Raw genomic sequence first — 56211 nt, 5'->3', positions numbered from 1 at the left:
CCGCATCAGGAAAAACCAGAGCCCGAGGAACAGAATGAACGGCCCCCAAGTCACCAAGAAGGTAATGTACCAAGGACTCTCTTCCGGTGGCTTGACCTCGATCTGCACATCCTTCTCGCGCAAGACCTTCACCAGGTCCGGATAATCCGGCGAAAAAGTCCGGATCCGCGTCTTGTCTTTCAAGACCGAACTGATGTGATTCCCCTTGATGATGGCCTTTTCGACGTCGCCTTTTTCAATCTTCGCCATGAAGTCGCTAAAGATCACATCTTCTTCAGGCGCGTGAGTCGGCACGCTGAACAGGTTGAACAGCAAAATCATAAACAAGCCGACAACCACCCAAAAGAGCAGGTTCTTCACCCTGGAATTCATCCAGATCTCCTTCGTGGGAACGTTAAATCAGAGGAAGATACGTCACATGACACCACTGAATGTGGGTGATGTTAACACAGGGTCGACAAAAGTGACAACATCAAGTCCAAAGCTTACGCCTCTTCTTCCGCGAGATCCAAGACGGCCAGATACGGCAAATTTCGATATTGCTGCTGATAGTCCAGTCCATACCCGACCACATAATGATCGGGGATCTTGAAGCCCTCGTAATCGACCTGCACCGTGACTTGCCGCCGGTCCGGCTTGCTCAACAGCGTACAGACCTTCAGCGACTTCGGCTTCTTCTTCGCGAAGGTTTTCAGCAAGTACTGAACGGTCAACCCCGAATCAACGATGTCCTCGACCAACAGTACATCCTTGCCCTTAATCGGTTCCGTAAGGTCGGTGACGAGCTTCACCTTCCCCGACGTCTTGGTCTTGCCACCGTAACTGGATACTACGATAAAGTCGATGTGGATCGGAATCCGGATGGCGCGAGCCAGGTCCGCGTAAAAGGCATACGCTCCCTTGAGCACCCCCACGAGTACCAAATCTTTGCCTGCATAGTCGGCGCTAATCTGCTTGCCCAATTCCCGGATGCGGGTTCGCATCTGTTCCTGCGTCACAATCGGCCGGCCAAACACACGCTCCATGCTAATGCGCTCCCTTCGTGACTGACACCTTCTCAAGACTGATGGCCAGATATCGGCGCGTGTGGGCGCTCACTTGAAACCGCCCATCCGGCCGAAATCCCAACACACCTACAATTCCTTGAGGAGAATCCAAGATCGGAATTCGTCTCCGTTGCGCCGCAGGGACCTTGAGATCCACAAAGTAATCCTGCAACTTCTTGGATCGTCCCTTCATGCCCGCCGGGGCAAATCGATCCCCGGGTTTCCAGGATCGAATGTGCAGCGGATACGACAACAAATCCGCATCGACGATCATCACCCATCCCTGGGAAGCGGACAATTGATGGGCCGCTTCACGAGCCCCTTCTTGTACTCGAATTCGTTGTCCCGTACCAGTCCATTCGATGACGGAAGGGATCTGCACCGAGCGCCGTTCGAGTCCCGCCTTAGACTCCTGCGGGAGAGCAACCGCTTGAGCCGGCTGCATGAGCAGCGCGTTCTCAGTCACCCGAATGTGCACACCCCCGGTACAGTGCGTGGCCCCTCCTCGATGTGACGAGAGCAGCCGCCGCACGGCCTCAACCGTCGCGAGACTCGAGGCCCGCCGAATCGGATGCATCCGGCGAAACACCTCGCGCAAGACCCTCCGTTGCAGGGCCAGCGGTTGCGCCTGAAGACGAAGCCGGTCGATGGAATATCCCTCGGCACCATCCGGCTGAACCAGTGAGGCGCACACCATGATCGTCTGGTCCTCCAGATACCGATCGTCCTCTCGGCACAAATCACCCATCCGGCAAAGCGCATCGACGGCCCCAGGTACAATCTGATTGAGTACGGGAAGCAACTGATGACGAATACGGTTACGCGCGTAGATCGGCTTCGCATTACTGGAATCCTGTCGATACGCTTGCCCCATCGCGCCAAGAAATTCCAGCACCTCCCGGCGCCTGACCTCATACAGCGGGCGAATAATCATCCCGTCGCGTTGAACCGGCATACCCGCCAGACCCGTGATTCCGGCTCCACGCAACATCCAGAGCACAATCGTTTCCGCCTGATCATCCGCCGTATGGCCGACGACAATGCGATCCGCACCGACCTCTTCGGCCAGCTTGGCCATGGCACGGTAGCGTACGTCGCGCGCCTGGGCCTGAAGAGAAATTCGCTGCGGGCGAGTCCGAACGTCCAGCGGCACGCTGCGAAGCGGCACCTGAAGCGCCTCGCACAGCGACATCACAAACGCCTGATCCTCATCGGACTCGCGTCCACGAAGGTCGTAATTGAAATGGACCGCCGTCAGTCGCAATCGCCAACGGGGGACCAGACGATGGAGGAGCGTCAACAGCGCTACGGAGTCCGGGCCGCCAGACACGGCTACGAGCAGGTGGTGCCCCGGCTCAAACAACCCGCGCGCCCGCACCGTCTTGACGACCCGGTGCAGCAACGGAGGCCAGGCTCTCCGCGAGACGCGTTGTTCGACCATTGCCATACCCGCCATCATCCTGCCGACAGCGCACTGCGATGTTCTTGTAAAATCGCTTTGGCTCGCTCCACATCGATCGCGATTTGGCGGCTCAAATCGGCGCCGCTGGGGAACTTGGTGTCGCCGCGCAGCCGCTGAAGAAACCGCACCTCGATCGACTCTCCGTACAGATCCTGCCGCTCATTCAATAAATGGACTTCCATCAGCCGCTCGCCGGCATCAAACGTCGGCCGGGACCCGATATACGCAACGGAATCGAACCGCTGCTGATTCCAAATCGTCACCGTCGCATACACTCCGTTCGGCGGAATCACCCGCTCAACCGGCAATCGCAGATTGGCCGTCGGCCAGCCCAACTCCTGCCCCCGCTGGGCACCCGGCATGACGACTCCCTGCATCGCATACTGGCGTCCCAGCAACCGGGCCGCGAGATCGACCTGCCCCTCTTGCACTAATTTACGCACACGCGTGGAACTGACGATGCCGCCGTCGGCAATCACCGGCGAGACAGGATTCACGGAAAATCCGAATCGTTTCCCCATCACCGTCAACGAGGCGACATTGCCCGTACGCCCCTTGCCGAAGACAAAATGCTGCCCGACAAAAATCTGCCGCAGGTGCAACCCGCGATACAAAACCAGTTCCGTGAAGGTTTCCGGCGAGAGACTCGCGAACGCCGGATCGAACTCCAGGACAATGACTTCATCGATGCCCGCATCCTCGAAACGTTGCAACTTTTCTTCAGGGCTCGTGAGAAACTTCAAATCGACATGGGGAGCGAGAATCTTGACCGGATGGGGATCGAACGTCAGCACAAGCGCCGTGCCCTCCCTCCGACGCGCGGTCTCTACGACCGTCTGCAGCAGCGAGCGATGGCCGAGATGATGCCCGTCAAAATTGCCGACCGTGGCCACCGGGTAGGGCCGCCCTTCGCCGCCTGAGTATCCGCGCGTCACCTTCATGCGGGTATCAATGGAGCTGCCGGACGGCATCCTTCGCGAAGTAGGTCAAGATGAGATCGGCCCCGGCCCGCCGGATCGAAAGCAGCGATTCCATCATGGCGCGCGTTTCATCCAGCCAGCCGGCGCGCCCCGCGGCTTTGATCATGCTGTACTCACCGCTGACTTGGTACGCCGCGATGGGAAGCAAGGTCCGCGCGCGAGCCTGGGCGATAATATCCAGATAGGGCATGGCCGGTTTGACCATCACGATATCCGCCCCTTCCTCCACGTCCGAATCGATTTCGCGCAACGCTTCCCGTCCGTTGGCCGGATCCATCTGATACGACTGGCGATCGCCAAACTGCGGGCTCGAATACGCGGCATCCCGAAACGGGGCATAGAAACAAGATGAGAACTTTGCGGCATACGCCATGATCGGCAGTTCGGGGAAGCCCGCCTGATCGAGCTCCGCACGAATCGCAGCCACCCGTCCATCCATCATATCGGAAGGGGCCACCATATCGGCGCCGGCTTCAGCATGCGTGCGGGCCATCGTGCGCAAACACTCCAGCGTTTCGTCATTGAGAATTTTGCCGTTTTTCACAATACCGCAATGGCCATGATCGGTGTATTCATCGATACAGACATCCGTAATGACGGCCAGCCCCGGCACTTGATCCTTGACCGCCTTAATCGCCCGCTGCACGATCCCGTTCGGATCGTACCCTGATGTCCCCCGGTCATCTTTTTTCGCAGGAATGCCGAACAGGATAATCGCGGGAATGCCAAGAGACTTGACCGCCGCCGCCTCCTTCACCAGCAGATCGACCGACAGGCGGAACTGGCCGGGCATGGCCCCGATCTCCTCACGCCGGCCCTGCCCCTCGACGACGAACAAGGGGTAGATGAAATCCGCCGGAGACAGCACGGTTTCCCGCACCATCCGCCGAAACGAGTCCTGTTGCCGGAGCCGCCGTAACCGCTGGATCGGAAACGCCATACAATCCTACTTCCTTGGCAAATTCGTCAGAAAGACCACCAAATCACGAACAGAAATCACACCGACCAACTTCCCCTCGCGCGTCACGCCCAGGTGGCGCACATGCGCCTGAGCCATCAGGTCGTTGGCATCCAGCAGCGTCTTGCTCTCCTCGATCGTCATGATCGGAGCCGACATGATCTGCTCCACCGTCGCCTTCGTCGCATCCGACCCCGACGCCACCACCCGGCGCATCATGTCCGTGTCGGTCACGATACCGATAATCTCTTTGTCGTTGGTAATGAACAAGCTGCCGATCCCGCGATCACGCATAATCCGCGCCGCCGTCTGGGCGTCGGTATCACGGGCCACGGTGACAAATTTCTCTCGAGGAATCATGAACGATTTCACAGGAACCATTGGATACTCCTCCCTTTTGCTGTGTATCTGCCCGTCATCACACCGCTACGGCGCCGTTGCCGTAGCCACCGACACGCCTTTCCCAAAATATCCTGCCATCGCCTCGACCAACGCCGGAATCGTATTCTCGTTGGGCATGATCGCAACCGAAAATCCCGCCTCTCGTGCGGTCTGTGCCGTGATCGGTCCGATACAGGCCACCACGACCGATTGTACCAGGACCCGTGCCTGCGCTTCACCCCCGACCAACTCAATAAAGTTTCGGACCGTCGACGAACTGGTAAAGGTCACACACTCGATCTCCCGGTCCACCAACAACTGCTTCCAGCTCTCGACGGAGTCTCGTGGAACTTCTGTGCGATACACCGGAACGACGTCGACCACCGCCCCGCGAGACCGTAACTCCTCAGGCAGGAGCTCGCGCGCGACTTCAGCCCGCGGGATGAGCACGCGGGCCCGCGACAGATCCGACTCAGCCAGCGTCGCCAGCACCCCCTCGGCCTGATACTCAGCCGGAACCACATCCGCATTGAGGCCATACGTCGCCAACTCCTCGGCCGTGCGGGGCCCGATGCAGCAAATGCGTCGCCCTGCAAAGCTGCGCGCATCATGCCCGCATTTCTGCAGCCGCTTCATAAACTGCGCGACACCATTGACGCTGGTAAAAATCACCCAGTCATACTGGCCGAGCGCGTCAATCGCTCGATCGACCGGCGCCCAATCATTCGGCTCGACGATGCGAATCGTGGCCCCTTCGATCGGCTCCGCGCCGGCGGCTGCAAGTAAGCCGGCCAGCTCTCCCGCCTGCTCTTTCGCACGCGTCATCAACACACGCTTTCCGAACAGCGGCCGCCGCTCGAACCAGTTCAACTGCTCTCGAAGCGCGACCACCTCTCCTACGACCACGACCGTCGGTGGCTCCAGCTTCGCCTGCCGGGACTGCTCCACAATATCGGCCAGCGTCCCGACTACGGTGCGTTGCGCCGCTTTGGTTCCCCATCGAATCAAGGCGACCGGGGTCGTCGCCGGACGGCCTTCGGCGATAAGATTCGACACAATCGAAGGAAGGTTTTTCATCCCCATCAGGAACACCAGCGTGCCGTGACTACTGGCCAGCCGTGGCCACTCAAGCGCGGTGGTGGGCTTATCGGGATCTTCATGGCCCGTGACAAACGTCACGGTCGATGCCATCGTCCGATGGGTTACGGGAATTCCGGCATAGGCGGGAGCGGCTACAGCCGCCGTCACACCGGGCACCACTTCAAAATACACTCCCGCGGCGGCCAACGCTTCCGCTTCCTCTCCCCCGCGACCGAATACGAACGGATCGCCGCCCTTCAGGCGGACCACGACCTGTCCCTGCGTCGCCCGCTCAATGAGCATGCGGTTCGTAGTTTCTTGGGGTTGGTATTGTCCGCGCCCCCGCCGGCCCACGTAAATGCGCTCGGCCCGGAGCGGAGCATGAGACAACAACACGGGATTCGCGAGGTAATCGTAGAACACCACATCGGCCTGCTCAAGGCATTCCTTGCCCCGCAAGGTCAAGAGCTTCGGATCTCCCGGACCCGCTCCGACCAGATAGACTCTGCCACTGTGGGGCTTACCTGACATCACGCCCTTCCATAAATCTCACCCAGAATCTTGTCCGCACCCCGCGCGAGCAACCGTTCCGCCAGCCTGGTACCCAAGACCTGCGCCTCGGCCCTCGTTCCTTGCACGGCATCTCGAATGACGGTCTTGCCATCCACACTCGCCACCAGCCCCTCCAGATGCACCTGGTCATTCGTCAATGTCGCATAAGCCGCGATCGGCACCTGACAACCGCCTTCCAATCGATGCAACAACGCACGTTCGGCCGTCACCGCCACCTGCGTCGGCTGATGGGTCAGCCGGCTCAAAATGGAGCGCACGAACTGATCATTCGACCGCCCCTCAATGCCCAAAGCCCCTTGCCCGATCGCTGGAAGACAGAGTTGCGGATCGAGATATTCGGTGATTTCTTCCGTCCATCCCAAACGCCGTAGTCCGGCAGCGGCCAGGATAATCGCATCGAACTGCCCTTCTTTCAGTTTCTTCAACCGGGTATCGAGATTGCCCCGGAGCATCTCGATCCGGAGATCCGGTCGCGCGTGAAGAAACTGCGATTGCCGGCGCAGGCTGCTCGATCCCACACGGGCTCCGACGGGTAACTCCTGAAAGCGGCAACCCGTTCGGCTGATCAACGCATCCCGCGAATCCTCGCGCGGAGGCACACAGAGAATCTCCAGCCCGTCCGGCAACTGCGTCGGGACGTCTTTCATGCTATGCACCGCAAAATCAATTTCGCCGCTCAACAGGGCCTCTTCGATTTCCTTGACGAACAGGCCCTTTCCGCCGATCTTCGCGAGGGGCACATCGACGATCTTGTCGCCCGACGTTTGTATCCGGGTGAGCGTCACCGTGATATCAGGCGCAATCGCCTGTACCTGCGCCTGAAACCACTCGCTCTGCTGTAACGCCAGCTTACTCGCCCTGGTGCCCAGAACCAGTGTGGTTCGTGCGGCTGTTGGTGTCGACACAGGTCTCACTCCTACATCAGTTCTACGGTTGCTTCCGACCGGCCGTCCGAGAAGGAGCCTGCTCAATGAGAGGCTCACTCAAATCGTGGGCGAGACAGGATGATGGTTCGACCGCTGAGTCTCCACGCGGCTCAGGAGGCTGTGCCGCTTCAAGGCTGAAAAAGCGGCGCGCGGCTTCGACAAACGCCGCCCCGCTCGACGAATTCACCTCGGACTTCAACGTCACCATCGTCCCGTGAATCATCTTGTTCACAATCGACGACGCTAACCCCTCGACAAGCTCCCGATCCTGCGCCGGCAGGTGTGCGAGCCGCCCCAAGGTCTTGTCCAATTCGCTGCGCTTGATCTCATCCGCGCGCTGCTTCAACGCGACAATCGTCGGCGTCACTTCCAACGACTTCATCCACTCGCGCAATACCCCGACCTCTTCCACCACCATCTGCTCAGCCTTATCGGCTTCCTGCAAACGCTCGGCGCGATTTTTTTCCACCCGCTGCTTCAAATCGTCGATATCGAACAAAAACGCATTGTCGACATGCCGCACCCCCGGATCGATATTGCGCGGGACCGAGATATCGATCAAAAACATCGGCCGGTTCATCCGCGCAGTCACCGCCCGCTGCACATCGTCGGCGCTGATGAGATAGTGCGACGCGCCCGTCGAGACCAGAACGATATCGGCCGACGCCATATCGTCCTTGTATTGCTCGAATGGCACCGCCGTCCCGCCGAACTTCTCCGCCAAGTCGACGGCATGTTGCGGGGTCCTGGTGGTAATCCGCACCTGGCCGACCCCCTGCGCAATGAGGTGTTGGGCCGCCAACTTGGCCATTTCCCCCGCCCCGACCAGCAAGACGGTCCGATGCCCGAGGTCCGAAAAAATCTTCTTGGCGAGTTCGACCGCCGCATAGCTGACCGACACGGCCATCTCGGCAATCTTCGTTTCGGTCCGCACGCGCTTGGCGACGGAAATGGCTTTCTTGACGACCTTGTTCATGATCAGCCCGGTCGTCTTATGCGCAAGCGCCGATTCAAACGCCTCTTTCAACTGCCCGAGGATCTGAGATTCACCCACGATCATCGAGTCGAGACTGGCCGCCACACGAAACAGATGCGTGATGGCTCGGTCGCCGGCATGCCAATACAAATGCGGGGTCAGCTGTTCAGAGGAGAGGGATAGATGGGTATCGGCCAGGAATTCCTGGATCCGCCCATACCCCTGCTCGATATCGTCGACGACAGAATAGACTTCGACACGATTGCAGGTGGACAGAAGCAAGCCTTCTTTCACGCCGGAATAAGACGTCAGCCGGCTGAGCGCCTCGCCCATCCGGCTCTCCGGCACCGCCAGCTTCTCGCGAATTTCGACGGGCGCCGTCTTATGACTGAGCCCGACTACGATTACATGCATCTCACGACACCGTCCCGTAGCTCTTGAGGACCACGCCAATCAGCGTCAAAATGACGCCCGCGAACCCGATTACGGTTAAGTAGGCCGCCCGCTTCGCGCGCCACCCCACGGTCAGACGTCCAAGAAGCACGACAAAGTAGAATAACCAGGTCACCAGCGCCCAGGTTTGTTCGGGGTTCCAACTCACATAGGCCCCCTTGGCAAACTCCGCGGAAATCGCACCGGTAATGATCCCGAGCGTGAGGAGCGGAAACCCGAGAATGATTGATTGCTGGTTCAGATGGTCAAGAAAATCCAGAGCCGGCAGCTTGGCATACAACACGTTGAACCGTTTCGACTTGAGAAGGCGGTCTTGGATGAGATACATCACACCCGCAACGAACGCGACGGCAAAACCCACCGTCCCCAACATGCTCAAGGTGACGTGGAGCCAGAGCGTTCGGAACATCGGCTGCAGGGTCGGAGCCGTATCGGGCAAGGCCGCGGCTGAGATGAGAGACACCAGCGCAAGCGGAACAATGAAAGAACCTAATACGTGGATCCGGTGGCGGAACTCGACGGCGAGAAATACTAGAATGAGCATCCAGGAGAAGAACGAGAGCGCCTCATGGACACTCGGAGGCGCGGCAGCAGAACTCCCGACCATCCGCGCAACCAGTGCGAGGGTATGCATCACAAACCCTGCCGCGGTAATGGCCAGAGAGACTTTTGACAGGGCTTCAGAGCGCCGCAATAGATAGGCAAGAAATGAAATGGTCGCGACGAAGTACAATCCCATCGTCACCATGAAGCAGACTACGGCCATGCGGGCATTCCCTCTTTTGCGACGAACAACGAACCGTATCTTGCGGGATTAAAAGAGAATTATAGCGATGCGACGAGAACAGAGTCAACAAAGCCGACCGGGGGAATCCCCCAGCCGGCCGGCGAAGAAGCCTGTCGGTTCACTCTATCTGATTGGAGTCCCCATCGGGCATCCCGATGACATCACGATCCGTGCACTTAGGATTTTCAACCGGGTGGATGTGATCGCCACTGAGGATCCGATCGCCACGCAGGAACTCCTACGCCATCACAACCTGTGCGCCGTACTCACGAGCTATGGACCGACCAGGATCAAAGAAAAAGTTGCGGTCCTGATCGACCGACTGCAACAAGGCGCATCCGTTGCCTTGGTCTCAGATTGTGGTTCGCCTGTGATCTCGGACCCTGGGAGCCTCCTGGTTGCCGCAGCACACAAATACTCCCTTCCCGTCCATTCTATCCCCGGCCCTTCAGCCGTGACCGCTGCGATGGCTGCAGCAGGTTTTTCCGCCGAAGCATTCCACTTTTATGGAAACATGCCTGCACCGACCGGCTCGGGTACGCACCGGCTCGCAATGGCTCTGACGCATGCAGAGCCGACGATCCTCTTCTGTCAGACCACCTCATGCCTGGCGATTCTAGAGGCCATTGCCAAAACAGCACCGCGCCGCAAAATCGCACTCGCATGCGACCTCACCCAACAGCAAGAAACGCTTATGAGAGGAACCGCCCGTCTGATTCTAGAACAGCTGAAACGGATCCGACCGCCACGGGCAATTACCATGATCGTGGCAGGAACAAGCCGATAGGGAAAAAGGAAGGAACTCGATCAACGAACTAGTCGGTCTCCTCTCGCCTGATGCGCACCCGAAACGCGGCCCCGACCCGATCTTGCGCAAGTACCGTATGCCCCTCATTCTCCACGCTGCGCGGAACATTCTTAATGGGATCCCCATCATCCAACAACACGGCTAAGACCTGTCCCTGATCCATCGTCTCGAGCTTCAACTTGGTCTTCACAAAATTATACGGACAGATGACCCCGCGGAGATCCAACTCGATATCCGTCGAAATCCCCGGTTGCACATTTGCATTGTTATCCATCTTCACACCTCGCCAATCAATACCAGTCAAGCTTCCGCCTCGATAAGGAGTCTACGTTACCAGCAACAACCCACGACAACAAGGCAGCAGGACTCAGATTAAGGCAAAAAAAAGGGGCAGCCGAAGCTGCCCCTTTCCAAAAACAAGAAACCAGATCAGGTCTAGTTCAAGCCCTTCACGAGGTTCGGCTTGTTGTAATCAGCCGCTCCGTAGTCAGACTTGCTCTGGCCTGAAAATCCGATGCCGGGCTGCGGTTCGCAGTTCCAGCAAGGAGCCGCGCCGGTAAACTCGCTGATCGTGGTATCAACGGTCCCCGTCACTTTGCCTGGGAGCACTGACCCAGCCACGCCACCGGTGATTCCACCGCTGTTCGTAGAAATTGCCCGATCATTCGTGGGATCCGGACGCTGGCCGAGCCCACCAAATCCTTGACGAGTCGCCGTGACATTGGTCACATTTGCTTCGAGGACAATCTTTTTCCCGGTACCAAAAGGCTGATTCGCCGTCGTCTCTTCCGTAACCTGGATGGTCACATCATCTCCGACATTCAAAGCCCTAATTGCTTGCATGTTAGACCGATCCGTGAGGTACAAGGTCATCACAGTTCGCGCGCCGTACCCAGCTTTTCCTTCCTGTCCTTCATCCTGCACGCGGCCAGCCCCACCAGTTTCAATCATCAACCTGTTCTGGGCAACATCGAGCGCAAACACTCGTCCCATCACCGTCTCCGGCTGAGACAGGCGATCCAAAAACGCATTCCGATCGAACGCCTGAACGCGGTTGGCGCTTCCGGAAATGTCGCCAACTCCGGTCCCGACACCCATCGCAGATCCGCCAGACTGCTGCAACCGCTCTTGCGCGACCGCAACACCCACAGAGCCGACAAAAAGAATTGTGGCTCCCAGTGCCAACACCTTACGCATGTGCTGCCTCCTTGTGAGAAAGATAATGTGTGGAGATGATGATGAACAACAAGATTCCTTGAGTGATCACGTACATGAGTCCGTTCTAATGACCGCGGAACTATAGGCCAACAGGGAAAACCTGTCAAGAGGGTTTTCTACTATAAATTGGGTTGTGACCGGACCGATGACTACCATCGCATGTGTTATCCGTAAATGTGGTGCCCAGAGGGAGGGTCGAACTCCCACTCTCTTACGAGAACCGGATTTTGAGTCCGGCGCGTCTGCCAGTTCCGCCATCCGGGCACATCAAGAATACGCGCATGATGCAATGCGCCCCTCTTCTAACATGAAGCCTCGGAAGGGTCAATCGGCACCGCCTCTTTTCTTCAGAAGAATACGTCTGCTAGAATGCGGTCGCGAAATGGGAACCGTGGCATTTTGGTTTGTTCCCGCCGTCGAGCATCCGGACACATATTCGTATAAAGGAGCATGACAGATATGACAGAGGTAGCGTGCGTCACATGCGGACAAACCGGAGAAGCAATTACCGCTCCCCTCTTTCTCGGCAAGCTGGAACAGGACATCAAAGCAAAAGTCTGCACCGCCTGCTGGAAGAAGTGGGAGGGCATGCGGGTAATGGTGATCAATGAGTATCAGGTCAACCTCGGCGACGAAAGCGGACGAGAGCTGGTCCGCAAACAAATGAAGGCCTTCTTAAAGCTGGAAGGTCAAGCCGACACCTCGAAGATCGCCGAAAACTTCCGCCCCGAAGGCACCTAGCCCGTCGTCGCGCTCTCCACCCTGCATGTGGTGACGACACCGTTTCCCGGGCGCAAGCGAGCGCCCGGGGCCGCTTCACCAAATTCCCTGTCTTGTCGCCGACTTCGTTGACAGGCCCTTTTTGAAAATGCTACAGTCCTCCATTGTTCGCCTGCCTTCCATGATCATTTACTTGGATGTACGGTTGAATTTGTCATGATTACGCAAATGCAGGTCAAGGGGTTGATGTTCGACCCCTACAACAACGCCTATATCGTGGTGCTACGCGATGAGGACGAAGCCGAAATGTTACCGATTTGGGTCGGCAAGTCAGAAGCGAGCGCCATTAGCCTTGCCCTGGAGCACGTAGCGCCGCCACGCCCAATGACGCACGATTTCATGAAGGCCTTCCTGGACGCTTATAACGCCAAAGTGATTAGTGTGGTCATCACAGACTTGAATGAGCACACCTATTTTGCCAAGATCCATTTGATGTACGAGGATTCGGAATACGCCGTCGACTCACGCCCCAGCGACGCCATCGCACTGGCGATCCGGTCGGAGGCGCCCATTTTCGCGAACGAGTCGGTTATCCGAAAGCAAAGCTCGGAAGAACTCGAACAATGGTTAGAAAATCTGAAGCCGGAAGATTTCGGCAAGCTGGACTCCTGACGCGACATTGACCATGAACGACTCCGTACACCCACACCATCCCGATCTCATCCCGCTCTCGGTGAGCCGGGTCGTCGAAGACGCCAATACGGATACCAGGATTCTCGTCTTGACCAGGACCGACGATCAGGACACCTTTATGATCTGGGTCGGCGCCCCCGAAGGCGACTCGATTCGTCGCGCCCTGGATTCGGCCACACCGCCCCGACCGATGAGCCACGATTTGGTCAAGAGTTTCGGCGAGCACTTCGGCATCACGACCAAGCGAGTCGTCCTGACCGACGTGAAAAGCAGCACCTATTACGCCACCGTATTTTTGGAGAACAAAGGGGTGGAGCGGTCGATCGATGCCCGGCCAAGCGATGCCATCGCCCTGGCCCTTCGAACGCACGCACCGATCTATACCACCCAGGACGTCTGGAAACGGCGCAGCGGGCAACACCTAGATGCCTGGCTCGCGAAGCTCGATACGAAAGATATCGACACACAAGAAGTCTAGGATGTTTGGGTTGACTAATTGCGAGGAGTAGAAGATCACCATGACGACTTATCTCGAAAAACCGGCCAATGTAAAAGAACAGTGGCATCTTGTGAACGCCGAGGGAAAGACCCTGGGACGTCTGGCGGCGAAAGTCGCCGGCATTCTCCGCGGCAAGCATCGCCCCACCTTCACCCCGAACGTGGATATGGGCGATCATGTGGTGATCATTAATGCCGAGAAGATCCATTTGACCGGCAATAAGATGCAGGACAAGCTTTACATCCACCACTCGGGTTACCCAGGCGGACTCAAGACCACTGATGCGCAACATCTGTTCAAGAAGGATCCGACTGAATTGTTGGTACGCGCCATTGAGGGAATGCTCCCCAAGAACCCCCTCGGCAACGGAATGGCAAAGAAACTCCGCGTCTATGTCGGATCGAATCATCCGCACCAGGCTCAACACCCGGAACCTATTTCTCTCTAGCCTATTAGGACCAGAAGGAGACCAGTGATATGGCAGCCGTGACACAGTACGCAACAGGTCGCAGAAAATGTGCCGTAGCCAGAGCCTGGGTAACCGGGACGGCCAATGGTGAAATTACCGTGAATGACAAGCCATTGGAAAAGGCCTTTCCCCGCCTCACCCTCCGGCAAATCATCCAGCTTCCCCTGGAGATGGCCGGACTCACCGGCAAGTATTCGATTAACGCGACGGTCTACGGAGGCGGCCCGACCGGTCAGGCCGGTGCGCTCCGTCACGCCATTGCGCGTGCGCTCGTCGTCTTGAGCCCTACAGTACGGACCCCGCTCAAGAAGGAAGGCCTCCTCACCCGCGACTCTCGCGTGAAGGAACGAAAGAAATACGGACAGAAGGGTGCTCGTAAGCGCTTCCAGTACTCCAAGCGCTAAACAGCCGGAGCCAAAGAACGAGAAAGGGAAGGCTCCTTGCCTTCCCTTTTTTGTGCCTACAACCGGACACCCTCAGCACCAGCTGGACAGGATGACAGGTCATGCCTAAGAAATTTCGCATCGCGATCGCAGGAGCCAGCGGCTATGCCGGAGCAGAACTCGTCCGTCTGGCCGCCGCGCATCCCTACTTTGATATCACTGCGGTGACCTCTGAGAAATCAGCCGGGCAATCCGTAGCCTCCGTCTTCCCCAGCCTGACCGGCGTCGTGCGGCACACGTTCGAAGCGCTGGCACCAGAGGCTCTGGCCGAACGGGCCGATGCCCTGTTCCTCGCGCTTCCCCATACGAAATCGCAAGAGCCGGTTGCGCTCTGCCTGAAGGCCGGCAAACTGGTGGTAGATCTGAGTGCGGACTATCGGCTCAAAAACGTGGCGGCGTATGAAGAATGGTATCAGACCCCGCACGCCCACCCGGCGCTGCTTCAAGAAGCCGTCTATGGCCTGCCGGAACTCCATCGGAGCGCCATCGCAAAAGCGACGTTGGTCGCGTCACCGGGCTGCTACCCGACTGCGGCCATTTTGCAGATGGCGCCGCTCTTCGCCAAAGGACTCGTCCAACTCGATTCCATCGTCATCGATGCGAAATCCGGAGTCTCCGGAGCCGGACGAAGTCCGGGCCTGCCCTACCATTTTCCGGAAGCCCATGAATCGTTGGAGCCCTATAAGATCGGCAAGCACCGCCATATTCCGGAGATCGAACAGGAGCTCTCCGGTGTCATGGGAACGCCCGGCGCGGTCACGATCGCCTTTACCCCCCACCTCGTCCCAATGAATCGGGGTATTTTGAGTACGGCCTATTGCAAGCTGAAGACAGAGATTAAGCTGCCGGAATTGCGAGCCCTGTACCGGGAGTTCTATAAAGGCGAGCGGTTTATCCGTCTCTACGAAGATATCGTCCCGAACCCCCGCTACACCAAAGGGTCGAACTTTTGCGATATCGGGGTCTATGCAGACCAGCGAGCCGGATGGGTCGTTACCGTCGCGGCCGTGGATAACCTGGTCAAGGGCGCTGCCGGCCAAGCCATTCAAGCGATGAATTTAATGATGGGAATTCCGGAGGAAACGGGGCTCACCGCGCCGAGCAGTTACCCCTGACCTCGACGCAACAACGTCACAGCATTCTTGAGTAACCTTTCAGCGAGATGACAACTATGAACGCACAGGCATCAGGCGTGACCGCGCCACAAGGATTTGAAGCCGCCGGCATCCATTGCGGCATTAAGAAACCGGGCATCCTCGACCTGGCTCTCGTGGTATCGACCGTCGCAGGTCCCATCGCAGGAGTCTTCACCAAAAACCGTGTCGCAGCAGCACCGGTGACTCTGGATCGCCGTCATCTCCGGCAGCGTCGTGGCCGCGCCATTATCGTCAACAGCGGGAACGCCAATGCCTGTACCGGCGCCAAAGGGCTTCGGGCAGCTGTTGCCATGGCCGCGGCCATAGGCAAGAGCCTGGCGATTCCGGTGAATCAGGTCTTCGTCGGATCGACCGGCGTCATCGGACGGGTGCTCCCGATCGATCGCGTGCAGGCAGGCATCCCGACCTTGATCGAAACACTCAGCCGCACAGGCGGACGCCAGGCCGCTCAAGCCATCCTCACGACCGACTTACGTCCGAAAACCGTCGTCGTTCAAGCCAGGATCGGCGGCCGAGTCGTGACCATCGGAGGCATGGCCAAGGGTTCAGGCATGATCCATCCCAATATGGCCACCATGCTCGGATACTTGACCACCGATGCCGCCATTGCGCCGGCCGCGCTGCAGCGCGCGCTGAAATCAGCAGTCGATCAGTCCTTCAATTGTATTACGGTGGACGGCGATACCAGCACCAACGATACGGTCCTCTGCCTGGCCAACGGATTGGCGAAGAACGCGACCATCCAATCAGGCTCTAAGCACTATCGGCAGTTCGAACAACTGCTGACTGAGGCGTCGCAGGCGCTGGCCTTGGCCATCTGTCGTGACGGCGAAGGCGTTACGAAGGTCGTCAAAATCGCCGTCGGCGGAGCGAAGACCGTCGCAGCGGCCAAGCGAGTAGCCAGCACGATCGCCACCTCTAATTTAGTCAAGACGGCCTTGTTCGGTGAAGACGCCAACTGGGGACGTGTCATGGGCGCCCTCGGACGATCCGGCGTTCCCATCAATCCCGACATCGTGACGGTGCGCTTCGACAAGGTCGTGATGGTCAAACGAGGAATGGGAACAGGGCTGGCGGCGGAACGGAAAATCGCGCAGGTATTCAAGCAGAAGGAATTTACGATCTCGGTCGATCTCGGGCAAGGACAGGCAGCGGCCCACATGTGGACGACCGACTTGTCGTACGACTATGTTCGCATCAACGCAAGCTATCGATCCTGAGGATGAACCCCGCACCTAACCGCTTGAAAATCCACTGTAGCTATGATAGCGTGCCGAGGCTTTAGAGGTGCATCGGATAACTCTGCTCACACCATCGGCGTCAGCAGAAATAGTACTTAAATTTAACATCAGCGAAGAAAAGCGCTGCTTGGCTTGAGAATAAGGGGATTCGTTCCCCTCACCCGCACGGCGGGTGCTCGGCAAGCCTCGAAGGGAGGTGAAGGCATGGGAGTGGTCGCGATCAAGGAATTGCTGGAAGCAGGCGTGCACTTTGGACACCAGACGAACCGCTGGAATCCAAAGATGAAGAAGTATCTCTTCGGTGAACGCAACGGCATCTACATCATCGACTTGCAGCAGACGCTCACGCGGATGGAACAGGCCTATGCCTTCGTCCGGGACACCGTCGCCGCCGGTGAAACCGTCCTCTTCGTCGGCACCAAGCGGCAAGCCGCGGAAATTCTCCAAGAGGAATCGACCCGCGCCAATATGTTTTACGTGAACCAGCGCTGGCTCGGCGGCATGCTGACGAACTTCAAGACCATTCGTCTCAGCATCGACAAGATGAAAAAAATGGAAACGACGCTGCAAAACCCCACCGAGCATGGTCTGAAGAAAAAAGAAATCATGCTCATGCAGAAAGACATCGTCAAATTGCAGAAGTATCTCTCCGGCATCAAGACCATGCGCGGCCTTCCGGGCGCCATCTTCGTGCTGGATACCCGCATTGAAAAGATTGCCGTGCAGGAAGCGACCAGACTGGGGATCCCCGTCATCGCGATTCTGGACAGCAACTGCGACCCCGATAACATCACGTACCCGATCCCGGGGAACGACGACGCCATCCGCTCCATCAAGCTGATCACCTCGAAGATTGCGGACGCCTGCATCGAAGGCGCGCATATCAAGACGCAGCGCGATGAAGCCGACTTCCAGGCGGCTCCGGCCGCAGGCGGAAAGCCGGCCGCAGTGAGCGCGGCTCCCGTCGCATAACGCATTCGACAACCTAATATTCACGACGATCTCTCTCACCGCGTAAGGATAGAGGACCATGGCAGGATCAAGTCAGCTTGTGAAAGAACTTCGGGAAAAAACCGGCGCCGGTATCCTGGATTGCCAGAAGGCGTTGACGGAAAACGGCGACGATGTCGAGAAGGCCATCGACTACCTCCGGCAAAAAGGCCTGGCCGCGGCCGCCAAGAAAGCCGGACGTGAAACGAATCAGGGGTTGATCCATTCCTATATTCATATGGGTGGGAAGATCGGCGTCTTGATCGAAGTCAATTGCGAGACGGACTTTGTGGCGCGCAACGAAGAGTTTAAAGCCTTCGTGAACGACCTGGCGCTCCAGATCGCCGCAGCCAATCCATCATACGTCAAGCGCGAGGACATCCCCGCAGACCTGGTCGAACGAGAGAAAGCTATTTTCGAAGGGCAAGCGAAGGAACTGGGGAAGCCCGCGGCGGCCTTGCCGAAAATCGTGGAAGGCAAGCTGGAAAAGTTCTATCAGGAGAACTGCCTGCTGGAACAGTCCTTCATCAAGGACCCGAGCGTCACCGTCAAAGACCTGGTGGCGCAGAAGATTTCCAAGATCGGCGAGAACATGAACATCCGCCGGTTCACCCGCTTTCAGTTAGGCCAAGCATGAGTTCTGCGAAATACCGGCGCCTCCTCCTGAAAGTCAGCGGGGAGATGTTGGCCGGTGAGCAGGGCTACGGGATTCAGCCATCCGTCCTTGAGGGACTGGCGCAAGAAATCGCCTCTGTCGTTGCCCTGGACGTCCAAGTTGCCGTCGTCATCGGCGGCGGCAACATTTTCCGCGGGCTGGCGGCCAGCGCATCCGGGATGGAACGCGCCTCTGCCGACTACATGGGCATGCTCGCCACCGTCATGAATGCCCTCGCCCTCCAGAATGCTCTGGAACGGGTCGGCGTCATCACCCGCGTCCAATCCGCCATTGAAATGCGCCAACTAGCCGAAGGCTATATTCGGCGTCGAGCCATCCGCCATCTGGAAAAAAGCCGCGTCGTGATCTTCGCCGGCGGCACCGGCAATCCCTATTTCTCGACCGATACCGCTGCCGCGCTACGGGCCATGGAAATCGGCGCGCAGGTCATCCTCAAAGGAACCAAAGTGGACGGGATTTACGATGCCGATCCGGTGAAAAATCCCTCGGCGAAGAAGTACAGCGAGATCCCGTTTCTCTCGATCCTGAACCAAAACTTAAAAGTGATGGACTCGACGGCCATCAGCCTCTGCATGGACAACAACCTTCCCCTCATCGTGTTCAAGTTGACCGAGCAGGGGAACTTCAAGCGGGTCGCACTCGGCGAACCCATCGGCACGCTGGTTACGATCAGCCCGCGCTAGCTCATTACGGAGTACCGCCATGTCGAACGCAGCTGCAGTCAAGCAAACCCTGACGACCCACATGGACAATGCCGTGGAACACCTCAAGCGGGACCTTGCCGGTCTCCGCACAGGCCGGGCCTCGGTGGCGCTCCTGGATGGCATTCGGGTCGATTACTATGGCACCATGACACCGCTCAAACAGATCGCCAACATTTCGACCCCGGAAGCGCGGCTCATTACGATTCAGCCCTGGGAACCTCAATTGATTAAAGAGATTGAAAAATCCCTGGCGAATTCCGGACTGGGGGTGAACCCTTCAAACGACGGCAAAATGATTCGGGTTCCCCTTCCCCCGCTGACCGAAGAGCGCCGCAAGGAATTGACGAAGATCTGCAAGAAACACGGCGAAGACACCAAAGTGCAGATCCGCGGTTTCCGGCGCGATGCGAACGAAGAGTTGAAGAAGCTCCAAAAAGATGCGAAGTTGACCGAAGACGAACTGCGCAAGGGAGAGCAGGAAACCCAGAAGCTCACCGAGCAGTACGGGCAGAAAATCGACGACGTGATCAAGAAAAAGGAACAGGAGATCATGGAAGTCTGAGTCAGGCTTCCAGACCCATCCTCATCGCGTGCCGACCATTTCTACATCCTCTCCGACCTACGCCACCGTCGACCTCTCCGCCCTGATCCATAATCTGACACAGTTGCGCCGTCTCCTCTCGCCCGGATGCGAGATCATGGCGGTCGTCAAGGCCAATGCCTACGGCCACGGCGCCGTCGAGGTTGCGCGATCACTCGTCGCACAGGGAGTCACGCGTGTCGCCGTCGTCTCGCTCGACGAGGGCATCGCCCTCCGATCGGCCGGGATCACCGTTCCTATTGTGATGCTTGGGCCTCTGTTCGCAGAACAGCTCCACGACATCATCGCCCACCGGCTCACGCCCGTCCTGAGCGATCGTGCGTTGCTCCCGACTCTGGCGCAGGCCACGGCCTCGCTCGCGACCCCCTACCCGATTCACCTCAAAGTGGAAACAGGCATGGGCCGTCTCGGACTGGCTACGGACGAGCTGTTAAACCTCATCGACTCAGGCCCATTGCCGGCTTCGCTCAGGATCGAAGGACTGATGACTCACTTTGCCGATTCCGACGGACCCACGACCGGCCAAACTGAGCAACAACTCGCGCTCTTTCAGGACGTCGTGAATGGCATCACGGCCCGTGGCCTTTCTATCCCGCTGATTCATGCCGCGAATAGCGGTGCCGCCGTTCGCTATCCGCGCTCGCACTATTCGCTGATTCGACCAGGCATCATGCTCTACGGCTATCACACCTTGCCGAAATCGATCCCGGCACCCGACCTCAAACCGGTCTTGACCCTACGGACTTGCATCGCACAACTGCGCGCCATCCCAACCGGCGGCACCATCAGCTATAACGCGACCTTCGTGGCAAAACGGCCGACCCGTGTGGCCGTGCTCCCGATCGGCTATGCCGATGGATTCAACCGACGGCTGTCCAATCGAGGAGACGTCCTCGTGCACGGGCGGCGCGCCAAGGTCATCGGCTTGGTCTGCATGGATATGGTGATGATTGATGTGACGGAGATCCCGGACGCTGCCGTTGGGGACGAGGTCATCCTGATCGGCCGTCAGGGAACCGATCAGATTACGGCTGCAGATCTGGCCGAATGGACCGGCACGATCGCCTACGAAACGCTGTGCGCGATCGGCCCACGCATCCCACGCCGCTATCAGAATTCCTAGCCCTCTCGTAGTACGCGGCTAGAAATTCACGCGCAGTGAGATCCCGCCGGTATGGAAGGCCGTCCGATAAAGTCCATTGACCGCTGTCGCCAGGGCGCATCCGCAACTCACCGTCCGCTGTTCGTAGAAAGAGGCCTGATAGGACAGGTCGAATCCCACGGCCTTGGGCTTGATCGGGCCGAACCCGAAATCGCCGCAACGAATCCCCAACATCGTGCCCCCTTCCTTACACACCAGGCCGAATCCGACTGAAGGAATGTGGACATCCGCCGACGGCACCGCCGGATCGAAGGTCAAGTCAGGCACCTGCGTCGGCGAATTGGTATAGCCGGCGCGAACGGCCATTTCCCACTCCGGCAACGATTCCAACTTCAGCCAGCGATACTCGGTCCCGATCATCACGGTGTAGGTGCCGCGCCAGTTTTGCGGCTGAGGAATGACCGCCCCGTTGGCAAGATAAATATCCAAGCTCCTGACTGATTTCCACCCGACATAATCCACATCCAGTTCAAGCTTCCACTCGCGTTCGGCTGTTCTCGTCGGCCAGATCGCAATCGCACCGGAGATGACTTGCGGCAAGACAAACGTGGTCGAGGCATCCGACGTCTTCACGCCGTTGGCCAGAATCCCGCCGCGCAAGGGCAAGGGGACCTGATTCCGGTAGACCATACCGATATTGGCAACCGGCTTTCCGTCGGCGTTGCGCAACGCCGTATACAGGAGACTGGCATTGAAGCCAACAGCCGTTCCCTTCCCATAGAGCTCCGCTCTCGATCCGGCGGTACCAAACACGGCAGGCGACCCTGGCGGGGTGATGAATTGCTTCTCAAAATGCCCTTCGCCCAGCATGTCTGAAAATGTATAGATATCGGCGCCGAGCCCCAGCGACAAGTCCGGCGTGACTTGATAGGCAATCGTGGGCTTGATATCGAGCAGCGGCATCGCAGAGAAGACGGCTTTAAACCGTTGTGGGCCGTTGTCCGGATACCGGCTGACTGAGCCGAGTGGCGACGTCACGCCGATCCCGACGGTCAATCCACTCAAAATCGTCGCTCCAAGGTCGCCCAGATTCGCCGTAATGAACAGGTGCCCCGGAGCCGGCCATGCCAGGCTCCCGTCGCGAGTACCGGTGGCATTGGCACCGGAGGCGCCGGTGAAACTGGTGGTCCCCCCGGTCAGCAATCCTCCGGCCATGATCTGCACGCCGCGCAGCTGTGTCATGCCCGCGGGGTTGTAGTGCAACGCCGACGGATCGTCCGCCTGAGCCGCGAACGCGTTTCCTTGTCCGGACGCGGACGTCCCCTGCCCCTGGATCCTCGGCACCTGAGCCGACGCTGGAGGGGAGAACCAGATCGATAGAAGGACACCCCCCACGACCATACCGGCCAGCAACGATCGTCCGCATCTCCGTCCCGCTGTGATCAAGATACCCTCCGAAATGTGGTGGCCATCGAGTCATTCCGACCCCACCTTCTCAAGATTATTGAAACCACCGCTCCATGACCGCGTGCAACTCACCGGCCTCAAACGGCTTGAGCAAATACGCCTGCGCACCCATCCCGATCGCCTGGACCGCCAGTTCCTGGGAGCCCGACGCCGTCATGATGAGGATCGGGATTTCGGGATTCTGCAATCGAATCTCTTTCAGGACGGCCAATCCATCAATCCGTCCCAAACCGATATCGAGAAGGACACCGGCATAGCCGATCGACTGGACCGCAACAAGCACGTCCTCCCCGTCCGTCGCGGCCTCCGGGTGATATCCGCTGGCCTTCAACCGGTCGAACAGCCACTGCCGAATGTCCGGATCGTCGTCGGCGACCAGCACGCGCCGCTCTGCAGCCGGCAGGCTGGGCGAAGACGATGGGATCGTCGATCGGAGAGGCAACGTAAACGAGACTTCGGCTCCCCCTGCCGGCCAGTTTTTGGCCGAGACGCTTCCCCCTTGCAGCTCGACCAGCGTTTTGACGATGGAGAGCCCCAACCCGAGCCCCTTCGGGCCGCTCCGCTGCCCCTGCTGCACACGAAAAAACGGATCGAAGATTTTATCGAGATCCTCTGTCGGAATCCCCGGCCCCGTGTCCCTGACCAGAATGCGGACGAACCGCGGGCTGGATGATTCGATCGCCACCGTGATCTCACCGTCCTCCGGCGTATACTTGACGGCATTCTGGATCAGATTCACCGCCACCTGAATCAATCGATCGCGGTCGGCCCACACCTCGATGCGGGTATCGCGCGCACTGAGGCCCAGCCGCTGCCGCTTGGCGGAGGCCAGCGGGCGCAGTTGCTCAATCGCGTCCGTCAAACAGGATTCCAGATCCACATCGACAGGATGAACTTCCAACCGGCCGGCCTCGATCCGGGTCCGATCCAAAAGATCTTCAATCATCCGGATCAGCCGGTCGGAATTATCCAGCATGCGGAACAGATACCGCCGTTGCTTCTCGTTCAGCGGACCGGTGAGTCCATCCAAGAGATTTTGCACAAACCCCTTGATGGAGGTCAGCGGGGTGCGCAGCTCGTGCGAGACATGCGAGAGAAACTGCGACCGCAGCCGGTCGGCCTGCTCCAGCGCCTCGGTCCGCTCCCGAATCTTCAACTCCAATCCGACGTTCCATTCCTCGATCTGCTGATAGGCCGCCGCATTATCGAGCGCGATGGCCACCTGATTCGCCAGCGTGGTCATCAGCTCAAGGTCGTCCTTCGTCAAACTCGGCTCATGCGTCCTATCGACCGTCAGGATCCCCAGAATGTGGTCTTTGGCTTTCAGCGGGACGATGATCAGGGACTTCGTCCGGCTCAGTTCCGCGAGCCGTCGATTTATCGGATGGAGCTCCTGCCAGACCGTTTGGATATCCGCAATCAACAGCGGAAGACCTTGCAGGACCGCCATCCCCTCAGGGCTGTTCCGGTCCGTCACCGGCACCTCACAATCATGCGAGTAGGCCAAGACTTCATCGGACGCTCCGATCACGCGCACATGCCGAATCACACTGCGCAAGGGATCGAACATCGAGACCATGGCACGGTCGTAATGCAAGTCGTGCGTGAGTGTTTCCAGGACACGCTCAAGCAGCGTATCGCGATCCAACGTCGCGCTGAACAGGAGTCCGGCTTGATGCAGGGCCGTCAGTTGCGTCACCTTCCGTCGCAACTCGACCCGCGTCTGCTCCTGCCCTAAATAGGCCTCGCGCAATTCCTCATGCCGCGATTCGACGAAGGCGATCTGTTCCCGAATAAGCGATTCCCGCTGTCGGCTTTCCTTCCGCAGACGGCGCTGCATCAGCCATCCGGCCGCGATGACCGGACTCAATCCGGCAAGCGCCATCTCAGCCGGCCCCATGGCGGGGAGCAGAAGGCGCAGTCCTCCCGCAAGGCACACCCCGATCAACCCGCTCCACAGAATCCAGTGCGACTCGCGCCGGGAGCCTGAGTTGCCCCAGCCATCCCACGCCGGTTCGCGCTGCAAGAGACCCAGCCTGGACTCATCCGCAACGGCCTCACGCGGAGCCGCCCCGGACGGCACCGGCAATGCCGCCAGCGTCTGAGACGCCCGTCCCCATCGCGCCGGCCCGTCGCTCTGCCATCGAATCAGCCATCGGCACCAGTCATCGTCGTTGGAGACGCACGACAGATTCGTCAACGTCGCCGGAGGCAGTCCATGCACGCGCGCCGGAACCGCCGCGAAAATGCCCTGGGCGGACTGACAGACCAGATAGGTGCACCGCCGCCTGAATGGCCCGAACTGGCGAAGCGTCCGGTCGGAAAAGCGCATGGCGAGCGTGGCGGAACCCGGCGTCACGTCGACCACCCGGCATTCGACCGAACCTGAGGCAAACTTGTTGCCGAAATAGGGAAACATGCCGTAGATCTGTTCGAGCGAGAAGGGTCGCGCCAACACCTGAATGATCGGCGACATTTTTTCCATCCCGCCCGCGAAGATGAAGTTCGGGTCGCCGGTCAATAATTCGCAGAACTCGTAGAGGTAGGCGGCAAATTCGTAGGAGTAGCTATTCCAGGGGTTCTTCAGAAACTCCGGCGTGACATGGTAGACGGAATCTTTGATGCGCTGATTCAACAGCACGCACAATTCGTCGACGGCCTCCGGGCCTGCGCCGTCCCCCCGTTCACGAGTCAGCGTCTTCTCCAGATCGAGAATGACCGCCCGAATGCTCATGCCGCTCAAATCCCTGATCGTCTGGCCTTGCTCGTCCAACCCGAACGGGCGAAATTCCATGAACGGCCGGTCAAGGATTCTGCGTTCCTTTGGCAATAACTCGATCGACGGCAGCACTGCCGGTTCGATACCGTCCAATGACTGAATAGGCATAGCACCCTCCCCTCTGGGAACACGCCGCACGCGACGGAGGGCCTTCGTTAGGCCGCATCCCGCGCCGGATATCCGGATTCCGGCGAGGCTAGTATAGGAAGGGAGGCTAGGGACTTCAAGAGAGAAGATCGTACGGCGGAAGGGATGGATCACGCGGAAAGACCGATCAACAGAGCCGATCCGGCAGGCGCTGTTGACCGGTCCGGCAGGAGAGCGGAGCGGCTTACTGCTTCACCCGGCGCTTGAGTTGCTTCTCGATGCTGGCCACCTTGCTGGAGAGCCGGCCTTTTGCCGCCTTGCGATAGTCGACCTTGATCGTGCAGGAAATGCGTCCACAATCCTTGCGCATCCGTTCGTAACACTTCTTCACGACCCCGAAGACTTCGTCCCATTCCCCTTCCAGCACGGTGCCCATCGGATTGAGCCGATAGTCCACACCGCTCTTGTCGATAATGTCGAGCGACCGGGCAACATACTTCCCGACACTCTCCCCTTTGCCCAACGGGGACATGCTGAATTCAAGTAAGACCATGGTCGCCGACTCCTTTATGTGGTTTTGGCAGCCGGTGCCGCCGCCCCCGCGGCCGTCTGACGGGCGCGCTCTTCCTGCCAGACTTTCGGATATTGCACTTTGCCCAAGAGACGAAATCCGTCCAGCGCTTCGCGCAGTAACGCGCGCCGCTTGTCCGCATCGGGCTCGTTCGCCTTCGCCTGCTCGCGGAGATGACCGAGCCAATCGACAAAGGCCGAAAACTCGCTATCGAGAATACGCTCCAGGTCTTCCTTCATGAATCCCGACAACGCCGGGGCCACCCCGCTGCTGCTGATCGCGACCCGGGCATGCCCGACCGCCACCACCGCCGGCATCGTGACACTAGACAGCTCCGGCATGTCCACCGACCACAGGAGAAATCCCTTTTCCCGAGCCTTCGCCAGCAACATTCGGGCAAAATCCCGATCTCCACGGATCGTATTCAGCACCAGTATCGTATGCTCCAGATCGGTCTCGCGGAAATGCCGGCCGCGATGAATGACCTTCGCGGACGCGGCCAACAGTTTCAACGTTTCATGCAGTGTCGGACTGATCACCGTCACCCGGGCGCCGGACTCAAGCAACCGCTGCGACTTGTCCGCCGCTTCTTCGTCGCCGCCGATCACCAGGACGGAAAAGCCCTTCACATCAAGCACCAAGGGAAAACCAGGATTGGGAGCCATAACGTGTTCCTCCATACGGCACAGGTGTAACTGGCAGCCATCATACAATAGCGTCTTCCTGGCCGTAAACCGTACCCTCCCCTTTTCCCCGCGACCTGTCTATAATGCGACGCTCATTGAGACTCTGGAGGATGCATGGCCGGCATATCAGGACAAGCGATCGGAATGGCAGGCAGTATCATTGGTCTGGCGGCCCTCGCCGCCTGGCTCGGACTCGCCCATAGCTGCGATCCGGCCACCGGAGAACCGGTCGTCGCAGGACGGGTCACCATCGCCCCGAATCTGGCCGATCAGGTCAAACCCACCGACGTGCTCTTCGTGATCGTGAAGCGTCCACAGGGTCCGCCCCGTCCCATTGCCGCCAAACGCATCGACCACCCGACATTTCCGGCCTCCTTTGAAATCACCAACGCCGATGTCATGGTCGAGGGATCGGAACTGCGCGGGATGGTCGACATCGTGGCCCGACTCGACCGCGACGGCCAGGCGGGACCGGCGCAGCCTGGCGACATCGAAGGACGCTACGCCAAGAATCCCACCCTCCCGGGCGGCCGAGACTTCGAAATTGTCTTGGATTCAGTCAAATAGCTGGACGGGGAAAAGTCTTGCAGGCTGTTCAAACACGTTTTGAGCAAGGCCGCAGGCGAGTCAAAACCGGAGGCGTCATATTCTTCACCCACCCGCCCCAAGCTGCCAGAGCAGCTTCTTCCCGAAGGGGTACGTTGAGGATGTTTTCGAGGCGAGAACGAAGCCTTCGGGCAGCACGCGTCTCGGCGCGTGCGGGGTTGGGCGGGTGAGAATGTCTGTTTCAACAGCCTGACTACGTCTCAGCAGGGTCGGCGTCCAACTCCATATTCCAGTAAAGATAGTCCCGCCAGCTCTCCGGCGTGTTGCGGATCCCGATCGTAATCGTAATCACCGGGCTCCAGCGCGGCTTCACCGGTTTCTTCTTCAACTTCATCCCGGCTTCGTCCGGCGTCCGCCCGCTCTTGCGATTGTTACAGCGCCAGCAGGCCGTGGTGATGTTCTCCCACGTCTTCTTCCCGCCCTTGGCAATAGGAACCACGTGGTCGAAGGTCAACTCTTCCGTTCGAAATTTCCGGTTGCAATATTGGCAGGTGTAGCCATCGCGCGTAAAAATATTGATGCGGGAAAACTTCACCGCCCGGTGGCTGTCTTTCAGGCGCACCAGTTTGAGCAGCCGCATCACTGCGGGCAGTTTGATCGAGAGGGAGATGCCGTGGATTTCGCGGTCGTAGACTTCGAGGACTTCGACTTTGCCTTGCCACAGAAGGGCAATGGCTTTTTGCCAGTGAACCACCCGCAGCGGTTCGTACGTCGAGTTGAGCAGGAGAGTCATTTCCATGCAGCAACCTCATTCCCTACCTGGCTCCTCTCTGAGAGGCCATCCAGTTTATCAAGAGCGTATATGCTGTTTTTATGCCATAGGCCCCTGGCGAAATCAAGCAACCCCGCATCTATCGCCCTCTAGACGCCGCTATCCGTTTTTTGGGACACTGCCCCTCATGAATGAATTCGTTACCGTGGCCGCGCTCACCGACGTGCCTCCGGGATCAACAAAGACGGTGGACGTCAGCGGCATCTGGATCGCGCTCTGCAATGTCGACGGGACGCTCTATGCGGTCGACAACACCTGCCCGCATGCAGGCGGGCCGCTTGGAGACGGGAAACTGAAGGAGGGCATCATCGAATGCCCCTGGCATGAATGGAAATTCGACCTGCGAACCGGCCAGCGTGTGAACAATCCGAACTTCACGGTGGCCTGCTGCGACGTGCGTGTCGTCGACGGCCAGATTCAGATCAGACTCCCGGAGGACCTGACATAGGCGGCATGGGAGGGGCGCCAGGCAGCGGCGGCGCAGGCGTCTGCGGCCGATCGGAATCCGGCGCCATCGGCGTCACGCCGTCGGCAGGCACCGAGGCGGCGTTGACCTTCTTTTTCCCCAAGTGTGCGTGCCAGATAAATTCTCGCTCAAACCATTGGCCGCTTACACTTTGATCGCGCAACTGCAGCCGAATCTCGTAGATGTCCCCTTCTACCTGCTTAACGCGCCACTCGCCGAGCCGCACCCCCTGCCCGCGGTCCTTCATCGAACGGACATGTTCGTTCATCGCTTGAAGAATCGTCGGAAACCCGATCGCCTGATGCGTCTGCACCATGGCCAGCGCCTCGGCCGCTTGCTTGTCCGCCATCGGATTGAGAGACGGCGGCTTCGTGACAAAGTAGTAGAGCCCGCCGAACACGAGCACGGCCACCACCGCATAGTGGAGCGTTCTCACCAAGAACGAGGATTCCGACGGTGCAGTCGAGAGAGACGGATCGGTACTCATAGTTCAGATACTCAATTCCATAGGAGAGGACGATGGGCTGACGGGCGAACACGCACCGCAGGCATCTTAGGAAGCGCTTGGATGGTTGTCAATGGACGATCCCCCGCGCGAAGCCGGCCGCTTGTCTGAAGAAAAGCCGGTGTGCTACAAGTAACGCGGCACCATCGTCACTCGAATCACCAAGAGCGCCTCGCATGAAATTCTTTCTGTACGGAGACAACCTCAATCTGACCCAACTCAAGCGCCGGGCTCCGGAACATCAGTTCCTCTATCTGGCCACGCTGGGCGATCACACCATCAAGTTCTGCCGATGGTCGGCACAGTGGCGTTGCGGACTCTCCAGCATCGCTCCCTCCCCCGGAGAAAAGGTCTGGGGCGCGGTCTTTGAACTGACCGACGAGGACTTGAAGATTATGGATGAGTTTGAGCAGGACGTCCCGCCGGGCGCCTACCGGCACCTGCAGGTGACGGTCTTGACCGAAGCCGGCGAGAAAGAACTCGTGACGACCTACGCCGCCAATCCCATCGGAAAGTTCAAACCCAAAGACCACTACCTCGACTGGGTCATCAAAGGACTCAAACAGTGGAAAATGCCGGAGGAAGCCGTCGAACAGTGGCAAGCCTACCGGCCTTCGTAGGCAGCGCGACGCACGCGCTGTGTTCACACATCACCCACTCTAACTGAGGGAACTATGCCAAAGCCAAAGCATCATATTCTCGTCTGCACCAACTCCCGTCCTCCGGGACACCCCAAGCCCTCCTGCGGCAGCGCCGGAGCCGCGCAGCTGCTCATGGCCTTCAACATGGGGCTCATGCAACGCGGCGTGCAACCGGGGCAGGTCCTCGTGAGCGGCACCGGATGCCTGGGCCCCTGCGAACAGGGCCCGACCGTGGTTGTGTACCCCGACAACACCTGGTACTCGAAGGTGACGGAAGCCGATGTCGCCACCATCCTCGATGAACACATCATCAAGGGAACGCCGGCCGCGAAACTGAATCCGGACGCGGCCTGGAAATAATTTCCAACGAGCGAAGTATGGCCAGCGCGACCCATCATGAACACAAACACCATGCACCCAGAAGTATCGGGTGCATGGTCATCACCTGCAGCGACACCCGCACGCCTGAAACGGACACGAGCGGCCAGCTCATCCAAAAGCTGCTGAAGGAACAGGGACACAATATCGCCGCCTACCATCTGGTGAAAGACGAGCCGGCCCAGATCACCGCGCGGATCACCGAAGGCATCGCCAACGAAGCCGTCCAGGCCATCATCGTCAACGGCGGGACCGGGATCTCTCGGCGGGATTCGACCTTTGAAGCGGTCGATGCGATGCTGGAAAAACGGTTGGATGGATTCGGCGAAGTCTTTCGCTATCTGACCTATCAAGAAATCGGTTCACCGGCCATCATGAGCCGGGCCACCGCCGGCATCATCAAAGGCCGCGTCCTCTTCTCCACCCCAGGCTCAGAAAACGCCGTCCGCCTGGCGATGGAAAAGCTGATCCTTCCAGAACTCGGGCATCTCGTCAAAGAACTCACGAAATAGAACAGGCCATCAGCCGTCAGCCTTCAATACACCCAAAAAACTCACCCAGCCCTCTGATTCGGTTGAAAGCTGAACGCTGACAGCTGATGGCTTTTTTCAGTCCTGCCCGATCTTCGGTTCCGAATAACGGATTTCCGTCGAGATGTTCGACTGCGCATACTTCCGGTACGACAACATCACATCCCGCACCGAGACCACGCCGACAATCTCCCCGCCCTTGGTCACGGCCAGGTGGCGCACACCCAGGTCGCCCATCATTTCCTGAGCATCGTCTATCGACTCACTCCCCTCGATCGTGCACAGGGGCGCTGTCATAATCTTCTCGACTGTCAGCTTCCCGAGCGGCTTACTCGTGGCCACTGCCCGGCGGACAATATCCGTATCCGTCACAATGCCCACCAACTGCTTGCCCTTCTTCACCAGCAACGACCCGACTCGGGCCGTCCGCATTTTCTTGGCCGCACTTACGATCGACACCGCCGGCCCGACGGTTTTGGGATGTTTGCTCATGATCTTGGATACGGTAGACATGATTTCCCTCCCTCTCGTTGATGGTATCGAGTGGAAAGAACGCCGGCGCTCGTTCTCCCAGTATGATGGCTAACCTATTATACTCGCATACGTGGGAAGGATGACTGCAAAAGAGCGCCTGGGTCAGGCCGAAGAGAAGGGTACTACTGAGGATGAGCTCCACGTCTAAGATTCAGAAGCAACGTCTGTTCAAAATGCCCTTCCAGCAAGGCCGCAGCCGAGTCAAAACCGGAGGCGTAGCCTCTGGGCTACGTTGAGGATTGTTTACGAGAGAAGTGTGAGACTGGAATGTATTTTCAATAGAGCAAACACGAAGGATGCTCAAAACGGTCAGCCAACGAGGCCGCAGGGAGCATGGCGACTGAGGCGTACCCACAGGGGTACGTCGCAGGGAGACATGCGACTGAGAACGAAGTTGGGGGCCGTTTTCAGCATCCTTACACCAACAGGACGATTTTGCCGAAGAACTTGCGGCTAAGCATCTGCTCTTGCGCCGCGCGAGCCTCTTGAAGCGGATACGTGCGGTCGATGACAGAAATCAGCCGCTTCTGGCCCATCAACTCTGCCACCTTCACCAGTTCTGCCCGCGTGCCCATGTAGGAGCCCTTGATCGTGTACTGGCGGGAATAGACATACCGGAGATCCACCTTCACCTCAGCACCGGTCGTCGCGCCACAAGTAATCAAGCGCCCGCCTTTCGCCAGCGACGCCAGACAGCTCTCCCACACCTCCGGCCCGATATGCTCGATCACCACATCCACGCCATGGCCTTCGGTCAGGAGCTTCACGCGATCTGCCACTTTCTCCTTCGTATGGTTGATGACCGCATCGGCGCCGAGCACCACCGCCTTGGGGATCTTGTCATCCGATCCGACCGTTGTGATCACACGTGCGCCGGCGAGCTTGGCCATTTGAATCGCCATGGTCCCTACGCCGCTCCCGCCGCCCATGATCAACACCGTCTCGCCATGTTGGAGACCGGCCTGGGCAAACAACATATGCGACGCGGTCACCGAGACGAGCGGGAACGCCGCCGCCTGTTCGAACGAGAGGTTCTCGGGAATCGGCATCACATTGCGGAACGGCACCTTCACATACTCGGCATAACCGCCGTGCATCATCGCCCCCAGCAAGCTGTAGGAGCGGCAGAAGTTGTCCCGTCCTGCCAGGCACTGTTCGCACTTCCAACAGCTGATCCCGGGCGAGATGAACACGCGCTGCCCGACCGTCACGTGATCGGCCTGTGCGCCGACTTGCTCCACGACGCCCGCCACGTCCGATCCTGACACATGCGGCATCGGCATGGGATAAGCCGGATTCCCCTGCCTGATCCAGATATCCAAATGGTTCAGCGCGCAGGCTTTGACCTTGACCAACACCTCATCAGGCCCGATCGTCGGCGTCGGCATATCTTCATAGCTCAACTTATCCGGTCCACCATGCGCGCGAAATAAGACAGCTTTCATATTCAGCTCCTTGCTAGACCACACCCTACCCTATAGAACTAGATCGGAAGCAATTAGGAGAAGCTTGAGAGAAATACTGATCGTAAAAATCACGTCCCGGCAGGTTGCGCAAAAAGGTCGTCAGCAAGGCCGCAGACGACGAAAGCACCGGAGGCGTACCCTCAGGGGTACGTTGAGGATGCTTTCGAGGCGAGAACGAAGCTGGCGGCCTTTTTCAGCAACCTGTTAGAACTTCAGCTCGCCCTCCACCACCATCACACACTCCCCCCCGACCTTGACTGCCTGAATGACTCCGTCGGTCGAATCGACCTGGATGAGAATGCGCGAGGGCCGCTCGATCTCGTAGCCCTGCTCCGAGACGATCTCGGTCGTCGGCTTCACGTCAATAATACGGTGATGCACCAGATAGGCCCCCAAGGCGCCGCTCGCGCTGCCGGTGGCGGGATCTTCCAGAATGCCGATGGCCGGCGCAAACATGCGGGTATGGACCGTCGAGTCCGGCTCAACCGTGACCGTCGTGAAGACCATGATGCCGTTGGCGCCGAAGCGACCGCAGAGATCGGTAATGGCAGAGGGATCGGGCCGGATCGACCGGATCGCCGTCAGCGTCCGGATCGGCAGGATGAGGACCGGCAACCCCGTCGACACTACCTCGATCGGCGACTTGGCCTCGGCCACCGCATACTTCGGGAGCCCGAGCGATATGGCCAGCTTGTAGAAGTCTTCCTCATCGTCCACCGCGTCGAGAAACTCCGGCTTCGGCTGCGACATGACCACATGCTCAATCTGCTTCCCCACCCCGCGCAACTCCACCGGAAACAAGCCGATGTTGCACTCGTAGAGCAGGCGGGTCACCGCGCCGGTGAGCGGCACAAGTCCGAGCTGCGCCAGGAGATAAAACGTGCCGATCACCGGATGGCCGGCAAAAGGCAGTTCCTGCGTCGGCGTAAAAATCCGCAACCGGACCACCGCCGCCTGATCGGTCGGAGGGAACACAAAAACCGTCTCGGAGAGGTTCATTTCCCGGGCGATCTGCTGGAGTTGATCATCGGAGAGCCCGTCGGCCTCGGGAAACACGGCAACGGGATTGCCCCCGAACGGCTCTGAGGTAAACACATCGGCTTGGTAGAACTTCAGCGAGCGGCGATCAGGCATTTGTAGCTACTCCTATAAATCCTGACGATAACCTCCCCGGCATGTTCAAAAAGGTCTTGTGGCAAGGCCGCAGGGAGACGTACGACCGAGAACGCCGCCAGAAGCCTTTTTCAACATGCTGCTATGCAGGGCGTGGAAATGCTTCATACGACTGCACCATCGGATTGCGCACATAATTCTCGACATAATTCTGCAACGACCCGTTGCGATAGAGCTGCTCGTTGGCAAACCGCGTATCGACCTTGTGCAGCACTTTGACCTTCACGCCGGTCTTTTCCGTAAACTGTTCCAGCGTCACGCCGGTGATGTCCGTGTAGGGACCGCGGCCCGATTGCATGATGCACTTGGGCACGTGGATCGTCTTCTCGGTAGTCAACCGCCGCGCGATGTCGTCGAACGTCAGCAACACCGTGCAATCCGAATCCCCGCTCAGCATCGCATTCGGCACGTAAAGCACCCGCGCCTTGTTCTTCCGGTACATCGAGAGAATCTTCGACACGCTCCAGCCCGTGACCAGCGTATCCTTCTTCTCCAATTCCAGCGAATCGAAGAGACTGATGATCCGTTTCCTGCTCAGAAAGGCCGTGATATAGGCCTCCGTGTGGATCGTCTGGAGATTCGGCAAGGCCGCATCGTAGATCCGCAGCGCTTCCTCCGCCAGATGCTTCCGGCCCTGCCGCATGAGGCCGGCCGTCTCCTCCTTGAGGCCGCGCACCGGCGTGAGCGTGCCCATCCAGAGCACGCACTTCTGATTGATCTTGGAAATCTCCACCGCATCTTTCGACATCGTATTCGCATCGAAGGTATAGAAATTGGCCGACGACACCGCCGGACCGTCGAGGACCTTCATGAGGTGCTTCACCGAGGGCGCGTGCGGCATGAGCCGCTGGCGATACTCGCTGAGGGTGATGACCGAAAGTTCGAAGTTGATCCGTCCAGGATATCGCGCGACCAGCTGATGAATCTTCGGGACATGCACGAAGCCGACAGTGAAGAACTGGATGCTCTTGTCCGTGTACTTCAGAAAGTCCTCGACCCACTCCATCGCCTTGGGATGGAGGAAGAGATCGGTCCATTCCATGAACTCGTTCCCGCCCAGGCACCAGAACTGCTTCGGGTCGGTCGGCTTCTTGCTGATGTAATCGAGAATGTATTTCCAGTCCTCGTCGGAGGTCTTGGGCGGATCGAGCGTTTCGCGGTAGGAGTGATCCAGCTCGTAGCAGAACTCGCACTTCACCGGGCAATCGCGCCCGAGGCTCAGCGGGATCTTCCCCGCGTCCATCTCACGGCGCAGCACATCGCGATAATCCTTCTTCGTGAAGATCGGAGCGGCCTGAAGCATCGGGAGGGGCATTGGCATTGATTGACGACCTTGCTCCAGCTAAAGTAACGGTATGACTGACGAGACCATCCCCAAAGAAATCGCCCAGGCACTGAAGATTCTGGATCTCACGCTCCCCGTCACCACCGAAGACCTGGAACGGGCCAAGCGCGTGCAGCTCTATACCTGGAATCCCGCCCGCTACTCGAATCTGACCAACAACCCCAAGAAGTACATGGAAGCCTACAAGAAGGCCGAAGAAATGACCAAGCTGGTCGAAGCCTCGTATGCTCTCCTCACCGCCGTCCTCGTGCCGGATGATGAAAACGCCACCTAACGGCGTTCTCAGTCGTACGTCTCCCTGCGACCTAGCCCCGAGGCTAGGCCTCAGTCACCGTGCTCCCTGCGGCCTTGTTAGATGACGTTTTGATCATCCTGTTAACCCGCGTCGTGGCTCGTAACCCGCGCCATCCCTTCGTTCCCCTCGGACTGCGCCACCGGCCAGGTGACGAGGCCTGACACACCTTCCGCCGCGCCCACCGCGACCTGCTGCTTCGCATAAATCTGCGGCAGCTTGTTCGTACCGAACTTGGAGATGTAGAGGAACACGTGCTCGCGGGAATTCACCCGCACGGCCCAGGGCTGGAAATCGTTCTTGTAGAACTCTTCGCACATCTGCATCGCATCGAGGCACGACAGGGTGCTCGGCTCGTTCAGCGTGTAGTAGTAGTCCAGCGGCAGGTCGTACTCCTCCTGCTTGTGGATCGTGATGCCGAACTTCTCCGGATTGCGCACCATCGGCGTGTGCCGGTAGGCCACGAAGTAGAAGAGTTCCACGGAGTGAATGACCGGCTGATTGTCGATAACGAACTGCCGCGTTTCCAGCGCCTCGTCTTTCGTTTCGCCGGGGAAGCCGTAGAAAGCCATCACGTGGTTCCAGATCCCCGCCTTCGAGGCCTGGTGGAGATTGTTCTGAATCACGCTCTTCTTCGCATGCTTATCCATGAGGTTCAAGACACGCTCGTTCGCCGACTCCATGCCGTAATAGAGGGTGCAGCAGCCGGCCTTCGCAGCCAGATCCCAGATCGCCTGGTCCTGTAAGGTTTCTTCAAAACGGATGAGCGTCGTCCACTTGATCCCGACGTTCTGCTCCACCAGTAGCTGCGAGACTTTCTTGAAGAGCGCCGGCGGATAGGATTCGTCGGAGAAGAGGAAATGTTTGCACTGGTACTTGTCGCGCAGTGCCGTCACCTGCTCGATCACATGCTGCGCCGTCATCCCGCGATATTGATCGAAGTAGCCCTGCCCGTGGTCGCAGAACGTGCAGCGGCCCCAGTAGCAGCCGCGCGTCGCGAGATAGGGAATGATCCGCTCCGGGACAAAGTAATGATCCAGCGGCAGGCCGTCAAAATCCGGCAGCGGCAGCGCCGCCGTCTTCTCCGTATAGACTTCCTTGCTCTGCTTCACCCCGTCGGCATGGCGATACATGAGATTCGGCACCGACTCCAGCGCCCGCTGCCCGTTCAGCGCCTCGATATACCAGAGCAGCGCATGTTCGCCTTCGTAGAGGATCGCCGCGTCGAACACCTCGGTGAAGAACCGCTCGTGATGCGGCAGTTCTTCCTGCAACCGTGTGATGACGTTCCCCCCGACCACGACCTTGATGTGCGGGAACGTCTCCTTGATCATCTTGCAGAAGGTCAGGCCCGCCAGCAGCTGCATCTGCGTGCCGATGGAGATACCGACCACATCCGGCTTCTCTTTGCTCACGGAGGGCAGCACCAGCTGATTGCAGATATCGCGGTAGACGTTCACCTGTTCGTCGTCGAGACAGGCGAAGACTTCCTTCGACACTCCCGGACGATAACCCAGGTTGCTTTCCATCGGATAGAAGACGAGCGAGGCCGGATAGTAGGCGGCGGAGATGTACTGCATCGCCTCACGGAAGGTATTGAGCGCCAGCTCCAGTTTTTCGGCTTCGTAGAACCGTTCGCCGCGGACAACCAGCTTGGCATCTTCCGCCCGCTCGGCCAGATCGAACACATCCACCGCATAGGCCTGCTCGACCACGGCTTTCTGATCCGCTTCGCGATCCGTAAGCGTCCCGGCCTTTTCCTTGTCCTGCAGCGGCTTGAGCTGCATGCCCAATCGAGCCTTCACCCAGATCAGGAACTCCATGGTGAAGAAGTGGTCGTACATCTCGATGTTGATGTCGCGCTGTACAACCGTGTGCCCGGCCTCCCGCAGCACCGCCGTCAGCGACGGCAACGCCAGATAGGGCGCCGTCGGCACCCACTCGGGCGGAAACAGCAGCATCACCTTCGAGGTCTTCCGATCCTCTTTCTTGATCGGCGACAAACCGTCTATCTGTACGAGGCCGGAGCTACTCATATATTCTTTCTATTTCCCTGCTCATCACGCGTCACTGGTATTCTTTCCCCTCCTTTGTAAGAAGGGGAAGGGGAGGTAGAGACCGGGCTTCTACCCCTCCTAGCCCCCCCTTACAAAGGGGAGGGATTTTGGGACCAGCTCAACTGCCTCGTCCCTTGTCCGACCTCGTCATGCGTCAAGTGTCTGTTCAGATCATTCAGCACTCAGCACCCAGGACTCAGCACTATTCAAATCACATCTTTCCAGCCAGCGTCGGCGTCACCCCCGCCGTTTTCATTGACTGATATTGCAGATCCCGCAACTTCTCCAGCCCGAACTTCGCAATATAGAGAAAAATGTATTCCCTGATGTAGAGCCGCAGGTCCCAGCCCGCGTAATGATTCTGTTCGAATTGCTGAAACACCCGCTCGGCTTCTTCGATGCTCATCCCGTTCTTCACCGTGTAGTAGTAGTCGAGCGCCAGATCCCATTCGGGATTCTTGTAGGCGGTCACGCCCCACTTCTCCGGATGCTTCGCCACGGGATTATGCCGGCCCAGGTCGAACGTGCCGAACCCCAGCGAATGCACATAGTCTTTGTTCTGCTCCAGAAACTCCACCGACGACCAGGCCTCTTCCTTCGTCTCGCCGGGAAAGCCGAAGAAGCCCATGCAGTGGTTCCAGATGCCGGCCTCCGCCGTGCGCTTGAGATGCTCGGTCATGATGGCGGTCGTCGTCGCCTTGTCCATCAGCTTCAGCACCCGCTCGTTCCCCGACTCATAGCCGAAGTGGAGATACTTGCAGCCCGACTCCTTCGCATCCTGCCAGACCTGATCTTCCAGCAGGCTCTTCTCGAACCGCATGTGCGTCGTCCAGACGATGTCCATTTTCGTATCGATCAAGCCGCGCGCCAGCTTGCGGAACAAAGCCGGCGGGTATGACTCGTCGGTGAAGTGGAAATGCTTCGCCCCGTATTTGTCGCGCAGATGCTGGATCTCCCCGAGAATGTCCTGAATCTTCTTGCTCCGGTATCCGGCGGTATAGCCCTCACCATGGTCGCAGAACTCGCAGCGGCCCCAGTAGCAGCCGCGCGTCGCCAGATAGGGCAGAATCTTCGTTGGGACGAAGTACTTCTCCAGCGGCAGCCCGTCGAAATCCGGCGGCGGCAGCGCATGCATATCTTCCGCAAAGCTCGTCTCCGAGGTATGGACGCCGGTCTCGTCCTTGTAGATCGTATTCGGCACGTCGGCCAGGCTCCGCTTCGCCCCCACAGCCGACACCAGTTGCACGAAAGCCGTCTCCCCTTCATAGACTACGGCACTGTCGAAGTATTGGAACAGCGGCGACTCCGGCAGCACATCGCGCAGGCGCGTGACCGTATTGCCGCCGATCGTGATGTGGATGTTGGGGAAGTGCTGTTTGATCAGGGCGCAGAAGGTCATGGTGGAGAACATCTGCTGCTGCAGGACGATCGAGATCCCGATCACATCCGGCTGCTCCGCCTCGATCGCCGGCTTCACCAAATGGTCGAACACATCCCGGTAGATGTTCACCTGGGTATCGTTCACTGCGTCGATGACTTCGGAAGAGACGAAGACCTTATAGGACAGATCCGTCTCCATCGGCGGCATGCAGATCCGCGCCGGGGCATAGACCATCGAAATGACCGACGTCACCTCGCGGAATACTTGAATGGCCCACTCTAACTGATCGATTTCGTAGAAGACTTCCCCGCGAATGATCGCCTTCGCCTTCTCCGCTTTCTTGATCAATTCGTCGATCCGCTGCCTGGTCACGTCGCAGAGCGCGAGCTGCAAATCCATCTCGTTGGCGTCCAGATCCCGCTTCTTGGAGAGCTTCCGGAGCCGGTCGAGCTGTTGCGGCACCCGGCGCAGGACTTTCTTTAAAAAGTCCTCGCTGAAGTACCAGTCCCACATTTCGAGGTTGATGTCTTTTTGGATGACGGTATGACCGGCCTGACGGAGGACGGCGGTAAGGGAGGGAAGACTGAGATAGGGTTCGGAAGGAAACCAGTCCGGCGGGAAGATCAGCATGACCTTCATCTTCCGGCCGCTGGAAGCTTCGAAACTCTGACGATTCAGGAGAATCAGTTCTTTGGAGGCGCGTTCACCCTTCGAGTACTCAATGCGCATGAAGGAGGCTCCTCGTCTATCGCACCGGCATTCCGGAGCCCGCCGAAGCTTCAGCAAAGGCGGGTGAAACACCCCAGAATGCCAAGGGGTTAGCTATAGGAGGACACATTGTAAGGGGGCCAAAGATTGATATGCAAGAGCGGGGAGCGGAGCGGCCAGATAGTCCTTTGTGCTCGCTGAGGCCCCACGGAGAAACAGTGGTCCCTCAATGCGCGCAATGAAGGACTACCTGACCACTCCTTTGATAGGGAAAAGAAGAGAGGCGTGATGAATCAAAGCGGTTTCGACTGGCCCGAGGTATGAGCGCGAAGAGCTTTTTCAGCAAAGGCATCGATTGTACCAGCCTTCACATCAGCCTCGAACTAACGATCCCATGTCTCCGCGTCAAATGCCGCATACCACCGACGAAACGCGGCAAGCTCCTCGGGAGACAGCTTCTCAATCTGTTCTTCGATCGCTTCGATGCTGCCCATACACCACCTTTACTACTGCACACCTGAGAGAACCTCGCCCTTCGTCAGGTCCCGATAAAGATCGCGAAGATGGGATTGCAGGTCTTCGAAGGACTCCCCTTGTGTCCAGTAATCCGGATTGTCCTGGAGGTAGCCGAGCCACTGCCCTTGATCCTGCCAATAAATATACTTGATCAATTCCATGGTCAGTATTTTAGCCGGACTAAAAATGTCTGGGAAGTGGAGCGCGGAAACGGACAGCTCAAAACCGGCGGATCCGTGTTAGAAGAATAATCGACGAACCCCCAGGATGCTCAAAACGGCATCCCGCTAGGCCGCAGGCAAGTCAAAACCGGAGGCGTACCCTTGGGGTACGTTGAGGATTTTGGCGAGCCGAGAACGACGCGAGAGGTCGTTTTCAGCTTCCTGGTTGGAAGCCCGCTCGCCCTTCGACGACTCAATGCGCATGAAGGAGGCTCCTCGTCTATCGCACCGGCATTCAGAAACCGAAAGAATGCCAAGGGGTTAGCTATAGGAGGACACATTGTAAGGGGGCGGGGGAATCAGTTCGAGAGCCAAACGCCCTCTTTGGCCTTTTACAATTGACACTTGTTAGCGTCCCGTCTTACCTTCCCTAAATCTTTTGGGTGGGCTGCTGCCGGTTTCAAAGACACCGAGTTAGGTGTATGAATGAAACCGGAGGTAGGTCATGGAGCGACGGAAGTTTACGCGCGAGTTCAAAATTGAGGCGGTGAAGTTAATCCAGGAGCGCGGGGTGACGGTGGCGCAAGCCGCGCGGGATTTGGGCGTGCATGGGACGGTGTTGCGCCGATGGGTGCAGGAGTCTGCCGCCGACGCGGCACAGGCCTTTCCGGGCCAGGGGCAGATGAAGCCTGAGCAGGCGGAACTCGCTCGGCTTCGCCGTGAAGTCATCAAGCTAAAGGCGGAGCGCGATATCTTAAAAAAAGCCGCGGCCTACTTCGCGAAAGAGGCGCTGTGAAGTTCGCCTTTATCGCGACACCCCGAGGGATCTGGCCGGCGGGATGGTTGTGCGAGGCGCTCGGGGTCTCGCGGGCAGGCTTCTATGCCTGGCGAACCCGATCGCCGAGTGCCCGGGCGAGGGCCAACGATCAGCTGCTGACGAGGGTGCAAGCCAGCTTTCTCGCCAGTGACCGAACCTATGGAGCCCGGCGTGTCTGGCACGATCTGCTAGCAGAGGGAGTCTCCTGCGGCCGACATCGGATCGAACGGCTCATGCGACACGCGGCGTTGCGCGCCCGCCCCAGGCGCCGGAAGATGCCGTTGGATACTGGCGTGCGGTCGACAAACGCCGTCGCGCCGAATGTGCTCGACCGGACGTTCACGGCCGCGTCGGCCAATCGAAAATGGGTCGCCGACTTCACCTATCTCTGGACCGCCGAAGGCTGGCTCTACGTGGCCGCGGTCGTGGACCTGTTCTCACGCCGGGTCATCGGCTGGTCCATGCAGGCGACGATGACCACGCAACTCGTCACCGATGCCCTCGTGATGGCGATCTGGCGGCGCGGCAAGCCAGAGGCGGTCCTGCATCATTCGGATCGGGGCAGCCAGTACACCAGTGAGCCGTTCCAGCGGCTGCTGGTTGACCATGGCGTGACCTGTAGCATGAGCCGAGCCGGTAACTGCTGGGACAATGCCGCGATGGAGAGCTTCTTCTCCTCGTTGAAAACTGAACGCACGGCGAACAAAACGTACCGCACGCGAGACCAAGCCAAAGCGGACGTGTTCGATTACATCGAGTGCTTCTACAATCCCACGCGCGAGCCAAGAAAAGGGGACAACCAAGAAAAGGGGACAGGCTACTTTTCTAGTGGCTTCCTCGGCCGCCCCCGCTTCCGCATCGTTGATTCCAACCCCAACGTCTCCGCTATCTTTGCTTGCCAGCCTTCCCTTCCGAAGGGCTGCTGCCGATTCACGCAGGTCCGCAACGTGACCAGTTCATGATCAAAGAGCGGCTGATCGATCCATTGCAACCACTCGTTCGGCATCTCGGCAGGCAACGAGTCACTCACCCGTGGGAAGCGCAGACTGGACCAGGGCCAGTCCATCGCATGCTCGACTAAACCCGCACGAACTGGATTGCGGAGCACATACCGAAGGGCCGTGAGGAGATGACTGTCTTGCTGAATCGGAAAACTTTTGAACCGACCCTGCCACACATGTCCATGACTCCGGTAATGCTGGTGATACCGCCGGACATGGCTCGTCATCCACCACTGCATGAATGGACTCAGCGTTGCCTCAGTGGCGGGCTGCACGACAAGATGGAAATGATTCGGCATCAGGCAGACGCCGAACACTTTGACGGGGAATTTTGATTTCGCGGCAGTAAGCAAGTCGAGGAAGGCCGTGTAGTCGCCATCTTTATGGAAGACGATCGCCCCACCGTTCCCCCGATTCAAAACATGGTAGGCGTGTCCGGCCACTTGTCCGCGTGGAATCCGAGGCATGGGTCAGTACGGTATCCGAATCAGTAGCTATATCGCAAGAAAAAGTAGCCTGTCCCCTTTTTTATTCTACCCCACACTCATCTCTCCTTCCGTCACACACACAGCACGTTAACCTAAACCCAGTCTAATCCCCCTACCCTAGAATCTATTTGCTCTTGCGAAACTCATAAGCGCTTCGACCATCATCTTCTTGCGATACACCCGCTGCAGGCTGAATGCCTTTCAGCCGTTCAAATCGAACTGGATACCCTTGTCCCCCAGGCTGAACTACTGTTTCAGTTTCAACAATCTCAAGAACATTTCCAGCAGCATCCTTCTTTACAGCAATGGACTTTGAATACGTGGTGGGGACCGTACAGCCTGGCAATGCGATTGCAAAAGCTAGCACGGCAATACTCAATACATGCCTCATTGTTATCTCCTTTTATATAAAGACCTCGTTGACACCAATCCACCGCAATCTACGTGGGGTAAAGAGCATAAAATCGGTCTATATTATCTAAGGGCAGTGAAGAAAATATACGGGGACATTCTAAATTTCTTCTGAGTTGCGGAACGGTGTTTGGTTACGTTCCCCCGTACGCAGCGCGTATTTCTCGCGCCTCACCGTAAGACATTTCACGCTACATCATTCCACTCCAGCCTCACGGCTTGGAGGATTGCCGAGACTGATTCAGGTGGATCTACACTCACGTCGCGGCGCTTCGGCAAGCGAGAATCCGGACGCCTAGATAAGTACACGCACCCCTCGCCCACCGCTGCTAAGAGAATCAGACTCCCGGATAAGCAGCAAGAGGAATGTCCCTTATAGTGGGGGCCGTCGAGCAGTAAACCGAGTGCTGTCACGCGCGCACACACAGGAGGACCGATATGAGGACCACCGTACTATCATCCGAACTGGACACCTCAACGAGTCGAATCGGCTTCATGCGGTCAGTCTTTGAACTGCTCGGAATCGTTCTGATTCGGTTCCGGCCCGTTCAGAGAATGTGGGGTGCGTGGCTCGTCGCCGTGAACGCGGCGGGTCTGTTATTCATCATGCACATTGAGGCTCAAGTCGCACTAGGAGCAGTAGGCATGGCGCTGCTCGCCCAAGCGCTGATCTATCAGCGCAAGCGCTTCATTCGGCTGCTCGGAGTGACACATATGATCTGGGTGCCCATGCTGGCGTGGATGGCCCTGCGCTTTGCCACGATCCCGGAAGGGGAAGTCGCGTTCCATGCTTGGCTCGTCACGCTCATCGCCACCAATGCCATCTCTTTGGCGATCGATGCCTGGGATGCAGCGCGTTTCGTCCTTGGCGAACGTCAGCCCCATTACGTATGGTGATCATGAGGGATGGAGGAAAAGAATGGGGACATTCTGAATCTCCCGCCGCGTGGCGATCCGACGCCTTTACCTTTCCCCTTCACAACACAAGGCCGATGGACCAGGCGGTCGTGAAAGAGTAGAGTGACCCACGGCTTTCTGCTCGGCATCGAGGCGCAGGAGCAAAGATGACAAAACAAGACGATGGTTCTTCTGCCCGTTCTACGTTTGTTCCGCTCATCCCGGTACTCTTTCTGCTCGGTTCGTTCTTGCTCCCTTCCTTCGATCTGAGTTCAAGCCAAGCCCACGCCGCAGGCGGAGGTCAGACGAAGTTCCAGCGCATATCGACACAGTTCATCGCGGCGTTGGGCGATCCAGGTGCGACCTCCGGGAGCGGCGCGCAATCGTGGGGTCTGTGGCCTCTGGACCCGGGTCCTCGGGGCGTTGAGCTGACCAACTATAAACGGTTGAAGGATGCAGGTGGCGTCGCCCCAGCGCGCTGGAAATTCGACGACAGGGACTGGTGGCTGGAGGAGCATGGCTTGATCATGGAGCAGCCGACCTTTCCGCTCCCTCCCGGCAAATACCTGGTCACGGGCGCCCGCAAGGTGACGGCTGTGCTGACCATTCATCCCGCCGACAGGAATGGCGACAGGCGCTGGGAGCTCGATAAGGGCGCGACGCTCTACGATGTGACGCACCTGGCCTGCCGCTCCGCGCGCTATACACCGGCAGCGGTTGGTGGTTCGTGCTCGCCGGCACACGTGCAGAAGACTGCGTTTCCAGTAGCGCCAGGGGGAACGATGCCTCCGGTCGAGGGCTGCACGAAGCAGGACTATGCGGTTCTCATCGTGATCGGCGTGGGCGTGGAAGACTGAACGCCGGTGACGACGGACTAGACAAAGAAACAGGTGTCAGGAACCACTTTCCGACGCGTGGCGTCCGGTGCCTTCCTCGTCTCCCCCACTTCTCCCCTTCTTCTCATCTCATCCCTCGGCAGACTTGCATTTTCAGGCATCCGGGCATAGCCTTACCTGCAAGAACGGCTAAGGAGAACACCCATGGCAAAGGCAAAAGCTGAAGCGCTGGAACTGATCAAGAAGCTGCCTGACGATGTGACCACGAGTGGGATTATGGAGGAGCTGTTCTTCAAGCAGCAGGTGGAAAAGGGCCTTCAGGACGTAGCTGAGGGACGCATCCTCACCCAGGCAGAGCTGAAGGAGAGAATGGCCCGATGGCGCAAGTCCGCTGGTCGCTGACTGCCGGGAACGATCTTCAGGACATCGAAGACTTCATCGCCCGTGATTCCGTACTCCATGCGATCACGTTCGTCGACCGCATGGTTGAATCCACAGAGACACTCCTCACGAACTCCCACATCGGACGCGTTGTTCCCGAGTTCAATCGCTCGGATCTTCGAGAAGTGATTTTCGGAACTTATCGAATCGTCTATCTCGTGAAAGACGACACCGTCTTCATTCTTCGAGTCGTCCACGGTGCTCGAGATTTACAGGCACTTGTTCGCCGAGAACCTTGGGACATTGGCATCTGAGACGTTGGGAAGAAAAAGAGGGAGATTCTGAGCCGCCCCCGATTTCATTGACACCGCGTAGGGCACATATGCGGCCTCCTCGGCCTCACCAACTGCCGCATCGTCGATTCCAAGCCCATCGTCGCCTCAATCTTCGCTCGCCAGTTTTCCCTCCCCAATGGCTGCTGCCGATTCATGCAGATCCGCAATGTGACCAGTTCATGATCAAAGATGAACTGATCGATCTGGTCCCCTTTCTCTTTGCCACAAGGCTTGCTGCCCTGGGGCAAGAAACCTGTATAGTACGCCGTTCACCAAAATCACATCGTCGGAGGCTTCATGGATTGGACGTCACTTACTACTACCCTCGAGTTTCTGGTGTTTGGACTTGTCGTGGGCGTTATCGCCAAGGTGCTGATGCCCGGAAAGGATCCGGGTCAGTTGATCGGGACGACGGTGATCGGGATCGGAGGCGGCCTGATCGGCGGCTGTCTTGGGGGCCAAGTAGGTCTCAGCGGGGATTCCGATATCATCGCGTTTGTCTTCGCAATCATCGGGGCGCTTATCATACTGATGCTCTATCACTGGCTCGCAGCCTAACAAATTACGGAACAAGGACAGTGGGCAGACAAACTGAGCAATTGTGAGCAGCCACTCAAGAAGCGATCGAGTACCATTGAATCATGCTCCACGAATTTTTGACTTCGAACCGTACAGAGTTGATCACGCGTTGCAGGAACAATGCAGTGCAAAGATTCTCGCCCTCCGAGAGTCCCATCGCACTCGATCACGGTGTCCCGCTCTTCCTGCAGCAGCTCGTCGAGACCCTTCGCCTCGAACAAACCACCCCTCATGTCGATACCGTCGAGACAACGCCGACGCCGGCTCATACGGAGATCGGTCGCGCCGCTGCCGTGCACGGCGGTGACTTACTCCGACTCGGATATACCATCGACCAGGTCGTGCACGATTATGGCGATGTGTGCCAATCCGTCACCCAGTTAGCCGGCGAACAGGACATGGAAATCTCTACAACTGAATTTCGCACGCTCAACCGTTGCCTCGACAATGCGATTGCCGACGCCGTCACGGCATTTGGATCTGCTCACCAGGTCTTAATCGATGACCAGGCGGAAACTTTGCAGCAACGCCTGCATTATTATTCGGTCGATCATCAACGTCTAGTCGATATCGCCCTCAAATCATTTTCCGCAATAAGGACAGGTCATGTAGGAGCGACTGGAGCGACCGGCACATTGCTGTTGCAGACCCTAGAGGAACTGCGCTCCCTCGCTGAGCGGACGTTGCCTGAGATCCGTCTGGCCTACCTCAGCAGTTCAGCTGCGCCCTCCTAACCGCGCATGCTTCATTCGACGCTTCATTCCTGCACGACAAGCAGCCGTCACGCCCTGCATCTCCTGCCTCACCTACTTCCGCGATAGACCAAACCGACAGGCCACGTTACAATGGCCGCGCTTTCTGCTCGCTTCGCAATAGATTTTGCGAATACATCCCACGGCAATCACCACGACCTATATCGTCACCGTTCTGTTGGACGTCAACGAGATGCAGGACGCGGACGACCGGGCGGAAAGCCGCAGCTACATCGTGAGTGATCGCGAGTCCAGGCAGGCCGTGATCATCGATGCCGTGATCGAGAACGTCGAGCGCGACGTTCGACTTATCCACGAGCTTGGGCTGACCCTCCGCTTTGCCGTCGAAACGCACATCCATGCCGATCACATCACCGGCGCTTCGGCCATCAAAGATCGAACCGGCGCGCAGATCGTGTACGGCGGCGGCGCCAAGAGCGAGGTCACCGGCGCGGATCTGTTCCTGTTCGAGGGCGAGGCGCTGCGGATCGGCCAGACGTCACTGACGGCGCTTGCAACCCCCGGTCATACGAACGGTTGCACGAGCTACGTGCTTCCCGGCGTCGTCTTCACGGGCGATGCGTTGTTCATCCGCGGCAACGGCCGGACCGATTTCCAGGGCGGCTCGCCGGAGAAACTGTTCGACTCCGTCCGGAAGAAACTGTTCGCGCTGCTGGACGACACGATCGTCTACCCCGGGCATGATTATCAGGGCCGGATCTCCTCCACGATCGGCGAGGAACAGCGATTCAACGAACGCCTCAACCTCTCGATCGACCAGGCGGCGTTCGTCGACATGATGAATCGAAGACACGTGCCGCGTCCCGCCAAAATGGATATCGCCATCCCCGCCAACATGAGAGCCGGCCGGACCACCTGATCACTCCTGCCCCCTTTCTTTCAGGCCGTCTCCACCATAAACCAATCTCTCATACTGAGCTGCATTGATCAGAGTAAGCATCGCTCATGCGCGTAGGATCGAATACCACGCGTGATCCGGTCACCACCGACGGATCGTGCCAAGTGAGATTACGTAGTGACCGTCATAAAAGAACCGAGGGACATTCGGTTGATAGATTTCCAATTACAACAGGGGGATGCCATGAACCAAATTCGCTATCTGGGGTTCGCGTTAGTGTTTGTCATGGGGTGCCAGGGGACGCCAACCGTGACGAGGACTGGGGATGTCAAAGACATCATCATTGGGGACACCCTCACATCCGGTGCAATTGCGGTCAATCCAGGCGATGAAATACGGTGGATCAACAAGAGGACCGCACCTGTGCGAGTCGTCTTTATCGACTCGGTGTCGGATAAGCAGTTGTCATGCAACAATAATTTCGGCGGGTGGATGACACCCAGCGGCACAGCCCAACTCACCACGAATCAATCTGCCAGCGTTTGTTTCCGGGATGCCGGCACGTTCCGGTATACCGTCAGGATGGAATCGGCTATGACGACCGGTGAGCTCAACGTTCCGGGAGTCATCACGGTTGGCGGACAGGGCGGCCAGGCCATGGGTCAAACCAGTGAGCAAAACCGTGGCCGAAGCAGTGGGCAGACCGGGGAGCAACCCAATGATCGAACCAGTGGGCAGGCCAGCGATCGCATCAGTGATCAAAAGCCAGGCCGCCCGAGCGATCAATCCAGCGACAAACCGACTAGCCCGACAAGCTCCACGTCGACCACGACCACCACGACGACAACAATGCCCCCTCAGTAAGTCCACCCGCCATCAAGACTTATTGAGGTATGCATCGAAAGAAACTGGATAAGCAGGGGGAGGACGAGAAAGAGGACGGGCTGGTTTCTCGCGGCTTCCTCGGCCTCCCCCCTCCGCATTGTCGATTCCAATCCCGGCGTCGCCGAAATCTTCGCTTGGGGTTGGAAACCCGTAATCTTCTGAATTCCCCGGCGCGTGGCCGTCCGGCGCCTTCCTCGCCATGCCCTCTCGCATCTTGACTCCCTCCCCTTGACAAACAATCGCACCAAACGTACGCTTTGTACGATTCGTACACTTCCAATGAGGTGATTCATGGCGCATCTTCCATCCAGTAAAGCACGCGAAGGGTTTGCAGACACCATCAACCGCGTCGCATTCGGCAAAGAGCGGGTGGTCTTGCGACGGCGCGGAAAGGAAGTGGCCGCCGTGGTTTCGATGGAGGATTTGCGATTACTGGAAGACTTGGAAGACCGCATCGACCTGATAGATGCGCGAGCCGCCTTAGCCGAGACGAAGAAGAAAGGCGCGAAGTCTCTGGAGGCCGTCATAAAGGAACTCGGTCTCTAGCCTTCCCCCATGGCCTACTCGATTCTCCTCGCCCCGCCTGCTGAGCGACAGCTCAAAGCGCTCGCCGAACCGGTTCAAAAACGGATCGTAAAGCGCCTCAAATCATTACGTGAGAATCCTCGCCCTCATGGCATCAAGAAACTCGCCGGCGAAGAGGACTTGTATCGCATTCGGGAAGGCGATTACCGCATCATCTATACGATTCAAGACAAACAACTGATCGTCCTCGTCGTGAAGATCGGCGACCGGAAAGCGATCTACCGATAACCTCCCCTCTCCCCCAGAATAAGGGAAGAAAAAACAGGGACATTCTGCATTCCCCGGCGCGGAGCGGAGCAATGGTTCACTCGGCATTTCTGGCACATCCGGATGAACACCACCGGCAAGGCACACCCATCACTCACCCTCACGCCCATTCATGGTCACCCAGGGCACGGGCATTCGTGAACTCGGTGCGTCACCGGCACGTTGCGGTCAGCCTCGCATGCCTTTCTCGAAGAACAATCCACGGTTGATGTCGCCGATGCTGAGCATCCCGACCAGCATGCCCTTCTCGACGACGGGAATGCGCCGGAAGTTCTTGAGCCCCATATAGGAGGCCGCTTCCAAAACAGGGTCGTGGGGCGCCACCGTCAGGGGATTCTGACTCATGATCTCTTCGACTTTCCTGCCAAGCGCCTCAGGATACCCCTCTTCCATTTCGACAAAATCCCGACTATGACACGTTGTCATGAATGTATTCGCCATAGTTAGGATACAACGGCAGCAGGACGTCGCGTAGCGTCACCATCCCGATAAGCCGGGCGTCTCCGTCTATCACGGGAATGGCCCCGCAATTGCGATTCATCATTTTTATGACAATCGATCGAACCGAATCCGTCTTTCTGGCAGTGACGATGCTGGTTGACATGACGTCATGGACTCGCATGACCACCTCCTTCTCGCAATGCAATGAGAAGTTCGGCTCTCGCCCTGCGTGCGTGCTCCGTCGACGCCGCAACGACCGGGACCGGTCGCCTGCCTTCAAAGACGGCTGGATCGATCAAGAAGGAAGCAGCACGGGCGACCTTGCAGGAAGTGAGGAGATCGCCCGTGTGTGGCGCTTAGGACGCCGACTGGCTTTCTTTTGTGCTGATCGGGAAGACCCGCTCAAGGATGGTTACAACGGCAGCTCGTCAGCGGAGAAGGGTGAGTTGAGTGGATATTCCTCACACCGGCCCGGACTCTCCACAATGGCTCATCGGTTTGTGTGATCCCTACGCGGGAAGGCGACAGCCGATGGAGAACCGGCTAGCGTGACTGACGAGAAGCCCGCCCGTCACTCGGCGGGCCCTGGTGGTCCGGCGGACTAAGGTTATCCATCTCCACCTCCTCCTGGCTTCGAAGTGATCTGAAGGATTGCGGACAGCCTCGCCTTGCGCCAGCCCCCTCTTCAGGAACGACTGCACGCGCAGTTTCATCCTTACTCCTCTTCAAGAAACCATGTCAACCGGAATTAGTTCATTTTTTTCAAATAGGCATCGGCATAACCCGTACCATCCATACACGAGCTCAGCACGAACTGATGACGCGACGAGAGCACGAACGTAGCTGGCTGAAGGGACACCCGCAGTCAGCAACCCTGCGGCCGTCCGGCGCCTTCCTCGCCTCACCCCCATTGCCTCCGGAGTGATCGGTACGCCTGCGATTTTGCAGTAAACTGAATCGTCCTACCTTTTGGCGTGTTCGTAGTGATTCGGCTGGTAGACGCGCTCATTTCAGGGGAACGTATAGAAGGAACGAATAGGATATTCACGGGCAGGAGCTATTCAAGGCAGGAAAGGACAAATACAACTGTCCCTATTTCTACAGCTTCACTTCTGCTGATTTGGCCGCATGTCGCTGGATATCGCGATCCGGAATGATGATATTCACGACCTCGCCGTCTTCATAGACGTCTGCAACATTGAGCGCTCCGCTCAATATCAGATCTCCAACTGCCTCTTCGCTGATATTCAGACGTTTCGCGGTAGCTGTGGGAGAGAAACCCCGTAGACCGGGATCCCGCTCAAGTGCTGCCATCCATTCTGAGGGCGAGTACCGTTTTCTCATGCAACGCAGTCTATATAAGGGTCCATACTATTTCAATCGACGACCGGCACGAAAAGACGGGCAAAGAACCATGTGTAGATTTTGGGGAGAAAAGAACGAGGATATTCTGAATTTCCCGGCGCGTGGCGTCCGGCGGCTTCTTCGCTTCTTCGCTTCTTCGCTTCTCCACCCCTCACCGCTTCTCACCCCAGACACCCGGAGACCAAGATGATCTGAAAAAGTAGAATGCCCCTGTTTCTTCGTTCAATCCATCCCGTCACGGAATCGGACTTGTCGCCCCCGGGTGATCCCGGCAGGACGCCGCCTCGCTAGCCTATTGTTTCGCCTCTATGATAGCCTTGCCGCCAGTGGCAGTTCCTCGAACCGGAGCGTTCGCGATGAGCCTGCTGCATGACAGACGTGAATTGCCGATCTCTGCGGGACTTTCTTTCCATCCTGGTTCCTCCACCACTCGCATTTGCCATTATCTGAGCACCCGCCGTGTTCTATATGCGGAGCGGCCTGGCATATTGCCCGGTCCAGCAAAGGGAGGGACATGATGAATATTGTCGAGCGTGTGAAGAACATTCTGCTCCAGCCGAAAACGGAATGGCCGGTGATTGATCCTGAACAGACCTCCACGCAGGCTCTTTACACCGGGTACATCATGCCGCTGGCCGCGATTGGACCGATCGCCATGCTGATCGGCCTGTCGGTGGTCGGTGTGCAGATGCCGTTCGCGGGCACGATACGGATGTCGTTCACCAGCCTCCTGTCACAAGTGGCGGTCAGCTATGTGCTCGGGCTGGCCGGCATCTACGTGCTCGCGCTGATTATCAATACGCTGGCGCCCACATTCGGCGGCACCAGCAATCTCATGCAGGCGTTGAAGGTGGCAGCCTACGGGGCGACGGCCGCCTGGGTCGGCGGGATCTTCCATCTCATTCCGGCGCTCGGCGTGTTGGGGCTTCTGGCGGCACTCTACACGCTATACCTACTGTATCTCGGCCTCCCTGTGCTGATGAAATCGCCACCTGAGCGATCCATGGGCTATACCATCTCGGTCGTGATCGCAGCGATCGTGCTCTTCATGGTGATCGGCGCTGTCAGCGCCGCGTTTGTGGGTGTTCCCATGGCCGTGACCCAAAGCAGGGAAGAACGAGAAACGACCAAACAACTCGAGCAGGTCGGCAAGAACCTCGAATCCTTCGCGAAGGGGCTTGAGAAGGCCGGACAGTCCGGTGAAAACACCAAGGCCGGGGACGCACCGGCAAACCTTGGCGACGCATTCCAGGCGGCAGGTAACGTGATGCAAGCCTTCAATCAGGCTGCGAGCGGAGGGAAACTCGTGGAGCCGGTCGATTTCCGACAGCTCAAGGCCTTGCTGCCGGAGGCGGTGGGCAACCTGCAGCGAGCCGAAGCCTCCGGCGAGAAATCGACCGCACTGGGGATGACGATCAGTAAAGCCGAAGCACGGTATACCGGCGAAGATCACCGGACCATCGACGTGATCATCTCGGACATCGGTAACGCGAGCGGGTTCGCAAGCCTGGCGCTCTATGCCTGGACGAACAACGACATTGATAAGGACTCCCCGACCGGTTACGAGAAAACGACGACGTTCCGGGGATACAAGGCGTACGAAAAGTACAACACCCGTGACCACAGTGGTGAATTGGGACTCCTGATCGAGAAGCGTTTCGTGGTGGAGGCCAAAGGAGCTGATGTGTCGATGGAGGAACTCAAGGGCGTGCTGGAAAAGCTTGATTTGAGCAAGTTAGCCGGCATGAAAGGCTAGCTGCGGCTCCTTTCCCTTCTCTTATGCAGAGTAGCGGGTGCAGAGGCATTGCACAGCCTCCGAAAGAAAAAGCGGGGCCAGGTCTTGCAGTCCAACATTTCCCGGCGTGTGGCGTTCGGCACCTTCCACAACTGCTTATCCGCTCCGCATTCACACTTGATGCACCCAGCGGTCGCGTAGCCGTACAGCCTCCCCCTTGTGCATCTGTTTTGATCAAGAAATGAGAGACCAAGTGAACGAGACTCGATCATGACGAACACATTGCGAACCTTGATAGATGGACGCGCCCGGCACACACGGAACGTCTCTCAGCTCCTCACCTTTATAACGGTGCTATTGACGGCTGTTGCACCTCCTCTTTGGGCCGCTCAATCACAATCTGCGTGCGATCTCATCACGAAGCAAGAGGTGGCTAAGGTCCTTAGCGCTGCGGTCAGCATCCAGGAGGATGCCTCGGGACCGGACCCCAACGGCGGCGACAATTGCGTATGGACTACGACAGACCGCCGCAATGTAATGGTTCGCGTCGTCGCTGTGCCGGATCAGAACTTCGTCATCTTTACATTCAAGTCCGAAGTGAGCAATGCGTTTAGTCACGGTAAACCCCCTGAAGTGCTCACGGGAATTGCCGACGAAGCAAAGTATCGCGCCGATGACGGCACCCTCACGGGAGGCGTGCTGGTCGGGCGGAAAGGCTCAGTCGTGTTCGTGGTGGAAGGGAGCACTACCCGCGAGCACTTGATCGCTCTTACCAAGATCCTCCTCTCTCACCTCTAGGGGTCGGGAGTCTTAGTTTGACAGCATCGCACCGAGAGAGAAAACGGAAACATTCTGAATTTCACGGCGCGTGGCGGGACAGCTCATCCCAACCCCCTTTCCTTCCTCCCTCATATTCATTCGTCTTCCAATGATTCCATCCTACTCATCGCTGGCCGCTGCGGTTATGCGAAAACTCCGACGGTCCAATTGAGATGAACCGGTCATAACGCCGAGCCTCCAAGAGTCTCCTGCCAATTTCTGTCGTTCCGCTGCTCAGGCAGGGACAGTTCCTTACCGTACCCAGTGCCATTTTTGGTCACACTGATGAATTTTCATGAGTATTGGCCGCACCCGCAAGCAGCTTGGCGGCATAACGATTGCGATACCGTAGGGAGCAGTGCCACCGAGTCCGTAACGCGTAGTACGGAGACTATTTAGATGGAGATGCGGTCGATCATACACCCGGGAATGAGTACGGCACGGATTGTTCTCGATCATAAACTCGTTGCTACTAGCTCTTTCTCTCTATCTCCAATACCGCCTCACCTGCCCATGCTGTGTCCGCACAAGGCGTGGCTCCTGGGATTGATACTGTTCTCAGGACTGTCAGGATGTGGGCCGGCTCAATCAGATTCCGAGCAGAACCTCGCATCCCGCGCCAGCCAGGTAGCACCGCCCGAGTCCCCGGCAACTTCGCCACACACTCCATCACCACTCAGTAACCACGCCACTATGGCGGCGATCGACGACCCTTCTCCTCTGCCGGACAAACTGGTTCTGCCTATCTGGATGGCACAGGCGCTTGATGCTCCGGATGTGTCGGTACGGCTGCGGGCCTTGGACAAATGGGCAACGCTGGGCGCCGATGCATCAATAGATCCCCTGGTAGTGGCACTCGATGATGACAACGACGATGTACGGAAAAAGGCGATGGAGCTGATCGAACAACACTGGGCGGTCGAGCCGCAGGCAGCGCCCGAGATAGAGAACAGGGGTACGGGCGCAGCTCTGCCGTAAGAGAGACGCGTTACATAGGATAACGCGTGGGTCCGGAGACAGTCAGTGGGTACCATTACCACATCACCAAGGAATCGTAACATGATGCGAAGCAAACGGAACAGATGGATGAGTGGGATCGGCGTGGCGGTCTTGGTCGGAAGCCTTTCCCTGATAAACTATGGCGGAAGCGTTGCCCCGGCGGCAGCCCACGACCATCAAAATCCCTTCAAGCACATCTTGGGGAAGCTGAATGAAATCCTCGCCAAGCTCAACACCGGTGGCAGCGGAGGCGGAGCAGGAAATCACACGCTACGGTGGGACACCAACAATCCCTCTGTGTCACGCTTTACGGTCTTGCCGGAATTTAACAATGCCGCGGTCAGGGACAACAACACCGGGCTGGTGTGGGAACAATCGCCGGCCACACTCCTTCCCGGCCCCACCTGGATCGACGCCCGTCTCCAATGCATCGAAAAGAATGTCGGAGGCTCGCGAGGCTGGCGGCTTCCATCGGTGGTTGAGTTGGCCAGTCTGATTGACCCGTCTCTGCCGCCGCCGTTTGTTCCAGCCGTGTTTACGGGCGTGCAGCTTTCTTCCTACTGGGCAGCGACGGCGAATGCGGTGGGGACTGGCAACGCGTGGACCGTGGGCTTCGATGAAGGTCATGCGGGATGGACCGGCAAGTCCAGTACTAGTTCAGTCTGGTGTGTGCGCGGCCCGATGCAGGAGTCTGTGTATTGAAAAATCGCTGACCGGAATAGCGAGGGACAGGGGCACACCCCCTGTCCCTCTCGATCCTCGCGCTCCCATCGCCTCCGGAGTGATGAATCCACCTCCGCCTTTGCAGTAAACTTATTCAAAACGGCACCTCAGTTTGAGCTCACATATGTCTGGTAGCCTTACAGCTCCCATCGATGAATCGTGACAACCTATAAACCTTTGGATCAAAAGCATCGATCGGCAATCATGCGACTTGTCTCAGTCGCGTGCGAAATGGCTGAATCAGATCACTCCTTGAAAGGGTTGCGATTCGACTAATCAAGTTTGCTGCATGGCGCTGGACTGCAGATGCTTTCGATTCCGAGAAGGCTGAGGTGAAGATAGATGCAATCAAGTTTAGCGTTGATCATATTCAGCACACGAGGGAAGCTTTAGGAGCAGCTGGTCGAGATGAAGGGCTCATACATGAGCATGTAGTTCCGCTTGGGAAGCTTGCGGAGCGAGCCCTAAAACTAGGATCTACCAGGCCTGATGCCTTGAGGAAGTTATTTGAGGATAATTGCAGAGCTGCGTTGATTACGCGCAAGCAGGATAAAATTTTTAACGACCATACGCTCCGCGATTCAATGCCCGACAGATGGGAATGGGGCGATGATCCACTCGCACGATATCACGCCTGCAATCTACATCTGCTTCCTCCGCGCATTGGGAAATAAGAAACTACTTTAAGAAGTAGGACACTCTCCCTTCTTCGCTAAAAAGCATGGACGGAAGGACAAAACAGGAACATTCTGAATTCCCCGGCGCGTGGCGGTCCCGCGCCTTCCTCGCCTCCCACCCATCACCGTTCTCCCACATCGCGATAGACCAATCTGTAATACCACAATGATAATGTCCGCTTTCACCACAGTAGAAATGTCCTCTTCGTTGCTAGACTGCCGGCTTTCAGACGGAGGGCTGGATGGTCGGAGAGGACAGGGTCATCATGAGTGTGAAGGAACTGAGACGAGTGCA

64 protein-coding genes, 1 tRNA gene and 1 pseudogene (1 of these 66 only partly in view) are annotated in these 56211 nt (G+C 58.0%); 35 read left to right on the top strand and 31 right to left on the bottom strand.

Annotation, left to right across the window (positions count from 1 at the left end):
* The 10 genes from ftsH to ccsA form a co-directional block, all read right to left on the bottom strand.
* Positions 1–372, bottom strand: the 5' end (the start) of a protein-coding gene (gene ftsH, locus Q8N04_08690) for an ATP-dependent zinc metalloprotease FtsH (GenBank protein MDP3090739.1). Its footprint begins 1440 nt before the window's first position; 372 of the gene's 1812 nt are visible here — the first part of the coding sequence; its start codon is at positions 370–372; the stop codon falls past the left edge of the window.
* Between the two features lie 113 nt (positions 373–485).
* Positions 486–1025, bottom strand: coding sequence for a hypoxanthine phosphoribosyltransferase (hpt, locus tag Q8N04_08685; protein MDP3090738.1), 540 nt, complete (start codon positions 1023–1025; stop codon positions 486–488).
* A 1-nt stretch (position 1026) separates the two neighbouring features.
* Positions 1027–2493 (bottom strand): tRNA lysidine(34) synthetase TilS, encoded by a 1467-nt coding sequence (tilS, locus tag Q8N04_08680; protein ID MDP3090737.1) that lies wholly within the window; start codon positions 2491–2493, stop codon positions 1027–1029.
* 8 nt (positions 2494–2501) lie between these two features.
* Positions 2502–3449 carry a bifunctional riboflavin kinase/FAD synthetase gene (locus Q8N04_08675; GenBank protein MDP3090736.1) on the bottom strand — a complete coding sequence of 316 codons (948 nt, stop codon included), beginning with the start codon at positions 3447–3449 and terminating at the stop codon, positions 2502–2504.
* A 7-nt stretch (positions 3450–3456) separates the two neighbouring features.
* Entirely contained in the window at positions 3457–4428 is a 972-nt protein-coding gene (hemB, locus tag Q8N04_08670; GenBank protein MDP3090735.1) for a porphobilinogen synthase, read from the bottom strand.
* A gap of 6 nt (positions 4429–4434) precedes the next feature.
* Positions 4435–4827: a CBS domain-containing protein gene (locus Q8N04_08665; GenBank protein MDP3090734.1), complete on the bottom strand. Its 393-nt coding sequence runs from the start codon at positions 4825–4827 to the stop codon at positions 4435–4437.
* A 45-nt stretch (positions 4828–4872) separates the two neighbouring features.
* Positions 4873–6438: a uroporphyrinogen-III C-methyltransferase gene (gene cobA, locus Q8N04_08660; GenBank protein MDP3090733.1), complete on the bottom strand. Its 1566-nt coding sequence runs from the start codon at positions 6436–6438 to the stop codon at positions 4873–4875.
* Positions 6438–7385 carry a hydroxymethylbilane synthase gene (gene hemC / locus Q8N04_08655; GenBank protein ID MDP3090732.1) on the bottom strand — a complete coding sequence of 316 codons (948 nt, stop codon included), beginning with the start codon at positions 7383–7385 and terminating at the stop codon, positions 6438–6440. Before hemC ends, cobA begins: the two co-directional genes overlap by 1 nt.
* 22 nt (positions 7386–7407) lie before the next feature.
* Positions 7408–8796 (bottom strand): glutamyl-tRNA reductase, encoded by a 1389-nt coding sequence (gene hemA / locus Q8N04_08650; GenBank protein MDP3090731.1) that lies wholly within the window; start codon positions 8794–8796, stop codon positions 7408–7410.
* Between the two features lies 1 nt (position 8797).
* Positions 8798–9601: a cytochrome c biogenesis protein CcsA gene (gene ccsA / locus Q8N04_08645; protein ID MDP3090730.1), complete on the bottom strand. Its 804-nt coding sequence runs from the start codon at positions 9599–9601 to the stop codon at positions 8798–8800.
* Positions 9602–9668: 67 nt separating this feature from the next.
* On the opposite strand from ccsA, the gene Q8N04_08640 reads away from it, so the two are divergent.
* Complete coding sequence (locus tag Q8N04_08640; protein ID MDP3090729.1) at positions 9669–10409, top strand: SAM-dependent methyltransferase; 741 nt, start codon at positions 9669–9671, stop codon at positions 10407–10409.
* A 28-nt stretch (positions 10410–10437) separates the two neighbouring features.
* Here Q8N04_08640 and Q8N04_08635 read toward each other — a convergent pair whose 3' ends face one another.
* The 3 genes from Q8N04_08635 to Q8N04_08625 form a co-directional block, all read right to left on the bottom strand.
* Positions 10438–10704, bottom strand: coding sequence for a sulfurtransferase TusA family protein (locus Q8N04_08635; GenBank protein MDP3090728.1), 267 nt, complete (start codon positions 10702–10704; stop codon positions 10438–10440).
* A 161-nt stretch (positions 10705–10865) separates the two neighbouring features.
* Entirely contained in the window at positions 10866–11627 is a 762-nt protein-coding gene (locus Q8N04_08630) for a hypothetical protein (protein MDP3090727.1), read from the bottom strand.
* A 198-nt stretch (positions 11628–11825) separates the two neighbouring features.
* Positions 11826–11912 (bottom strand) — tRNA-Leu (locus Q8N04_08625).
* Between the two features lie 195 nt (positions 11913–12107).
* On the opposite strand from Q8N04_08625, the gene Q8N04_08620 reads away from it, so the two are divergent.
* From Q8N04_08620 to alr, 12 genes are all read left to right on the top strand, one after another.
* Positions 12108–12389, top strand: coding sequence for a Fe(2+)-trafficking protein (locus Q8N04_08620; GenBank protein MDP3090726.1), 282 nt, complete (start codon positions 12108–12110; stop codon positions 12387–12389).
* A gap of 195 nt (positions 12390–12584) precedes the next feature.
* Complete coding sequence (locus Q8N04_08615; protein MDP3090725.1) at positions 12585–13040, top strand: bifunctional nuclease family protein; 456 nt, start codon at positions 12585–12587, stop codon at positions 13038–13040.
* A gap of 13 nt (positions 13041–13053) precedes the next feature.
* A complete protein-coding gene (locus Q8N04_08610) occupies positions 13054–13539 on the top strand; it encodes a bifunctional nuclease family protein (protein ID MDP3090724.1) in 486 nt (161 codons plus the stop codon).
* Positions 13540–13579: 40 nt separating this feature from the next.
* Positions 13580–14008, top strand: a complete 429-nt coding sequence (gene rplM / locus Q8N04_08605) for a 50S ribosomal protein L13 (GenBank protein MDP3090723.1) — start codon at positions 13580–13582, stop codon at positions 14006–14008.
* 29 nt (positions 14009–14037) lie between these two features.
* The gene (gene rpsI / locus Q8N04_08600; protein MDP3090722.1) at positions 14038–14433 is read left to right on the top strand and encodes a 30S ribosomal protein S9; all 396 of its coding nucleotides are present in this window, start codon (positions 14038–14040) and stop codon (positions 14431–14433) included.
* 101 nt (positions 14434–14534) lie between these two features.
* Entirely contained in the window at positions 14535–15587 is a 1053-nt protein-coding gene (gene argC / locus Q8N04_08595) for an N-acetyl-gamma-glutamyl-phosphate reductase (protein ID MDP3090721.1), read from the top strand.
* A 56-nt stretch (positions 15588–15643) separates the two neighbouring features.
* The gene (gene argJ / locus Q8N04_08590) at positions 15644–16849 is read left to right on the top strand and encodes a bifunctional glutamate N-acetyltransferase/amino-acid acetyltransferase ArgJ (protein MDP3090720.1); all 1206 of its coding nucleotides are present in this window, start codon (positions 15644–15646) and stop codon (positions 16847–16849) included.
* A gap of 225 nt (positions 16850–17074) precedes the next feature.
* Entirely contained in the window at positions 17075–17842 is a 768-nt protein-coding gene (gene rpsB / locus Q8N04_08585; protein MDP3090719.1) for a 30S ribosomal protein S2, read from the top strand.
* A gap of 58 nt (positions 17843–17900) precedes the next feature.
* Entirely contained in the window at positions 17901–18497 is a 597-nt protein-coding gene (gene tsf, locus Q8N04_08580) for a translation elongation factor Ts (GenBank protein ID MDP3090718.1), read from the top strand.
* Positions 18494–19219: a UMP kinase gene (pyrH, locus tag Q8N04_08575; protein ID MDP3090717.1), complete on the top strand. Its 726-nt coding sequence runs from the start codon at positions 18494–18496 to the stop codon at positions 19217–19219. Before tsf ends, pyrH begins: the two co-directional genes overlap by 4 nt.
* Before the next feature lie 19 nt (positions 19220–19238).
* Positions 19239–19802 carry a ribosome recycling factor gene (gene frr, locus Q8N04_08570; GenBank protein MDP3090716.1) on the top strand — a complete coding sequence of 188 codons (564 nt, stop codon included), beginning with the start codon at positions 19239–19241 and terminating at the stop codon, positions 19800–19802.
* Positions 19803–19830: 28 nt separating this feature from the next.
* Positions 19831–20964 carry an alanine racemase gene (gene alr, locus Q8N04_08565; protein ID MDP3090715.1) on the top strand — a complete coding sequence of 378 codons (1134 nt, stop codon included), beginning with the start codon at positions 19831–19833 and terminating at the stop codon, positions 20962–20964.
* A gap of 18 nt (positions 20965–20982) precedes the next feature.
* On the opposite strand, the gene Q8N04_08560 is transcribed toward alr, so the two are convergent.
* The 4 genes from Q8N04_08560 to Q8N04_08545 form a co-directional block, all read right to left on the bottom strand.
* Positions 20983–22389: an outer membrane protein transport protein gene (locus Q8N04_08560; GenBank protein MDP3090714.1), complete on the bottom strand. Its 1407-nt coding sequence runs from the start codon at positions 22387–22389 to the stop codon at positions 20983–20985.
* 55 nt (positions 22390–22444) lie between these two features.
* Positions 22445–25297: an ATP-binding protein gene (locus Q8N04_08555; GenBank protein ID MDP3090713.1), complete on the bottom strand. Its 2853-nt coding sequence runs from the start codon at positions 25295–25297 to the stop codon at positions 22445–22447.
* A gap of 223 nt (positions 25298–25520) precedes the next feature.
* Positions 25521–25829, bottom strand: coding sequence for an MTH1187 family thiamine-binding protein (locus Q8N04_08550; GenBank protein ID MDP3090712.1), 309 nt, complete (start codon positions 25827–25829; stop codon positions 25521–25523).
* Positions 25830–25843: 14 nt separating this feature from the next.
* Positions 25844–26512: a bifunctional precorrin-2 dehydrogenase/sirohydrochlorin ferrochelatase gene (locus tag Q8N04_08545; GenBank protein MDP3090711.1), complete on the bottom strand. Its 669-nt coding sequence runs from the start codon at positions 26510–26512 to the stop codon at positions 25844–25846.
* Positions 26513–26647: 135 nt separating this feature from the next.
* On the opposite strand from Q8N04_08545, the gene Q8N04_08540 reads away from it, so the two are divergent.
* Positions 26648–27100: a hypothetical protein gene (locus tag Q8N04_08540; protein MDP3090710.1), complete on the top strand. Its 453-nt coding sequence runs from the start codon at positions 26648–26650 to the stop codon at positions 27098–27100.
* A gap of 232 nt (positions 27101–27332) precedes the next feature.
* Here the strand turns inward: Q8N04_08540 and Q8N04_08535 are convergent, their stop codons facing one another.
* Positions 27333–27878: an HNH endonuclease gene (locus tag Q8N04_08535; GenBank protein ID MDP3090709.1), complete on the bottom strand. Its 546-nt coding sequence runs from the start codon at positions 27876–27878 to the stop codon at positions 27333–27335.
* Between the two features lie 160 nt (positions 27879–28038).
* On the opposite strand from Q8N04_08535, the gene Q8N04_08530 reads away from it, so the two are divergent.
* Positions 28039–28359: a non-heme iron oxygenase ferredoxin subunit gene (locus Q8N04_08530; protein ID MDP3090708.1), complete on the top strand. Its 321-nt coding sequence runs from the start codon at positions 28039–28041 to the stop codon at positions 28357–28359.
* Here the strand turns inward: Q8N04_08530 and Q8N04_08525 are convergent.
* Complete coding sequence (locus Q8N04_08525; GenBank protein MDP3090707.1) at positions 28334–28864, bottom strand: hypothetical protein; 531 nt, start codon at positions 28862–28864, stop codon at positions 28334–28336. The genes Q8N04_08530 and Q8N04_08525 overlap by 26 nt on opposite strands.
* A 194-nt stretch (positions 28865–29058) precedes the next feature.
* On the opposite strand from Q8N04_08525, the gene Q8N04_08520 reads away from it, so the two are divergent.
* Genes Q8N04_08520 through Q8N04_08510 form a run of 3 tightly spaced genes read left to right on the top strand, consistent with a single transcriptional unit; the run spans position 29059 to position 30413 of the window.
* On the top strand, positions 29059–29502 hold the full coding sequence (locus Q8N04_08520; GenBank protein ID MDP3090706.1) for a gamma-glutamylcyclotransferase family protein: 444 nt from the start codon (positions 29059–29061) through the stop codon (positions 29500–29502).
* A 54-nt stretch (positions 29503–29556) separates the two neighbouring features.
* Positions 29557–29883, top strand: a complete 327-nt coding sequence (locus Q8N04_08515) for a (2Fe-2S) ferredoxin domain-containing protein (GenBank protein ID MDP3090705.1) — start codon at positions 29557–29559, stop codon at positions 29881–29883.
* A gap of 17 nt (positions 29884–29900) precedes the next feature.
* Positions 29901–30413 (top strand): MogA/MoaB family molybdenum cofactor biosynthesis protein, encoded by a 513-nt coding sequence (locus tag Q8N04_08510; GenBank protein MDP3090704.1) that lies wholly within the window; start codon positions 29901–29903, stop codon positions 30411–30413.
* Positions 30414–30509: 96 nt separating this feature from the next.
* Here the strand turns inward: Q8N04_08510 and Q8N04_08505 are convergent, their stop codons facing one another.
* The 4 genes from Q8N04_08505 to Q8N04_08490 all read right to left on the bottom strand — a co-directional run bounded on the left by Q8N04_08505 (position 30510) and on the right by Q8N04_08490 (position 34925).
* Positions 30510–30944 (bottom strand): CBS domain-containing protein, encoded by a 435-nt coding sequence (locus Q8N04_08505; protein MDP3090703.1) that lies wholly within the window; start codon positions 30942–30944, stop codon positions 30510–30512.
* 437 nt (positions 30945–31381) lie between these two features.
* Positions 31382–32410, bottom strand: a complete 1029-nt coding sequence (locus Q8N04_08500; GenBank protein MDP3090702.1) for a zinc-binding dehydrogenase — start codon at positions 32408–32410, stop codon at positions 31382–31384.
* 225 nt (positions 32411–32635) lie between these two features.
* Positions 32636–33565, bottom strand: coding sequence for a PhzF family phenazine biosynthesis protein (locus Q8N04_08495; GenBank protein ID MDP3090701.1), 930 nt, complete (start codon positions 33563–33565; stop codon positions 32636–32638).
* Positions 33566–33686: 121 nt separating this feature from the next.
* Positions 33687–34925, bottom strand: a complete 1239-nt coding sequence (locus tag Q8N04_08490; GenBank protein MDP3090700.1) for a radical SAM protein — start codon at positions 34923–34925, stop codon at positions 33687–33689.
* 34 nt (positions 34926–34959) lie between these two features.
* On the opposite strand from Q8N04_08490, the gene Q8N04_08485 reads away from it, so the two are divergent.
* Positions 34960–35223, top strand: a complete 264-nt coding sequence (locus tag Q8N04_08485) for a hypothetical protein (protein MDP3090699.1) — start codon at positions 34960–34962, stop codon at positions 35221–35223.
* 101 nt (positions 35224–35324) lie between these two features.
* Here Q8N04_08485 and Q8N04_08480 read toward each other — a convergent pair whose 3' ends face one another.
* The 4 genes from Q8N04_08480 to Q8N04_08465 form a co-directional block, all read right to left on the bottom strand.
* A complete protein-coding gene (locus Q8N04_08480; GenBank protein MDP3090698.1) occupies positions 35325–37277 on the bottom strand; it encodes a radical SAM protein in 1953 nt (650 codons plus the stop codon).
* Positions 37278–37509: 232 nt separating this feature from the next.
* Positions 37510–39408, bottom strand: coding sequence for a radical SAM protein (locus tag Q8N04_08475; protein MDP3090697.1), 1899 nt, complete (start codon positions 39406–39408; stop codon positions 37510–37512).
* 485 nt (positions 39409–39893) lie between these two features.
* On the bottom strand, positions 39894–40064 hold the full coding sequence (locus Q8N04_08470) for a hypothetical protein (protein ID MDP3090696.1): 171 nt from the start codon (positions 40062–40064) through the stop codon (positions 39894–39896).
* 126 nt (positions 40065–40190) lie between these two features.
* Positions 40191–40328, bottom strand: coding sequence for a hypothetical protein (locus tag Q8N04_08465; protein ID MDP3090695.1), 138 nt, complete (start codon positions 40326–40328; stop codon positions 40191–40193).
* 241 nt (positions 40329–40569) lie between these two features.
* Here Q8N04_08465 and Q8N04_08460 point away from each other — a divergent pair.
* Positions 40570–41654, top strand: a pseudogene (locus Q8N04_08460) (IS3 family transposase).
* Positions 41655–42494: 840 nt separating this feature from the next.
* Here Q8N04_08460 and Q8N04_08455 read toward each other — a convergent pair.
* Positions 42495–42761 (bottom strand): hypothetical protein, encoded by a 267-nt coding sequence (locus Q8N04_08455; protein ID MDP3090694.1) that lies wholly within the window; start codon positions 42759–42761, stop codon positions 42495–42497.
* A 665-nt stretch (positions 42762–43426) separates the two neighbouring features.
* Here Q8N04_08455 and Q8N04_08450 point away from each other — a divergent pair.
* The 10 genes from Q8N04_08450 to Q8N04_08405 all read left to right on the top strand — a co-directional run bounded on the left by Q8N04_08450 (position 43427) and on the right by Q8N04_08405 (position 49118).
* The gene (locus tag Q8N04_08450; GenBank protein MDP3090693.1) at positions 43427–43678 is read left to right on the top strand and encodes a hypothetical protein; all 252 of its coding nucleotides are present in this window, start codon (positions 43427–43429) and stop codon (positions 43676–43678) included.
* A gap of 167 nt (positions 43679–43845) precedes the next feature.
* Positions 43846–44535, top strand: a complete 690-nt coding sequence (locus Q8N04_08445) for a hypothetical protein (protein ID MDP3090692.1) — start codon at positions 43846–43848, stop codon at positions 44533–44535.
* A gap of 183 nt (positions 44536–44718) precedes the next feature.
* Positions 44719–44916, top strand: coding sequence for a hypothetical protein (locus Q8N04_08440; protein ID MDP3090691.1), 198 nt, complete (start codon positions 44719–44721; stop codon positions 44914–44916).
* Positions 44892–45209, top strand: coding sequence for a type II toxin-antitoxin system RelE/ParE family toxin (locus tag Q8N04_08435; protein MDP3090690.1), 318 nt, complete (start codon positions 44892–44894; stop codon positions 45207–45209). Before Q8N04_08440 ends, Q8N04_08435 begins: the two co-directional genes overlap by 25 nt.
* Before the next feature lie 318 nt (positions 45210–45527).
* Positions 45528–45788, top strand: a complete 261-nt coding sequence (locus Q8N04_08430; protein MDP3090689.1) for a GlsB/YeaQ/YmgE family stress response membrane protein — start codon at positions 45528–45530, stop codon at positions 45786–45788.
* Between the two features lie 146 nt (positions 45789–45934).
* Positions 45935–46543 (top strand): hypothetical protein, encoded by a 609-nt coding sequence (locus tag Q8N04_08425; protein ID MDP3090688.1) that lies wholly within the window; start codon positions 45935–45937, stop codon positions 46541–46543.
* A gap of 145 nt (positions 46544–46688) precedes the next feature.
* Positions 46689–47441, top strand: coding sequence for an MBL fold metallo-hydrolase (locus Q8N04_08420; GenBank protein MDP3090687.1), 753 nt, complete (start codon positions 46689–46691; stop codon positions 47439–47441).
* 222 nt (positions 47442–47663) lie between these two features.
* Positions 47664–48284, top strand: coding sequence for a hypothetical protein (locus tag Q8N04_08415; GenBank protein ID MDP3090686.1), 621 nt, complete (start codon positions 47664–47666; stop codon positions 48282–48284).
* 312 nt (positions 48285–48596) lie between these two features.
* Positions 48597–48851, top strand: a complete 255-nt coding sequence (locus Q8N04_08410) for a type II toxin-antitoxin system prevent-host-death family antitoxin (GenBank protein ID MDP3090685.1) — start codon at positions 48597–48599, stop codon at positions 48849–48851.
* 9 nt (positions 48852–48860) lie between these two features.
* A complete protein-coding gene (locus Q8N04_08405; GenBank protein MDP3090684.1) occupies positions 48861–49118 on the top strand; it encodes a type II toxin-antitoxin system RelE/ParE family toxin in 258 nt (85 codons plus the stop codon).
* 207 nt (positions 49119–49325) lie between these two features.
* On the opposite strand, the gene Q8N04_08400 is transcribed toward Q8N04_08405, so the two are convergent.
* Together Q8N04_08400 and Q8N04_08395 are read right to left on the bottom strand one after the other, a co-directional pair.
* The gene (locus Q8N04_08400) at positions 49326–49583 is read right to left on the bottom strand and encodes a CBS domain-containing protein (protein ID MDP3090683.1); all 258 of its coding nucleotides are present in this window, start codon (positions 49581–49583) and stop codon (positions 49326–49328) included.
* On the bottom strand, positions 49567–49779 hold the full coding sequence (locus tag Q8N04_08395) for a CBS domain-containing protein (protein ID MDP3090682.1): 213 nt from the start codon (positions 49777–49779) through the stop codon (positions 49567–49569). The genes Q8N04_08400 and Q8N04_08395 overlap by 17 nt, the downstream gene beginning before the upstream one ends.
* Here Q8N04_08395 and Q8N04_08390 point away from each other — a divergent pair.
* Positions 49778–50104, top strand: a complete 327-nt coding sequence (locus Q8N04_08390) for a hypothetical protein (protein MDP3090681.1) — start codon at positions 49778–49780, stop codon at positions 50102–50104. The two genes, Q8N04_08395 and Q8N04_08390, sit on opposite strands and share 2 nt — an antisense overlap.
* A 592-nt stretch (positions 50105–50696) precedes the next feature.
* On the opposite strand, the gene Q8N04_08385 is transcribed toward Q8N04_08390, so the two are convergent.
* Positions 50697–50942, bottom strand: a complete 246-nt coding sequence (locus tag Q8N04_08385; GenBank protein ID MDP3090680.1) for a hypothetical protein — start codon at positions 50940–50942, stop codon at positions 50697–50699.
* Positions 50943–51477: 535 nt separating this feature from the next.
* Between Q8N04_08385 and Q8N04_08380 the strand changes: the two genes are divergently transcribed.
* The 4 genes from Q8N04_08380 to Q8N04_08365 all read left to right on the top strand — a co-directional run bounded on the left by Q8N04_08380 (position 51478) and on the right by Q8N04_08365 (position 55218).
* Entirely contained in the window at positions 51478–52719 is a 1242-nt protein-coding gene (locus Q8N04_08380; GenBank protein MDP3090679.1) for a Yip1 family protein, read from the top strand.
* A gap of 408 nt (positions 52720–53127) precedes the next feature.
* Positions 53128–53496 carry a hypothetical protein gene (locus Q8N04_08375; GenBank protein ID MDP3090678.1) on the top strand — a complete coding sequence of 123 codons (369 nt, stop codon included), beginning with the start codon at positions 53128–53130 and terminating at the stop codon, positions 53494–53496.
* 714 nt (positions 53497–54210) lie between these two features.
* The gene (locus Q8N04_08370) at positions 54211–54495 is read left to right on the top strand and encodes a hypothetical protein (GenBank protein ID MDP3090677.1); all 285 of its coding nucleotides are present in this window, start codon (positions 54211–54213) and stop codon (positions 54493–54495) included.
* Positions 54496–54576: 81 nt separating this feature from the next.
* Positions 54577–55218, top strand: a complete 642-nt coding sequence (locus Q8N04_08365; GenBank protein ID MDP3090676.1) for a DUF1566 domain-containing protein — start codon at positions 54577–54579, stop codon at positions 55216–55218.
* Positions 55219–56211: the final 993 nt, after the last annotated feature.

The organism is Nitrospira sp., from assembly GCA_030692565.1.
GTDB lineage: Bacteria > Nitrospirota > Nitrospiria > Nitrospirales > Nitrospiraceae > Nitrospira_D.
Note: the sequence above shows the minus strand (reverse complement) of the source record. Positions and strands in the feature narration are given on the sequence as shown.

Coding starts and splice junctions, on each gene's coding strand:
- Q8N04_08370 (MDP3090677.1), top strand. CDS start 54,211: ATGGCGGCGATCGACGACCCTTCTCCTCTGCCGGACAAACTGGTTCTG.
- hemB (MDP3090735.1), bottom strand. CDS start 4,428: ATGGCGTTTCCGATCCAGCGGTTACGGCGGCTCCGGCAACAGGACTCG.
- Q8N04_08540 (MDP3090710.1), top strand. CDS start 26,648: ATGGCCGGCATATCAGGACAAGCGATCGGAATGGCAGGCAGTATCATT.
- Q8N04_08495 (MDP3090701.1), bottom strand. CDS start 33,565: ATGCCTGATCGCCGCTCGCTGAAGTTCTACCAAGCCGATGTGTTTACC.
- Q8N04_08490 (MDP3090700.1), bottom strand. CDS start 34,925: ATGCCAATGCCCCTCCCGATGCTTCAGGCCGCTCCGATCTTCACGAAG.
- Q8N04_08500 (MDP3090702.1), bottom strand. CDS start 32,410: ATGAAAGCTGTCTTATTTCGCGCGCATGGTGGACCGGATAAGTTGAGC.
- rplM (MDP3090723.1), top strand. CDS start 13,580: ATGACGACTTATCTCGAAAAACCGGCCAATGTAAAAGAACAGTGGCAT.
- Q8N04_08610 (MDP3090724.1), top strand. CDS start 13,054: ATGAACGACTCCGTACACCCACACCATCCCGATCTCATCCCGCTCTCG.
- Q8N04_08615 (MDP3090725.1), top strand. CDS start 12,585: ATGATTACGCAAATGCAGGTCAAGGGGTTGATGTTCGACCCCTACAAC.
- tsf (MDP3090718.1), top strand. CDS start 17,901: ATGGCAGGATCAAGTCAGCTTGTGAAAGAACTTCGGGAAAAAACCGGC.
- Q8N04_08465 (MDP3090695.1), bottom strand. CDS start 40,328: ATGCGCATTGAGTCGTCGAAGGGCGAGCGGGCTTCCAACCAGGAAGCT.
- Q8N04_08390 (MDP3090681.1), top strand. CDS start 49,778: ATGACCACCTCCTTCTCGCAATGCAATGAGAAGTTCGGCTCTCGCCCT.
- Q8N04_08665 (MDP3090734.1), bottom strand. CDS start 4,827: ATGGTTCCTGTGAAATCGTTCATGATTCCTCGAGAGAAATTTGTCACC.
- Q8N04_08430 (MDP3090689.1), top strand. CDS start 45,528: ATGGATTGGACGTCACTTACTACTACCCTCGAGTTTCTGGTGTTTGGA.
- Q8N04_08435 (MDP3090690.1), top strand. CDS start 44,892: ATGGCGCAAGTCCGCTGGTCGCTGACTGCCGGGAACGATCTTCAGGAC.
- Q8N04_08635 (MDP3090728.1), bottom strand. CDS start 10,704: ATGGATAACAATGCAAATGTGCAACCGGGGATTTCGACGGATATCGAG.
- Q8N04_08405 (MDP3090684.1), top strand. CDS start 48,861: ATGGCCTACTCGATTCTCCTCGCCCCGCCTGCTGAGCGACAGCTCAAA.
- Q8N04_08510 (MDP3090704.1), top strand. CDS start 29,901: ATGGCCAGCGCGACCCATCATGAACACAAACACCATGCACCCAGAAGT.
- cobA (MDP3090733.1), bottom strand. CDS start 6,438: ATGTCAGGTAAGCCCCACAGTGGCAGAGTCTATCTGGTCGGAGCGGGT.
- tilS (MDP3090737.1), bottom strand. CDS start 2,493: ATGGCAATGGTCGAACAACGCGTCTCGCGGAGAGCCTGGCCTCCGTTG.
- Q8N04_08545 (MDP3090711.1), bottom strand. CDS start 26,512: ATGGCTCCCAATCCTGGTTTTCCCTTGGTGCTTGATGTGAAGGGCTTT.
- Q8N04_08365 (MDP3090676.1), top strand. CDS start 54,577: ATGATGCGAAGCAAACGGAACAGATGGATGAGTGGGATCGGCGTGGCG.
- Q8N04_08505 (MDP3090703.1), bottom strand. CDS start 30,944: ATGTCTACCGTATCCAAGATCATGAGCAAACATCCCAAAACCGTCGGG.
- Q8N04_08380 (MDP3090679.1), top strand. CDS start 51,478: ATGATGAATATTGTCGAGCGTGTGAAGAACATTCTGCTCCAGCCGAAA.
- Q8N04_08400 (MDP3090683.1), bottom strand. CDS start 49,583: ATGACAACGTGTCATAGTCGGGATTTTGTCGAAATGGAAGAGGGGTAT.
- Q8N04_08450 (MDP3090693.1), top strand. CDS start 43,427: ATGGCGCTGCTCGCCCAAGCGCTGATCTATCAGCGCAAGCGCTTCATT.
- Q8N04_08455 (MDP3090694.1), bottom strand. CDS start 42,761: ATGAGGCATGTATTGAGTATTGCCGTGCTAGCTTTTGCAATCGCATTG.
- Q8N04_08445 (MDP3090692.1), top strand. CDS start 43,846: ATGACAAAACAAGACGATGGTTCTTCTGCCCGTTCTACGTTTGTTCCG.
- rpsB (MDP3090719.1), top strand. CDS start 17,075: ATGGGAGTGGTCGCGATCAAGGAATTGCTGGAAGCAGGCGTGCACTTT.
- Q8N04_08515 (MDP3090705.1), top strand. CDS start 29,557: ATGCCAAAGCCAAAGCATCATATTCTCGTCTGCACCAACTCCCGTCCT.
- rpsI (MDP3090722.1), top strand. CDS start 14,038: ATGGCAGCCGTGACACAGTACGCAACAGGTCGCAGAAAATGTGCCGTA.
- Q8N04_08520 (MDP3090706.1), top strand. CDS start 29,059: ATGAAATTCTTTCTGTACGGAGACAACCTCAATCTGACCCAACTCAAG.
- Q8N04_08440 (MDP3090691.1), top strand. CDS start 44,719: ATGGCAAAGGCAAAAGCTGAAGCGCTGGAACTGATCAAGAAGCTGCCT.
- Q8N04_08485 (MDP3090699.1), top strand. CDS start 34,960: ATGACTGACGAGACCATCCCCAAAGAAATCGCCCAGGCACTGAAGATT.
- Q8N04_08550 (MDP3090712.1), bottom strand. CDS start 25,829: ATGGTCTTACTTGAATTCAGCATGTCCCCGTTGGGCAAAGGGGAGAGT.
- pyrH (MDP3090717.1), top strand. CDS start 18,494: ATGAGTTCTGCGAAATACCGGCGCCTCCTCCTGAAAGTCAGCGGGGAG.
- Q8N04_08385 (MDP3090680.1), bottom strand. CDS start 50,942: ATGAGAAAACGGTACTCGCCCTCAGAATGGATGGCAGCACTTGAGCGG.
- Q8N04_08535 (MDP3090709.1), bottom strand. CDS start 27,878: ATGGAAATGACTCTCCTGCTCAACTCGACGTACGAACCGCTGCGGGTG.
- Q8N04_08675 (MDP3090736.1), bottom strand. CDS start 3,449: ATGAAGGTGACGCGCGGATACTCAGGCGGCGAAGGGCGGCCCTACCCG.
- Q8N04_08470 (MDP3090696.1), bottom strand. CDS start 40,064: ATGGAATTGATCAAGTATATTTATTGGCAGGATCAAGGGCAGTGGCTC.
- Q8N04_08640 (MDP3090729.1), top strand. CDS start 9,669: ATGCGACGAGAACAGAGTCAACAAAGCCGACCGGGGGAATCCCCCAGC.
- argC (MDP3090721.1), top strand. CDS start 14,535: ATGCCTAAGAAATTTCGCATCGCGATCGCAGGAGCCAGCGGCTATGCC.
- Q8N04_08620 (MDP3090726.1), top strand. CDS start 12,108: ATGACAGAGGTAGCGTGCGTCACATGCGGACAAACCGGAGAAGCAATT.
- Q8N04_08410 (MDP3090685.1), top strand. CDS start 48,597: ATGGCGCATCTTCCATCCAGTAAAGCACGCGAAGGGTTTGCAGACACC.
- Q8N04_08480 (MDP3090698.1), bottom strand. CDS start 37,277: ATGAGTAGCTCCGGCCTCGTACAGATAGACGGTTTGTCGCCGATCAAG.
- Q8N04_08395 (MDP3090682.1), bottom strand. CDS start 49,779: ATGCGAGTCCATGACGTCATGTCAACCAGCATCGTCACTGCCAGAAAG.
- Q8N04_08630 (MDP3090727.1), bottom strand. CDS start 11,627: ATGCGTAAGGTGTTGGCACTGGGAGCCACAATTCTTTTTGTCGGCTCT.
- Q8N04_08525 (MDP3090707.1), bottom strand. CDS start 28,864: ATGAGTACCGATCCGTCTCTCTCGACTGCACCGTCGGAATCCTCGTTC.
- Q8N04_08530 (MDP3090708.1), top strand. CDS start 28,039: ATGAATGAATTCGTTACCGTGGCCGCGCTCACCGACGTGCCTCCGGGA.
- Q8N04_08475 (MDP3090697.1), bottom strand. CDS start 39,408: ATGCGCATTGAGTACTCGAAGGGTGAACGCGCCTCCAAAGAACTGATT.
- hemA (MDP3090731.1), bottom strand. CDS start 8,796: ATGCATGTAATCGTAGTCGGGCTCAGTCATAAGACGGCGCCCGTCGAA.
- hpt (MDP3090738.1), bottom strand. CDS start 1,025: ATGGAGCGTGTGTTTGGCCGGCCGATTGTGACGCAGGAACAGATGCGA.
- Q8N04_08415 (MDP3090686.1), top strand. CDS start 47,664: ATGAACCAAATTCGCTATCTGGGGTTCGCGTTAGTGTTTGTCATGGGG.
- ccsA (MDP3090730.1), bottom strand. CDS start 9,601: ATGGCCGTAGTCTGCTTCATGGTGACGATGGGATTGTACTTCGTCGCG.
- Q8N04_08555 (MDP3090713.1), bottom strand. CDS start 25,297: ATGCCTATTCAGTCATTGGACGGTATCGAACCGGCAGTGCTGCCGTCG.
- frr (MDP3090716.1), top strand. CDS start 19,239: ATGTCGAACGCAGCTGCAGTCAAGCAAACCCTGACGACCCACATGGAC.
- argJ (MDP3090720.1), top strand. CDS start 15,644: ATGAACGCACAGGCATCAGGCGTGACCGCGCCACAAGGATTTGAAGCC.